59 protein-coding genes, 1 tRNA gene, 1 pseudogene and 3 riboswitches (2 of these 64 running past the window's edge) are annotated in these 56,129 nt (G+C 69.4%); of the genes and pseudogenes, 39 read left to right on the top strand and 22 right to left on the bottom strand.

Features of this window, described 5'->3' with window-relative positions:
- The 4 genes in view from FF096_RS20870 to FF096_RS20855 are tightly spaced (at most 41 nt apart) and all read right to left on the bottom strand, a layout consistent with a single transcriptional unit that may run on beyond the window.
- Positions 1-301 carry the 5' end (the start) of an ABC transporter ATP-binding protein gene (locus tag FF096_RS20870; RefSeq protein ID WP_155221000.1) on the bottom strand. Its footprint begins 551 nt before the window's first position, so only the first 301 of its 852 coding nucleotides appear in the window; the start codon lies at positions 299-301; its stop codon lies beyond the left edge, outside the window.
- 41 nt (positions 302-342) lie between these two features.
- Positions 343-1,119 (bottom strand): ABC transporter permease subunit, encoded by a 777-nt coding sequence (locus FF096_RS20865; protein ID WP_309223685.1) that lies wholly within the window; start codon positions 1,117-1,119, stop codon positions 343-345.
- A complete protein-coding gene (locus FF096_RS20860) occupies positions 1,116-1,988 on the bottom strand; it encodes an ABC transporter permease (protein ID WP_230462806.1) in 873 nt (290 codons plus the stop codon). The genes FF096_RS20865 and FF096_RS20860 overlap by 4 nt, the downstream gene beginning before the upstream one ends.
- On the bottom strand, positions 1,985-2,950 hold the full coding sequence (locus FF096_RS20855; RefSeq protein ID WP_155220998.1) for an ABC transporter substrate-binding protein: 966 nt from the start codon (positions 2,948-2,950) through the stop codon (positions 1,985-1,987). Before FF096_RS20855 ends, FF096_RS20860 begins: the two co-directional genes overlap by 4 nt.
- Positions 2,951-3,314: 364 nt before the next feature.
- On the opposite strand from FF096_RS20855, the gene FF096_RS20850 reads away from it, so the two are divergent.
- The 5 genes from FF096_RS20850 (at position 3,315) to FF096_RS20835 (ending at position 7,809) form a co-directional block, all read left to right on the top strand.
- Positions 3,315-4,139 carry an IclR family transcriptional regulator C-terminal domain-containing protein gene (locus FF096_RS20850; protein ID WP_155220996.1) on the top strand — a complete coding sequence of 275 codons (825 nt, stop codon included), beginning with the start codon at positions 3,315-3,317 and terminating at the stop codon, positions 4,137-4,139.
- Entirely contained in the window at positions 4,136-5,392 is a 1,257-nt protein-coding gene (locus FF096_RS20845; RefSeq protein ID WP_309223684.1) for an MFS transporter, read from the top strand. The genes FF096_RS20850 and FF096_RS20845 overlap by 4 nt, the downstream gene beginning before the upstream one ends.
- Positions 5,389-5,589 (top strand): hypothetical protein, encoded by a 201-nt coding sequence (locus tag FF096_RS27540; RefSeq protein WP_375335367.1) that lies wholly within the window; start codon positions 5,389-5,391, stop codon positions 5,587-5,589. Before FF096_RS20845 ends, FF096_RS27540 begins: the two co-directional genes overlap by 4 nt.
- A gap of 1,010 nt (positions 5,590-6,599) precedes the next feature.
- The gene (locus tag FF096_RS20840) at positions 6,600-7,406 is read left to right on the top strand and encodes an IclR family transcriptional regulator C-terminal domain-containing protein (protein WP_155220994.1); all 807 of its coding nucleotides are present in this window, start codon (positions 6,600-6,602) and stop codon (positions 7,404-7,406) included.
- A 211-nt stretch (positions 7,407-7,617) separates the two neighbouring features.
- Positions 7,618-7,809, top strand: a complete 192-nt coding sequence (locus tag FF096_RS20835) for a hypothetical protein (RefSeq protein WP_155220992.1) — start codon at positions 7,618-7,620, stop codon at positions 7,807-7,809.
- A 268-nt stretch (positions 7,810-8,077) separates the two neighbouring features.
- On the opposite strand, the gene FF096_RS20830 is transcribed toward FF096_RS20835, so the two are convergent.
- Positions 8,078-9,388 carry a cellulose binding domain-containing protein gene (locus FF096_RS20830; protein WP_230462805.1) on the bottom strand — a complete coding sequence of 437 codons (1,311 nt, stop codon included), beginning with the start codon at positions 9,386-9,388 and terminating at the stop codon, positions 8,078-8,080.
- A 438-nt stretch (positions 9,389-9,826) separates the two neighbouring features.
- On the opposite strand from FF096_RS20830, the gene FF096_RS26800 reads away from it, so the two are divergent.
- A complete protein-coding gene (locus tag FF096_RS26800; RefSeq protein ID WP_230462804.1) occupies positions 9,827-10,846 on the top strand; it encodes a hypothetical protein in 1,020 nt (339 codons plus the stop codon).
- 547 nt (positions 10,847-11,393) lie between these two features.
- On the opposite strand, the gene FF096_RS20820 is transcribed toward FF096_RS26800, so the two are convergent.
- From FF096_RS20820 to FF096_RS20810, 3 genes are all read right to left on the bottom strand, one after another.
- Complete coding sequence (locus FF096_RS20820) at positions 11,394-12,542, bottom strand: IS3 family transposase (protein ID WP_309223683.1); 1,149 nt, start codon at positions 12,540-12,542, stop codon at positions 11,394-11,396.
- 938 nt (positions 12,543-13,480) lie between these two features.
- Positions 13,481-13,921 (bottom strand): hypothetical protein, encoded by a 441-nt coding sequence (locus FF096_RS20815; protein ID WP_155220988.1) that lies wholly within the window; start codon positions 13,919-13,921, stop codon positions 13,481-13,483.
- The gene (locus tag FF096_RS20810; RefSeq protein ID WP_155220985.1) at positions 13,918-14,589 is read right to left on the bottom strand and encodes a DUF433 domain-containing protein; all 672 of its coding nucleotides are present in this window, start codon (positions 14,587-14,589) and stop codon (positions 13,918-13,920) included. Before FF096_RS20810 ends, FF096_RS20815 begins: the two co-directional genes overlap by 4 nt.
- Before the next feature lie 124 nt (positions 14,590-14,713).
- Here FF096_RS20810 and FF096_RS20805 point away from each other — a divergent pair, with 124 nt between their 5' ends.
- A complete protein-coding gene (locus tag FF096_RS20805; protein ID WP_230462816.1) occupies positions 14,714-15,418 on the top strand; it encodes a hypothetical protein in 705 nt (234 codons plus the stop codon).
- A 405-nt stretch (positions 15,419-15,823) separates the two neighbouring features.
- Here FF096_RS20805 and FF096_RS20795 read toward each other — a convergent pair whose 3' ends face one another.
- On the bottom strand, positions 15,824-16,399 hold the full coding sequence (locus FF096_RS20795) for a DUF5134 domain-containing protein (RefSeq protein ID WP_155220983.1): 576 nt from the start codon (positions 16,397-16,399) through the stop codon (positions 15,824-15,826).
- Between the two features lie 86 nt (positions 16,400-16,485).
- Between FF096_RS20795 and FF096_RS20790 the strand changes: the two genes are divergently transcribed.
- Positions 16,486-17,919, top strand: coding sequence for a PepSY domain-containing protein (locus tag FF096_RS20790; protein WP_196222593.1), 1,434 nt, complete (start codon positions 16,486-16,488; stop codon positions 17,917-17,919).
- A 143-nt stretch (positions 17,920-18,062) separates the two neighbouring features.
- Here FF096_RS20790 and FF096_RS20785 read toward each other — a convergent pair whose 3' ends face one another.
- Positions 18,063-18,620, bottom strand: a complete 558-nt coding sequence (locus FF096_RS20785) for a helix-turn-helix domain-containing protein (protein ID WP_155220979.1) — start codon at positions 18,618-18,620, stop codon at positions 18,063-18,065.
- Between the two features lie 76 nt (positions 18,621-18,696).
- Here FF096_RS20785 and FF096_RS20780 point away from each other — a divergent pair, with 76 nt between their 5' ends.
- Positions 18,697-20,319, top strand: coding sequence for a bifunctional NAD(P)/FAD-dependent oxidoreductase/class I SAM-dependent methyltransferase (locus tag FF096_RS20780; RefSeq protein WP_155220977.1), 1,623 nt, complete (start codon positions 18,697-18,699; stop codon positions 20,317-20,319).
- Positions 20,320-20,335: 16 nt separating this feature from the next.
- Here FF096_RS20780 and FF096_RS20775 read toward each other — a convergent pair whose 3' ends face one another.
- Positions 20,336-20,527, bottom strand: a complete 192-nt coding sequence (locus FF096_RS20775) for a LysE family transporter (protein WP_309223682.1) — start codon at positions 20,525-20,527, stop codon at positions 20,336-20,338.
- Between the two features lie 30 nt (positions 20,528-20,557).
- Positions 20,558-21,070 carry an acyl-CoA thioesterase gene (locus FF096_RS20770; protein WP_309223681.1) on the bottom strand — a complete coding sequence of 171 codons (513 nt, stop codon included), beginning with the start codon at positions 21,068-21,070 and terminating at the stop codon, positions 20,558-20,560.
- A 116-nt stretch (positions 21,071-21,186) separates the two neighbouring features.
- Positions 21,187-21,385: riboswitch (cobalamin riboswitch) on the bottom strand.
- A 181-nt stretch (positions 21,386-21,566) separates the two neighbouring features.
- A riboswitch (cobalamin riboswitch) is annotated at positions 21,567-21,732 on the top strand.
- Between the two features lie 97 nt (positions 21,733-21,829).
- Here FF096_RS20770 and FF096_RS20765 point away from each other — a divergent pair.
- The 7 genes from FF096_RS20765 to FF096_RS20735 all read left to right on the top strand — a co-directional run bounded on the left by FF096_RS20765 (position 21,830) and on the right by FF096_RS20735 (position 29,918).
- A complete protein-coding gene (locus FF096_RS20765; RefSeq protein ID WP_155220973.1) occupies positions 21,830-22,873 on the top strand; it encodes a peptidase in 1,044 nt (347 codons plus the stop codon).
- A 31-nt stretch (positions 22,874-22,904) separates the two neighbouring features.
- Positions 22,905-23,399: a hypothetical protein gene (locus FF096_RS20760; protein ID WP_309223680.1), complete on the top strand. Its 495-nt coding sequence runs from the start codon at positions 22,905-22,907 to the stop codon at positions 23,397-23,399.
- 76 nt (positions 23,400-23,475) lie between these two features.
- A riboswitch (cobalamin riboswitch) is annotated at positions 23,476-23,618 on the top strand.
- A gap of 128 nt (positions 23,619-23,746) precedes the next feature.
- Positions 23,747-25,204, top strand: coding sequence for a prenyltransferase/squalene oxidase repeat-containing protein (locus tag FF096_RS20755; protein ID WP_155220969.1), 1,458 nt, complete (start codon positions 23,747-23,749; stop codon positions 25,202-25,204).
- Positions 25,201-26,130 (top strand): hypothetical protein, encoded by a 930-nt coding sequence (locus FF096_RS20750; protein WP_309223679.1) that lies wholly within the window; start codon positions 25,201-25,203, stop codon positions 26,128-26,130. Before FF096_RS20755 ends, FF096_RS20750 begins: the two co-directional genes overlap by 4 nt.
- Positions 26,123-27,364: a CbiQ family ECF transporter T component gene (locus FF096_RS20745; RefSeq protein ID WP_155220967.1), complete on the top strand. Its 1,242-nt coding sequence runs from the start codon at positions 26,123-26,125 to the stop codon at positions 27,362-27,364. Before FF096_RS20750 ends, FF096_RS20745 begins: the two co-directional genes overlap by 8 nt.
- On the top strand, positions 27,361-28,992 hold the full coding sequence (locus FF096_RS20740; protein ID WP_155220966.1) for an ABC transporter ATP-binding protein: 1,632 nt from the start codon (positions 27,361-27,363) through the stop codon (positions 28,990-28,992). Before FF096_RS20745 ends, FF096_RS20740 begins: the two co-directional genes overlap by 4 nt.
- Positions 28,989-29,918, top strand: a complete 930-nt coding sequence (locus tag FF096_RS20735) for an ECF transporter S component (protein WP_230462803.1) — start codon at positions 28,989-28,991, stop codon at positions 29,916-29,918. The genes FF096_RS20740 and FF096_RS20735 overlap by 4 nt, the downstream gene beginning before the upstream one ends.
- Positions 29,919-30,104: 186 nt before the next feature.
- Here FF096_RS20735 and tsaD read toward each other — a convergent pair whose 3' ends face one another.
- Entirely contained in the window at positions 30,105-31,145 is a 1,041-nt protein-coding gene (tsaD, locus tag FF096_RS20730; RefSeq protein WP_309223678.1) for a tRNA (adenosine(37)-N6)-threonylcarbamoyltransferase complex transferase subunit TsaD, read from the bottom strand.
- A gap of 3 nt (positions 31,146-31,148) precedes the next feature.
- On the bottom strand, positions 31,149-31,697 hold the full coding sequence (gene def, locus FF096_RS20725; protein ID WP_309223677.1) for a peptide deformylase: 549 nt from the start codon (positions 31,695-31,697) through the stop codon (positions 31,149-31,151).
- Positions 31,698-31,761: 64 nt separating this feature from the next.
- Between def and FF096_RS20720 the strand changes: the two genes are divergently transcribed.
- Positions 31,762-32,376 carry a superoxide dismutase gene (locus FF096_RS20720; RefSeq protein WP_155220964.1) on the top strand — a complete coding sequence of 205 codons (615 nt, stop codon included), beginning with the start codon at positions 31,762-31,764 and terminating at the stop codon, positions 32,374-32,376.
- A gap of 4 nt (positions 32,377-32,380) precedes the next feature.
- Complete coding sequence (locus FF096_RS20715; RefSeq protein WP_155220962.1) at positions 32,381-32,641, top strand: superoxide dismutase; 261 nt, start codon at positions 32,381-32,383, stop codon at positions 32,639-32,641.
- A gap of 298 nt (positions 32,642-32,939) precedes the next feature.
- On the opposite strand, the pseudogene FF096_RS20705 reads toward FF096_RS20715, so the two are convergent.
- Positions 32,940-33,110, bottom strand: a pseudogene (locus FF096_RS20705) (ATP-binding protein); the annotation flags it as partial.
- 628 nt (positions 33,111-33,738) lie between these two features.
- Between FF096_RS20705 and FF096_RS20700 the strand changes: the two are divergent.
- A complete protein-coding gene (locus tag FF096_RS20700) occupies positions 33,739-34,767 on the top strand; it encodes a hypothetical protein (protein ID WP_155220960.1) in 1,029 nt (342 codons plus the stop codon).
- A 910-nt stretch (positions 34,768-35,677) separates the two neighbouring features.
- On the opposite strand, the gene FF096_RS20695 is transcribed toward FF096_RS20700, so the two are convergent.
- Together FF096_RS20695 and FF096_RS20690 are read right to left on the bottom strand one after the other, a co-directional pair.
- Complete coding sequence (locus FF096_RS20695) at positions 35,678-36,229, bottom strand: kinase (RefSeq protein WP_155220958.1); 552 nt, start codon at positions 36,227-36,229, stop codon at positions 35,678-35,680.
- The gene (locus FF096_RS20690) at positions 36,229-37,083 is read right to left on the bottom strand and encodes an AAA family ATPase (RefSeq protein WP_155220956.1); all 855 of its coding nucleotides are present in this window, start codon (positions 37,081-37,083) and stop codon (positions 36,229-36,231) included. Before FF096_RS20690 ends, FF096_RS20695 begins: the two co-directional genes overlap by 1 nt.
- 227 nt (positions 37,084-37,310) lie before the next feature.
- On the opposite strand from FF096_RS20690, the gene FF096_RS20685 reads away from it, so the two are divergent.
- From FF096_RS20685 to FF096_RS20630, 13 genes are all read left to right on the top strand, one after another.
- Complete coding sequence (locus FF096_RS20685; protein WP_155220954.1) at positions 37,311-37,712, top strand: transcriptional regulator; 402 nt, start codon at positions 37,311-37,313, stop codon at positions 37,710-37,712.
- Positions 37,713-38,137: 425 nt separating this feature from the next.
- The gene (locus FF096_RS26390; protein ID WP_196222592.1) at positions 38,138-38,308 is read left to right on the top strand and encodes a hypothetical protein; all 171 of its coding nucleotides are present in this window, start codon (positions 38,138-38,140) and stop codon (positions 38,306-38,308) included.
- Positions 38,308-39,960, top strand: coding sequence for an FtsK/SpoIIIE domain-containing protein (locus FF096_RS20680; protein ID WP_230462802.1), 1,653 nt, complete (start codon positions 38,308-38,310; stop codon positions 39,958-39,960). Before FF096_RS26390 ends, FF096_RS20680 begins: the two co-directional genes overlap by 1 nt.
- Positions 39,957-40,265 carry a spread protein gene (locus tag FF096_RS20675; RefSeq protein ID WP_155220952.1) on the top strand — a complete coding sequence of 103 codons (309 nt, stop codon included), beginning with the start codon at positions 39,957-39,959 and terminating at the stop codon, positions 40,263-40,265. Before FF096_RS20680 ends, FF096_RS20675 begins: the two co-directional genes overlap by 4 nt.
- An 18-nt stretch (positions 40,266-40,283) precedes the next feature.
- Entirely contained in the window at positions 40,284-40,472 is a 189-nt protein-coding gene (locus FF096_RS20670; RefSeq protein WP_155220950.1) for a hypothetical protein, read from the top strand.
- Complete coding sequence (locus tag FF096_RS20665) at positions 40,469-40,747, top strand: hypothetical protein (protein WP_309223676.1); 279 nt, start codon at positions 40,469-40,471, stop codon at positions 40,745-40,747. The genes FF096_RS20670 and FF096_RS20665 overlap by 4 nt, the downstream gene beginning before the upstream one ends.
- Before the next feature lie 14 nt (positions 40,748-40,761).
- On the top strand, positions 40,762-41,031 hold the full coding sequence (locus FF096_RS20660; RefSeq protein WP_155220948.1) for a hypothetical protein: 270 nt from the start codon (positions 40,762-40,764) through the stop codon (positions 41,029-41,031).
- Positions 41,016-41,603: a hypothetical protein gene (locus tag FF096_RS20655; RefSeq protein ID WP_309223675.1), complete on the top strand. Its 588-nt coding sequence runs from the start codon at positions 41,016-41,018 to the stop codon at positions 41,601-41,603. The genes FF096_RS20660 and FF096_RS20655 overlap by 16 nt, the downstream gene beginning before the upstream one ends.
- A complete protein-coding gene (locus FF096_RS20650; RefSeq protein ID WP_155220946.1) occupies positions 41,600-42,037 on the top strand; it encodes a hypothetical protein in 438 nt (145 codons plus the stop codon). Before FF096_RS20655 ends, FF096_RS20650 begins: the two co-directional genes overlap by 4 nt.
- Positions 42,038-42,042: 5 nt before the next feature.
- The gene (locus FF096_RS20645) at positions 42,043-42,264 is read left to right on the top strand and encodes a hypothetical protein (RefSeq protein ID WP_155220944.1); all 222 of its coding nucleotides are present in this window, start codon (positions 42,043-42,045) and stop codon (positions 42,262-42,264) included.
- Positions 42,261-44,012 (top strand): replication initiator, encoded by a 1,752-nt coding sequence (locus FF096_RS20640; protein WP_155220942.1) that lies wholly within the window; start codon positions 42,261-42,263, stop codon positions 44,010-44,012. Before FF096_RS20645 ends, FF096_RS20640 begins: the two co-directional genes overlap by 4 nt.
- Positions 44,012-44,218 (top strand): helix-turn-helix domain-containing protein, encoded by a 207-nt coding sequence (locus FF096_RS20635; RefSeq protein ID WP_155220940.1) that lies wholly within the window; start codon positions 44,012-44,014, stop codon positions 44,216-44,218. The genes FF096_RS20640 and FF096_RS20635 overlap by 1 nt, the downstream gene beginning before the upstream one ends.
- On the top strand, positions 44,215-45,351 hold the full coding sequence (locus FF096_RS20630) for a site-specific integrase (protein ID WP_155220938.1): 1,137 nt from the start codon (positions 44,215-44,217) through the stop codon (positions 45,349-45,351). Before FF096_RS20635 ends, FF096_RS20630 begins: the two co-directional genes overlap by 4 nt.
- Positions 45,352-45,435: 84 nt before the next feature.
- Here FF096_RS20630 and FF096_RS20625 read toward each other — a convergent pair.
- The 3 genes from FF096_RS20625 to FF096_RS20615 all read right to left on the bottom strand — a co-directional run bounded on the left by FF096_RS20625 (position 45,436) and on the right by FF096_RS20615 (position 47,164).
- Positions 45,436-45,508 (bottom strand) — tRNA-Arg (locus tag FF096_RS20625).
- 110 nt (positions 45,509-45,618) lie between these two features.
- A complete protein-coding gene (locus FF096_RS20620) occupies positions 45,619-46,653 on the bottom strand; it encodes an alpha/beta hydrolase (protein ID WP_309223674.1) in 1,035 nt (344 codons plus the stop codon).
- Positions 46,654-46,759: 106 nt separating this feature from the next.
- A complete protein-coding gene (locus FF096_RS20615; RefSeq protein ID WP_155220936.1) occupies positions 46,760-47,164 on the bottom strand; it encodes an HPF/RaiA family ribosome-associated protein in 405 nt (134 codons plus the stop codon).
- Between the two features lie 342 nt (positions 47,165-47,506).
- Between FF096_RS20615 and FF096_RS20610 the strand changes: the two genes are divergently transcribed.
- The 3 genes from FF096_RS20610 (at position 47,507) to FF096_RS20600 (ending at position 51,129) form a co-directional block, all read left to right on the top strand.
- Complete coding sequence (locus FF096_RS20610) at positions 47,507-48,352, top strand: single-stranded DNA-binding protein (RefSeq protein ID WP_155220934.1); 846 nt, start codon at positions 47,507-47,509, stop codon at positions 48,350-48,352.
- Positions 48,353-48,496: 144 nt separating this feature from the next.
- Positions 48,497-49,573, top strand: coding sequence for a cobalamin biosynthesis protein (locus tag FF096_RS20605; protein ID WP_309223688.1), 1,077 nt, complete (start codon positions 48,497-48,499; stop codon positions 49,571-49,573).
- Complete coding sequence (locus tag FF096_RS20600; RefSeq protein ID WP_309223687.1) at positions 49,570-51,129, top strand: cobyric acid synthase; 1,560 nt, start codon at positions 49,570-49,572, stop codon at positions 51,127-51,129. Before FF096_RS20605 ends, FF096_RS20600 begins: the two co-directional genes overlap by 4 nt.
- 16 nt (positions 51,130-51,145) lie before the next feature.
- On the opposite strand, the gene FF096_RS20595 is transcribed toward FF096_RS20600, so the two are convergent.
- Positions 51,146-51,547 carry a rhodanese-like domain-containing protein gene (locus FF096_RS20595; RefSeq protein ID WP_155220933.1) on the bottom strand — a complete coding sequence of 134 codons (402 nt, stop codon included), beginning with the start codon at positions 51,545-51,547 and terminating at the stop codon, positions 51,146-51,148.
- Positions 51,548-51,633: 86 nt separating this feature from the next.
- Between FF096_RS20595 and FF096_RS20590 the strand changes: the two genes are divergently transcribed.
- From FF096_RS20590 to FF096_RS20575, 4 genes are all read left to right on the top strand, one after another.
- Positions 51,634-52,296 (top strand): uridine kinase, encoded by a 663-nt coding sequence (locus FF096_RS20590; RefSeq protein ID WP_375335366.1) that lies wholly within the window; start codon positions 51,634-51,636, stop codon positions 52,294-52,296.
- Between the two features lie 36 nt (positions 52,297-52,332).
- On the top strand, positions 52,333-53,679 hold the full coding sequence (locus FF096_RS20585; RefSeq protein WP_196222595.1) for a dipeptidase: 1,347 nt from the start codon (positions 52,333-52,335) through the stop codon (positions 53,677-53,679).
- A 70-nt stretch (positions 53,680-53,749) separates the two neighbouring features.
- The gene (locus FF096_RS20580; protein ID WP_155220929.1) at positions 53,750-53,956 is read left to right on the top strand and encodes a hypothetical protein; all 207 of its coding nucleotides are present in this window, start codon (positions 53,750-53,752) and stop codon (positions 53,954-53,956) included.
- A 253-nt stretch (positions 53,957-54,209) separates the two neighbouring features.
- Positions 54,210-55,787, top strand: coding sequence for an ATP-dependent DNA ligase (locus FF096_RS20575; RefSeq protein WP_309223673.1), 1,578 nt, complete (start codon positions 54,210-54,212; stop codon positions 55,785-55,787).
- 4 nt (positions 55,788-55,791) lie between these two features.
- On the opposite strand, the gene FF096_RS20570 is transcribed toward FF096_RS20575, so the two are convergent.
- Positions 55,792-56,129, bottom strand: partial view of an SURF1 family protein gene (locus FF096_RS20570; RefSeq protein WP_309223672.1) — the 3' portion only. Its footprint extends 481 nt past the window's final position; 338 of the gene's 819 nt are visible here — the last part of the coding sequence; the start codon falls outside the window, past its right edge; its stop codon occupies positions 55,792-55,794.

Raw genomic sequence — 56,129 nt, 5'->3', positions numbered from 1 at the left:
GCGGCAGCTCCACATTTTCGTACACCCTGTGCCAGGGAAACAAGCTGCGGCCATACTCCTGAAAGACCACGGCCATGCCCGGCGGTGGTCCGGTCACCGGACGACCGTCTACCAGGACCTCACCTGAGGTGGGCGCCAGTAGCCCGGCGATACATTTGAGCAGGGTCGTCTTGCCGCAGCCGGAGGGGCCGACCAGGCAGACCAGTTCACCGGCGTCAAGCGAGAAGGTGAGGTCGCGTACCGCCTCCACCCGGCGTTCGCGTCCCTCGTAGACCTTCCGCAATCCTCGAACCTCAAGCATGCGTGTCCCTTCCTGGCGATGCTCGTGCCGGCACCCGCCGTTCACGACGATCGTTGCGTGCGCCGTAGCCCGTGGTACCAGGCCAGTGCTCGTGCTTCGACTGCCCGGAAGACGAGGGAGAGGGCGAAGCCGAGCAGACCCAGCAGCAGGATGCCGCTCCACATCGATGGGATGGCGAAGCTGCGCTGGAACTGCACGACGGCGAACCCGAGACCGTTGCTGGCCGCGAACATCTCGCTGATCACCATCAGAATGATGCCGATGGACAACGCTTGCCGGGCACCGGCAAAGATCTGCGGGCTCGCCGAGCGCAGCACCAGATGGCGCAGCCGGCTGATGCCCCGGATGCCGTACGAACGGGCTGTCTCGGCCAACACACCGTCCACGGCACGGACCCCCTCCACCGTGTTCAGCAGGATCGGCCAGACGCAGCCGGAGACGATGACCAACACCTTCATTCCGTCACCGATCCCGGCGAAGATCATGATCACGGGTACCAGCACCGGTGGCGGAATAGCCCGGAGGAACTCCAGCACCGGTTCGGCCGCCGCTCGTACGCGCCGGTAGGAGCCGATCACGATGCCCACGCTCACGCCGAGCACCAGCGCGGCCAGGTAGCCCGCGGCAAGCCGGGCCACGCTGGGCAGCACGTCGTCGAGGAATCGCTGCCCCGTCCACACCTCGCCAAAGGTGCCCAGAATTGTACGCAACGGCGGGAAGTAGAAGTTCGCGCTGTTCAGGGTGGCCATCCACCATGCGGTGAAGAGCACCGCCGGCAGAGCGATGACCAGTCCGGCCTGACGGAGAACCCGGATCACGAGATCACCTCTCCACGGACGGACTGGTGCCAGGAGAGCACACGCCGTTCCGCCAGCCGCGCACCCGTATTGATCAGTACACCGAGCAGGCCGGTCACGACCACCAGTGCGTACATCGCCGGGACCGCGTTGGAGGTCTGCGCGATAGCGATCCGGCTACCAAGCCCCGGCGAGCCAATGATCAATTCGGCGGTGATGGCCAGCACCAGCGCCACCGCCGCAGCCAACCGCACGCCGGTCATCACGTACGGCAGCGCGGTCGGCCACAACACGTGGCGGATCCGCGCCCAGCGTTTGAACCCGTATGACCGGGCGGTCTCGTCCGCCACCGGATCGACATCCTGAACGCCATAGAGCACCTGGACGAGCACCTGCCAGAACGCGGCGTAGACCACGAGCAGCAGCGTCGAACGCAGGTCGGAGCCGTACAGCAGCACCACCAGCGGGATCAGGGCCACCGAAGGGATCGGACGGAAGAACTCGATCGAGGAGGCCGTGATCTCGCGTAGGTGCGGCACCACCGCGATGAGAATGCCCACCACGATGCCCGCCGCGGTGGCGATCGCCAGGCCGGCGATCCAGCTGGTCAGGGTGTCAGCGACGGCGGTCCAGAACGCCGGCTCGGCGAACTCGACAGCGAGCGCCTCCGCGATCCGGCTGGTGGGTGGCAGGTAGGCAGCCGGCACCATACCGACCCGAGGCAGCAGTTCGATCAACCCGAAAAAGATGGCCAGCCCGGCCAGCCCGTAGCCGACCGTCGCACCAGGCCAGCGGCGGCGCGCCGGACCGGCACCCATGCCGGCGGCCATGGCGCCGGGGGCGGGCACGGCCGTGGCCGTCCCGCCCCCGGGGGAGTCGGACCTCGTCATGAGAACAGCTTGTCCAGGTCGGGTGCGGAGGTGAAGAGTCCGTCCTGCTGACCGAGTCGCGCCAGCACTTCCAGCGACTCCCGGTTGTAGTCGGCCGGCCACTTCGGCAGCGTCAGCTCCGCCACTGTGGCCTCGTCAATCTGGGTGTAGGTCCCGATGATCCGACGAACCTCGTCCGGATTGGCGTCTGCGTATGCCAGCGACTCCCGCATGGCCTCGACGAACCGCTCGACCAGGCCTGGGTCCTCCTGAAGTAGCTTGTCCGAGGTGAAGTACAAGGCCACGGTGAGATCCGGTGCCACGTCGACGAAGTTGGACGCGACGACCCGACCACCACCGGCCTTGACTACGGACAGCGATGGCTCGACTACCCAGGCTGCGTCCACCTGGCCAGCGTCCAGCGCCGCCGGCATCTGCGGGAAGCCGATCTCGACGAACTGCACCGCGGCCGGATCCCCGCCGTCCTTGCGGACGGACTCGCGGACCGAGGTGTCCCCGATGTTCTTGAGCGTGTTGACCGCGACCTTCTTGCCGGCGAGGTCCTTGGCGGACTGGATCACGCTGTCGCCTCGGACCACGATCGCGCCGAAGTCGGCGCCAGCCTGACCGGTTGAGGCCACCCCGTTGACCACGGCCTTGATCGGGACGTTCTCGGTCTGGGCGACCATCAGTGATGTCACGTTGCTGAAGCCGAACTGGAGCTGCCCCCCGAGCACCCCAGGAACGATCGCCGCGCCACCCTGCCCGGTCTCCAGGGTCAGATCAATGTCCCGGTCGCTGAAGAAACCCTTCTCCTTGCCGAGGTAGATAGGCGCCACGTCGACGATTGGAATGACCCCGACCGTGACGCTGGCTGGACCACCGTTGCCTGCCGTACCGTCCGACGGATTCGAAGACCCGCATCCTGCGACCGCGACCACGAGGGCCGTGGCGGCCGCGAGCCCGGTGATGAGACGACGCATGAACCCCTCCTAGCTGAGCCAAGCCCTCGTGCTTAATACGCACGATCGTTCTCAGGGAGAACGTACGGGCCGCCTCATGTCTGGTCAACGGCTCATGTCGAACTCGTTACAGGTACCTATGCAGTGGCGATCTCGGTTGGTAGGTGCGGGTTTGACGGCCGTCAGCGACTCGCCATACTGTCGCGATCCGGCGAGCTGCTGTTCACATGGCGCACGCGGGTCGTCGAGTGCGGGCAACTCGCCGGCTCGCGTGACGCCGTCGGATGGCTGCCGCAAGGGGGCAGCGGAAGCGCGCCGTCGAGCGTGGCGGTGCGGCACTCCGACTTCGCCGAACCGAGCAACAGGACAGCATGGAGGACCATCGATGGGCGGGCGTTCCCGCGAGCCTTACTTCGTGCAGTCCCTGGAGCGCGGACTGGCGGTCATCCGCGCCTTCGACGCCACACATTCCGAGTTGACGCTGAGTGAGGTCGCCCGCGTCTGCGACATCACCCGGGCCACCGCTCGACGTTTCCTGCTCACCCTGACCGACCTCGGTTACGTGCACACCGACGGCCGGATGTTCCGGCTCAGCCCGAGGATCCTGGAACTCGGCTATTCGTACCTGTCCAGCGTCGGCCTGCCGGAAATCGCCCAGCCGCACCTGGAGCGCCTGGTCCACGAGGTGCACGAATCATCCTCGGTCTGCGTGCTCGACGGTGACGACATCGCCTACGTCGCCCGTGTCCCGACCAGCCGGATCATGACCGTATCGATCACGGTCGGCACCCGGTTCCCGGCCTACCTGACGTCGGTCGGCCGGGTCCTGCTAGCCCACCTACCAGAGCAGGAGATCGAACTCCACCTCAAGCGCATCCCATTCGAGCGGCCCACATCCCGCGCCGTATCCTCGGCGGCGATGCTCCGTACCGAACTGGCACGGGTACGCGCCCAGGGTTACGCCATCGTCGACCAGGAACTGGAGGAAGGACTGCGCTCCGTCGCGGCACCGATCCGCGACCACAACGGCACCGTCGTCGCCGCGGTCAACATTCCGGTCCACGCCAGTCGCAACTCGATCAAATCGATCCGACGTGACCTCATCCCGCCGCTGGTGGCATCGGCCTCTCGCATCGAGGCCGACCTCCGTCTCCTACCCTCGCGTGCCGGCGGCACAGGCCCCAGACACCTACCACCCAACGCATCGTGACACCGCCGCACCGGCCCGCACCACTGCCCCGATGGCCCCGGCCGCTGCTCATCGCCGGAATTGTTCTCGCCGCCCTCAACCTGCGGCCGGCCCTGGTCAATGTCGCACCGCTACTCGACCAGATCATGGCCGAGTTTCGGCTGACCCCGACCGCAGGTGGCCTGCTCACCACCACCATGGTCGTCTGTCTGGGAATCGTCGCGCCGCTCGCCGCGCCGATGGTGCACCGACTGGGTATGGAGCGCACCGTGCTGGCCGGCCTGGCTGTGCTCGCCGGGGGGATCCTGCTCCGCAGCGCCGGCGGTCCCGTGGTGCTGTACCTGGGCGCAGCGCTCGCCGGGTCCGGCATCGCGATCCTCAACGTGCTGATGCCGCCGCTGTTGCGACGGCACTTCGCCGACCGAGTAGGTCTGCTCACCGGGATCTACGTCGCGGTGCTAGTGCTCGGCGCCGCACTCGCCGGCGGCCTCACCGTGCCACTACAGCAGGCCACCAACACCGGTTGGCGGCTGACCGCCGCAGCAGTCGCACTGCTCGTCGCACCGGCACTGCTGGTCTGGCTGCCGCTGACGCGCGCTCGGCACGTCGAGCCGCGTGGCCCTCGTCCGTTCCGGACCCTGCTCCGGACACCGATCACCTGGTACGTCACCGGCTTCATGGGGCTGCAATCGCTCACGTTCTACACAGCACTCGCCTGGCTGCCAGCGATCTACACCGATGCCGGACTCGCCCCCGCCCAGGCCGGGTATCTGCTCGGTCTGGCGAACCTGACACAGATCACCACCGCCCTCACCCTGCCAGCCCTCGCAGCGCGAGCCCGCACCCAGTCCGGACACGTGGCGTGGGCGGCCGTACTCACCATCGCCGGCTACCTCGGGATGCTCCTCGCCCCGGGCTCGACGAGCTGGCTCTGGGCGGTACTGCTTGGCCTCGGTCAGGGGGCCTCGATCGCGCTGGCCCTGCTCCTTATTGCTCTACGCGCACCCGAGGCCGGCTTGATCACCGCGTTTTCCGCCATCGCTCAATTTCTCGGCTACATTCTAGCGGCGAGTGGACCGGTGCTCGTCGGCGCGCTGTACCAGGCGTCCGGCGGATGGACCGTCCCACTCGGGTCCGTCCTGGTGCTCCTGATGGCGCAGCTCGTGGTCGGACTGCGCGCCAGCCGACCCGCCACCCAGACCATCGATCGCGCAAACACCGGCACCCGGCCCCTCACCTCGCGACCGGACGACCACGATCACGGCCCCAACTGACGCGAACGAGCACCAGCGGTTGTCGGCGGGCCCCCGTCGGACTCCTGGACCCGGCCGCAGTCGGCAACAGCCTGCGCCCGGGAGGGTCCCCAACCTGGACGAAGATCATGGTCAAGCGGCGGCGCAAGACGCTCGTCGTCTGCGCCGACTGCCACCACAAGATCTACTCTGGGAACTGGGCCGCACTCACCCAGTGATCACCGGAAGCCGGACGCTCGGAAACGGGCCCGTCCGGTTCGGGAGGAGGACGTTGCAGAAGGACCGACCCCGGCAACCACCTCATCAACGCCCACCTCACCACCCCGGGCCGACTTGATCCCCTTCTTCAGAAGGCCGGTCTCGTCGACGATCAGCACTCCGTCGTCGTGGCCGAGATGTTCCGCCACGTAGGCGAGCAGGTCATCACGAACAGATCCGACTTCCACGCGGACCTGTTGAGCAGCCGCCGCATCCGGTTCGGCGTGAATCTCCGGCCGCCTCGGCCAAGGTCCAGCCGTTCTTGCTCGCCAGCGGCGGCAGCAACCCGACCATGTCTGTCAACGCCTGCCGACGCGGTTCCGTCCGCCCGAAACGGTGCGCGAAACGCGCCAACAGATCATCCAATCCTGCCCGCCTGCCGAACGACCACAACAGACAGACGGCGCGGCCCCGCAACCTATCCGTCTCGTACGTAGCAACGACATCCGCAGCTATGCGACCGACAGGACTCGGATATCAACCATGCCGATGACCTGCCGAAACCGAAGTTCACGCAAGTGCGGCTGAAGTACTAAGCCCTGACAATCGGCCCATTCCGGCGTGACCGAAAGTGGCCGCCCTTACGGCAATCCGCGGGGCGTCGAGGGAAACTCGGCGAGCCGAAACTCTGCGCGCAGAACCGGTCCCCTGTGCCCTCACTGCTGACCAGTGCTGTGGTCGGTAGGTTGACTGCGCAGGCCGTACGCCTCGATCGACGCTGCGGCGAGCGAGGCAAGTGAGTCCTGCCTTGTGGGTGGGTTGTGTGCGCACCGCAGGCGTTTCCACCGACCCGACGACCGCGGCCAGCAATGCGTAGAGCCGGTCGCAACACGCCGGCCAGAAGATCAAGTCGTGTCGGAGCTGAAAAGTGGGACTTTTGTCGCGAAAAGCTACATAGCGCCCACGTTGGACGTTCCTTAAGTGGACAGGCTGAGAGGGAAGCTACGCTAACTCAAGTCAGAAGGCCAGTATGGAGGAACAGTTGATCAACTCCGCCCGCGCGCCTTACTACGTGCAATCCCTGGAACGTGGACTGGCAGTCATTCGGGTCTTCGATGCCGCGAATCCCGAGTTGACACTCAGTGAGGTCGCTCACGCCGCCGGTATGACCCGGGCTTCCGCGCGCCGCTTCCTGCTTACTTTCGTAGCCCTAGGATACGTTCAAACCGACGGTAGGCGATTCCGGCTCACTCCTCGAATTCTGGACCTGGGCTACGCATATATGTCCAACGTTGGCTTGTCCGACCTATCCCAGCCGCACCTCGAATGGCTCGTCAAAGAAGTGCGTGAATCGTCCTCTGTATGCGTGTTGGATGGCGATGACATCGTGTACATTGCCCGCGTCCCAACGACGCGGATCATGACCGTGTCGATCAGCGTGGGCACCCGGTTTCCGGCCTACCTGACGTCCGTGGGGCGGGTTCTGCTCGCCCACCTTCCCGAGCAAGAGATCGCGCTGCATCTTCAACGCGCACCCTATGACAGGCCGACCTCTCATACGATCGCCTCGGCAACGATGCTCCACCAAGAGCTGAACCGGATCCGGAGCCAGGGCTACGCCATCGTTGACCAAGAGTTGGAGGAAGGACTGCGATCCGTCGCGGCACCGATCCGTAACCACAGTGGTGACGTCATCGCGGCGATCAACATACCGGTACACGCTGGCCGCAATACCGTGAGCTCGATCCGGCGCGATCTCGTCCCACCGCTGTTGGCAGCCGCCTCCCGCATCGAGGCTGACCTCCGACTGCTGCCTCGGCAGCCGAGCGGGGAGTAGAGTCAGTGGGTGGTCTTAGGTTGCTGAGGCCATGGTCAGCACAGGTAACCCGCTCAGAGGCAGTTCGAAGGCTCTGCCCTGGGCACCAACCTGCGCCCGCACCTCGGTCCGGGGGAGACGCTACTGCTCTCGGTGGCTGCTGGACGGGGAGCTACTGGTCGCAGAAGCTAACCCGCTAGTCCTCTCCGACGGGCTGTTCTACGAGTCGTAGATGCGGGTCATCCTCGACCATGGCACCCGGACCAATGGGGCGGCCCGGATGACGGTCAGCGGCGCCAGCCGCGCCATGATCATCTCCCCGGCGGAATCTGACCGTACGCAATCCAGCCTCGCCACGGCCAGCATCGCCGACATCTTCACCGGGTGCGGGCCGCCTGAGGGCCTGTCTCGGCGTGTTGAGTGAACGGCACGGACGTCCTGGCACCGGTGCCAAGCGCTTGCGGCGACCGATCCCGCCGGGCATGTGGCTGCAGCCGACCGGCACGTGCGTGGGTGCTGGCCCACCCGGAGGTGGGCCGGCGCTCGGGCTGCCGCCCAGTCAGTCACGCCACGTCCGACGCGCGTACCAGCGACTCCCGGCCGAGGCCACAGATCCGTTGCCAACCGCGTCAGCCAGTCGACGGGGTGGGGCCCCGGGCAGGAGGGGTGCCCGTGAACTTGTCTCTGTCGTGTCAGGCGATGCTGCAGGTCGCTCCGTTGAGCGTGAACTGCGTCGGTCTTCCGGTGTCGCCGGTGTGCGTGGCTTGGAAACCGAGGCTTACCGAGGTTCCGGCCGCAATGGTGCCGTTGTAGCTGACGTTGCGGGCCGTCACCGCACCGCTGGCCGGCGAGAAGGTCGCGTTCCAGCCCGACGTGATGGTCTGTCCGCCCGGCAGGGTGAACGCCAGTGACCAGCCGTTGATTGGGGCGCCACCGGTGTTGGTGATGGTGATGGCGGTGGTCAGGCCGGTATTCCAAGCGTTGATGGAGTACCCGACCTGGCAGGCTGCCGAGCCGGGGGGAGTGCTGGGCGACGGGGATGGCGTACCCGTCGGCGGGCTGGTGGGCGATGGGCTGCCGGTCGGCGGCGCCGAACCGAACTGGGTGAAGAAGCGCCAGGTCTCGGCGGGCAGCCACTGCGAGCCGTCGCGGTCCGTCGGGGTGGGCGTGTGTCCGCCGTCGAACGTGTGCCAGGCAACCGGACGCCCGGCCACGCACCCGGAATAGGTGAAGCTCGTATGGGTCCCGCTGCCTGCCGTCGTCTCGGGCGGGTTCGCGGCGGTGCAACCGTTGCTCGCGACAAATCTGTTGCGCATTGTGCGTGCGCCGGAGATCGGGAGCACGGTGTCACTGACGCCATGCACCTGCATGTACGCGATGGGTTGAGTGCCTCCGTTGCACTCGCTGATCAAGCCGCCGTTATAGACGGCGACCGCCCGGAACATGTCTGGCCGGGCGCATGCGAGTGCGTAGCTCATGCCGCCGCCATAGCTGAACCCCAGCGAGAATCGCTGCGACGTGTCAATGCAGAGATCTGCCTCGACCGTTCGGATGATGTTGTCGATGAAGGTCACGTCCTGGCCGCCAGTGTTGGGCCAGCCGGTGAGCCCTCCGCTGGTGAGGCCCTGCGGGGCGACGAAGATTGTGCTGTTGTTGGCCAGCGCCTGGAGTCCGTAGAAGGGCTGGATCATGTTGCCGTTGGCGACGTCGCTGGCGCTTCCGCCCAGCCAGTGGATGCCGAAGATCAGGCGGTGGGGTTTGGTGTTGTTGTAGTTGGCGGGCAGCCGCAGGATGTAGCTACGTTGCGTCTCGCCTACCTGCAACGAGTGGTTTCCGTTAGTCAAGGTCGGCGTCCGGCCGCAGCCGGCACTTGCTGCGGCGATGATGACGTCCGCCGCCGCCGGCACCATCTGCGCGCCGGCCACCGCACTGACGGCGTAGGCGAGCGTCATCGCGACAACAGCCGCAGCCCACCGCTGGCGGCGGCCCTTACCTTCTCGCATTGAGGTACCTCCGTTCTCTGTCGTGTGGCTTTCCGGCTTCGGGACGCACCGGCGGTCGATGCCGCTTCTGTACTCGCGGCCGGGATGCGTGCGCACACATGACCACCGTGCTGGGGCGGCTACCTGGGTGTGGTGCTGGCTGCCGCCGGTTCTGGCGGAGCGGAGCCCCACCTCCTTCCGGAATAAATTGACGTCGACGAATGAGTATGGTCACAATCGAGCCATGAACGCAATGGGAACTCCTGTTCGCATGGTGAACAAACGCTGGTTGTCGGTCAATCTCTGCGGAGCGCGGGAGGAGGACGGCTGCTTGTTGGCCTGCACCGCCGGCTAGCACCAGCAGGCCGGGCGATCTCCCGGTACTGACCTCGACAAGCCACCACCACACGCCTATGCGCGACCACCACACCGCTCAGGTCCTCAAAGGAAGGCACAGATATGATCGGCGAACCGACAGGGGTGCACCCACACTCGACGTCAGGGCAGCTGCGGCGATCTCGATTCCTCCCGGCCGTCGTGGCGCTGCTCGTCGCCGCCGTAACTGGCGTGGCGGCGATGACATTGACTAACGCGGTCACGCCGCTGGGCGCATCACCCGCCCAGGCGGCACCCTGCACTGCAACGATGACGCCCGGCACGGTCTGGGGAGACCGGTACAACACCTCGGTGACGGTCAGCGGCGCCAGCAACTGGACCGTGGTTGTCGCGGTCAACGCACCGCAGTCGATCACCACCACCTGGAGCGGCAGCGCCAGTCTGAGCAACAACAACACCGTGCTGACGATGCGCTTCAACGGCAGCGGCAACACGTTCGGTTTCACCACGATGATGAACGGCAACTCGGGCGCCCGGCCGCAGATCAGGTCGTGCGAGGGCGACGGCACCGGTCCGACGCCCACCCCGACGGCGACCCGCCCGCCATCCGGCGGTGCGAACACGATGGGCTTCATTGGCTGCTCTATGGCCGAGAACGTCGCACAGGGCTACCGTGCTGTCGGGGGCCAGCGTATGTGGGGTCCCTACGGCACCGGCGGTGCGGTCGTGCAGTCCTGGACCAACACCAACTCTGCCTCCTGGCAGAGCTTCGACCGGCAGGCTGCGCAGTATGGCCGGCCCACGACCGTCTGGATTCAGATCTGCATCTTCTCCCAGAACGGCGCCACCTACAACGAGGTGCGGCAACTCATCGCCAACGCCCGCCAGCACGCGGCGCCCGGCGCGAACATTCTTATCTCCGGCCAGCCGCTCTACGACCAGGGTCAGACGTGCTTCCTGGCCGGCTCCGGTGGACCGGAACTCACCGACAGTCTCGCCCGCCAAGCCGCCGCCGACGCCAGCCAGAACGTGACCTATGTCGGCGTCTTCCGGCTGCGGCCAAATGAGGTCTCCGACGGCTGCCACGCCAACTCTGCAGGCCAGCAGTCGCTGGGCCGCCAGGCAATGGGCTACTGGGGCTGACGGCCCAGATCGGCTGTCCGGATCACCCGCCAAGGCACCGGTGAACAGTGGGCGGCATCTTCTCCGCGCTGCGGATCAGCGCAGCGAAGATGCCGCCCACTCCTGCGGTGATGTTTCCCGATCTCGCTGGCAGAAGTTCAATCCGCTTGTGATCCCGGAGCTTAGCAGTCCGTAGGGGTATCTATCTGTCCAGCTAGTTACCCCTGCGGATCTCAGTCGATAGTGCTCGATAGCGCCGGATGCTAGGCCGTCCGGGCTCACGCCGGGATCACTGGTGGCTTTAGTGCAAAGCCGTAACTTGGTAGGGGCGAAGAGGGTGCCGAGCCGGCTCGGCTTCTGCCAACTCTGCCTTATAAGTTGCCCACGCCAGGCAGCGGCGACGCTCCGCCGGCGTGACCTCATCGCCCCCACCAGGGATCGCAACGTGTTAGAGCAGCGTGCCCCACTCCGCGAGCAGTGGCCGGTCCTTATCGCCCCTACAGGGATCGCAACTCGGGGAGCCCCGGGTTGATGTTCCTCGGGTCTCTCGGAGCCGTGTTGGTTGGCGTCAGGCTGCGGATAGGGCGATCGGGTGGAGCTTCTCATACTCGATCGGGGTGAGCATGCCCAGTGAGCTGTGGCGGCGTTGTCGGTTGTGGAAGATCTCCAGGTACTCGAAGATCGCGTTGGCCAGTTCGATGCGGGTGCGCCACTTCCGGCGGTTGAGTAGTTCGGTTTGCATGCGGCCCCAGAACGACTCGATCATGCCGTTGTCGTGGCAGTCGCCGATGGATCCCATTGAGGGTGCCAGGCCGGCTTCCTGGACTCGGCGGGTGAAGGCCCATGAGGTGAACTGCACTCCGTGGTCGGAGTGGATCACGGTGCCGGACGGTTGGCGGTTGCTGATGGCCATGCTCAGGGCGTTGGTCACCAGCGTGGTTGTCTGCGTGGCGTCGATGGACCAGCCGACGACTTTGCGGGAGAAGGTGTCCAGCACGACCGCGCAGTACACCTTGCCCTCGCGGGTCGGGTGCTCGGTGATGTCGGTGACCCACAACTGGTTCGGCGACGATCTGGCGAAGTCGCGGTTGACCAGATCACTGGCAGTCGGCGTCTGGTGCTTCGGCCGGGGACGGCGACTGCCGGGCAGGCCGTGGATGCCGGCACGGCGCATCAGCATCTCCACCGCGTGATAGCCCACCACGAGTCCGCGGCCCATCCGCAGTTCGGCGTGCACCCGGCGGGAACCGTACGTGCCGCGGGATGCCGCATGCACCGCGCGAATCTGTTCGGTCAACCACGCGTGACGCAGCGCCCGCTGCGATGGTGGTCGGTTGCGCCAGGCGTAGTATCCCGACGCCGAGACCACGAGCACGCGGCAGCAGATCTCAACGGGGAGTCCCTCAGCGGCCATCCGGTGGATGACCGCGTACCGGTCTTTTGGGGGCACCACCTCCTTGAGCAGTTCAGCCGCGCGGCGATGCACCGCCAACTCAGTCTCCAACTCGGCGATACGCCGTCGAGCCGCGACCAGCTCAACCTGGTCGGCAGAGGTGACACCCGGCATCTGGCCGGTGTCGATCAGCTCCTGGCGGCGCCAGTTGTAGATCGTCTGATCGCTGATCTCCAAGTCCCGGACCAACTCCGCGACAGACCGGCCGGCCTTGAGCAGATCGAGGACCTTGCGACGAAACTTGGGTGGATATCTCCTCGGCACGTCTCTCCTCAACGAGCGACGAGCCTGACGAGTCAACCAACCCGACTCCACCGAACCCGGGGAACATCAGGTTCTCCACAGAACCCGGGGCGGTTCAAGTCGACACCTGTCGCCTGCATGTGGCTGGCCTTGTGCCAGACCAGCCACGGCGGCGAGTCAGTGGGTCGCTCCCATGGTTCTCGCTAGCCGACAGTCGTGTACGCGATGCACGGGGGGCGTTGGCGCGTTCGCTGCCGACACCTACCGGCAGGCCCTGCCCGAGTTGGCGTTCAGAGCGGTTTGAAGCCACCACTCGTTTGGTGTCTCTTCGTGCCGAAGCTGCACACTCGGGCTCACCTAAGGTAAGCCTTAATCGAAGAACATCATTCGATAAGGTCGCGCGAGTCGGGAGAAACCGCAGGTCAGCTCCATCTAACGCGGCGCGCCCGGCAGGATTCGAACCTGCGGCCTTGGGATTAGAAGTTGAACCCGAACCGTGATCCCGGGTGCTTAGCAGTCCGCAGGGGTATCTATCTGTCCAGCTAGACGCCCCTGCGGATCCTCCTCCATGGTGCTTGGTGGTGCCGAATACCGGACCCTCTGGGCTCAGATCGGGCTCACACCCACCCAGCCGGAGCAACAACCATCTCCGTTGGGAGGACGTTCCGCGGACACGATTGAAGTCGCAGAGTGGAACACCCCGTGGGGAGGACCAGCGACCGGGCCAGTTGTCCCATCGGAGCACCCCCCACGTGCGTGGGAAGGACGCGATGAGCTGAGTAATGGGGTCCAGTGGACCCGGAGCACCCCCACCTGCGTGGGGAGGACGCGGAAGATGCTCATCGGACGTTGGCCTCCTGCGGAGCACCCCCACGTGTGTGGGGAGGACCGCACCCCAGCTATTCAAGCCGCCGCGGTGAGGGTCGGCGGGGGAACCAGACGATCAGTTTACGACCGCGTCAGGTCAGCGGGATCTGCCGCATCGTGGTTCGGGTGGCGGCGTAGATGAAGGGTGGCGGCTCGGCGAGGCAGCGCTCGATATCGCGCCAGCGGCTCATCACGACCTCCAACTGGCCGAAGACGCTGCCCGCGTCGGCGGCTGTCAGGGCGACCATCCTGGCCCGGTGCTCTCGCACAGCCGTGATCTCCAGTCGGTGTTCCTGAATGTGACGGTCCCGGGTGATGATCAGCCATCCCCTGCTGGCGACCTGCGGGATCCACTCCGAGTCCTTCACGGCGGGTGAGGCGATGGGGCACGGCGGGCGTTGGCGTTTGTGGATGACCGTGCCGGGGTCGCCGGGGTAGGTGACGTCGGATCGGAGTCCGGCGAGGAGGCGGGCGAGGCCGAGGAGGTCGGCGTCGATGTAGAACCGGACCTCGGCAGGCTTGATCCTGCTCACGCCGCGCGTTGGGAGTTCTCGTACGCCAGCGCCCACCGCACGTCGGGCACGTCGAGTTGGTACGTCTCGGCGATCTCCTCGACGTCCAACCCTGCTTCGTCCTGCTCCCAGAGCACTTCGGTGCTGATTCCCTTGATCGAGGGCCGACCGAACCGGACATCCGGCAGGATCCGCACCGGTGACTGCGGGTTGGGATCCGGGCGCCAGCCCGCCGCGATGTCGCCGTCCCAGGTGACCCGCTCGACGAACGCCGCCGACGGAGGAGTGAGCAGCAACTGGTTACCAACTGCGGCCACGAGGCAGTATTCCGGGTCGAGACCGGCCTCCGCCTGGGCCTGCAGCACAAGTTTCTTGCCGGCGACGTAGGGTCGCCGGTCGGCGAGTGGGTAGGGCACGCCGAACTGCTCGCGGAGCAGGTCGATGAACGCGCGCAACTCGACCATCGGCACCCGGTGCGTACGTCGGTATTCCCGCAACAGCCCGGCCTCGACGAACTCGGCCCACGTGACCGAACGGGCGCCGCGCGGCTCCGTGCGCAGCACAGGTTTGTGTCGGCGCCCCTTACGCTCGTCCCCTTCGAGCCAGTAGTGCAGCGTCGACTGCGCCACCCGCAGCAGCCGGGCAGCCTCCGCCTCCGAGAAGACCTCACGCTCCAGGACGCTCACCACATGGCCAGTCTCCCACGCGTCGACTTTCCGTGGGTCATGACAGGCGGCCCTCGTGCGGTGCGTTCATGTCCGGGTCGGCAAGCCCGCCGGAAGTCAGTACAAGACCGCGCAGCCGCAGCACGGCGTGGCAGTGGAGCTGGGTGACGGCACCCTTGTGGTTACCCTGGGCACCGAGGAATCGCGCCCCGGCGCGATCGCGCTTGACAAGGACGGCAAGGAGATTGCCCGCAGTGAGGAGTGCACCGGCGTTCACGGCGAGGCTGTCGCGCAGGGGGATGTTGTCAGGCTCGGTTGCAAGGACGGGGTGCTGGTGTTCAAGAACGGTGCCTTCGTCAAGGTGAAAAGCGAGCGGGCGTACGGTGCCGTCGCCACCCAGGTCGGCAGCGGCGCCTCGCCCGTTCTGCTCGGCGATTACAAGATCGACTCGGATGCCGAGCGGGAGTTTCCCGAGCAGTTTGCGCTCATCGACACCGCCGCCAACTCGCTGAAAGTGGTGCCGATGCCCGAGGGCGTCAGCTACAGCTTCCGCTCGCTGGGCCGAGGTCCGCGGGGTGAGGGACTGATCGTCGGTACCGACGGCAAGATGCACGTCGTGGACCCCGCCGCCGGCGAGATCACCAACGCCTGGCCCGTGGTCGCTGCCTGGAAGGAGCCGATGAACTGGCAGGAGCCGCGTCCGGCCCTGTTCGTCCGCGACGACGCCGCATACATCACCGAGCCCGCCACCAAGCAGGTGCACCGACTCGACCTTGCCACCGGCAAGGTGGTCGGCTCGGTGGAACTGCCCGCGATTCCGAACGAGATCAGGGGAACGCTGTCGGCACACTGAGCAACACGGACGCAGGGGCCCGGACTGGGGGAACGCGGTTCGGGCCCTCGCCGACCCCGGCGGGCGACTGTCCAACCCAAGCGGTGGTGCGGATCAGGGTGCCAGCGCCTGCCGCATTGCCGCAGGCGGCAAGTCCGCGACCCCCGAAACCCCCGGGTGAACGGCTGCGAGACGACTTGTTCCGGAGGCCCCGTACGCGGCGAGGATTCAGTGAGGTGCCGGTCGAGGTTCTCGCGGGCTCGGTCGTAGCGCATGGTGGTTCGCGGGTCGGCGTGGCGGGCGGCGATCTGCACGTCGCGGAGGCTGAGGCCGGCGTCGAGCATGGTCATCGAACGTGTGGCGCAGTATGCGCGGGTAACGGAAGCCCTGGTGTGGGGTCGTCCCAGGCCGAGTCCAGGCGACACCTCACACGTTCATGAGCAGCAGCATCGCTCCCATGCCGGCGGCCATGACGGAGTAGCTGAGCGAGTGCAGCCGGTGGCGGGACTTCGTCGTGGCGCGGTACAGCCACCACAGGGCGGTGGCGGCGGCGAGTGCCACGAAGGCGATGTTGACCGTGTCCGCCCATGCCGGTGTCGGCGCGGGTACTCCGCCGGAGGCGCCGCCGCCGTGGGAGTGTCCGGAGCCTACGCCGCCGGTTCCCATCTCGGACATGAGTGTGGGCATGGCCGCGAGCATCCAGATCATCGCCACGTCCATCCCGGCATGGCTGAACAGATCGGCGCGGTCCGCTGCGTGCCGGGTCCGTCGGTAGGCGGGTAGCAGCGCGAGGGCGAGGATCGCGAAGACCGCGATCTGTGCCCAGGCGACCGCGCCCTCCACCATCACCCACACCATGAGGATCATCGCCGCGCTCATCGCGCCGTGGTTGATGCCGATCAGCTCCTCGTCGGAGAAGGGCTGGTCACGGGAGACCGCCCGGCGGCGGATGACGAGATCGGCGACGCAGACGAGACCGGTAAGTAAAAAGACAACCGTCAATACGGGAACCCATGGGGCCTCAAGCACGACTACAACTTAGACCATGTGACCCGGGCGACCGGCGACCCTTGAAAGGGCCCACCTCGATGACCGTCTCAGAGACCGAAGCGCCGCCTCCCGCGGAGATGCCGGCGCCCGCCGCGAGAGTCCGCAGGACGAACTGGTTCGCCGCGTTCTGGCGCTGGCACTTCTACGGGTCGCTCATCGTCATTCCGGTGCTCTTCGCCCTCTCCGTCACCGGCATGATCTACATGTTCCGCGACGACGTGGACTCCCTCACGCATCCTGGGGTGCTGAAGGTTTCCGTGGTCGAGGGCGCCCAGCGGGCCGCCTTGTCCGCCCAGGAGGCGGCGGTTCGCGCCGAGTTCCCGGATCGTTCGATCCTGTCCGTCCAGGACGGCATCGGCGACCGGGCCACCCTGTTCGTCGCCGCCCAGGAGGACGGCAGCACCACGAACGTCTACGTGAACCCCTACACCTCCGAGGTCACCGGTGCGCTCAGCCAGGACCAGCTCGTCTCCACCTGGGCGGAGCGCATCCACGGTGACCTGCTCATCGGCGACGGTGGCGTAGGAGACCGGATCGTCGAGCTCGGCGCCTCGTGGGGGATCGTGCTGACGATCACCGGTTTCATCATCTTCTTCCTCGGCCGGAAGGCCCGCAGCGGCGCCCAGGCCAAGGGCAGACGCGGTGCCCGGGTCCGTGGCTGGCACGCCATCGTCGGGCTCCCCGTCGGGCTCGGCGTCCTGCTGCTCGTCGTCTCCGGCCTGCCGTGGACCGGCTTCTGGGGCGCCAAAGCGTCGGAACTCGCGGCGCACGGCAACATCTCGCTCTGGGGTGAGGATCCCGGTGCCGAGTCCACCATCCGGCAGCAGATCGAGAACAGCGACGGCCAGTCGGCGCCCGCCGGCTGGGCCTCCGGCAACGCGCCGCAGGGCACCAGCACCGGCGCCGGCACACCGATCTCGATCGACAGGGCCGTCGCTACGGCGCAGGCACAGGGCGCTCCCGGGCCGTACCTGATCATGTATCCCGAAGGCGAAAAAGGCGTGTTCAGCGTGATGAGCAGCCAGTGGTACAACGTCGGCAACCCCGCCGAGTCCGACGTCACCCAGGAGACAACGGTCCACGTCGACCAGTACAGCGGCGAGAAGGTCGGCCAGTACAGCTATGCCGACTACAGCGCCATGGCCAAGGTCGTGTCCCACGGGATCGCCCTGCACGAGGGACGGCGTCTCGGCGTCGCGAACGAGATCCTGTCCACGCTGTTCTGCCTCGCCGTGATCTTCATGTGCGTCACCGGGCCGATGATGTGGTGGACCCGCCGCGGCACTGCCTCCGGGCTGGCCGCTCCCCGCGCGAAACTCCCGATCTGGGGCAACTGGCTCCTGCTCGCCGCGATGGCCGTCCTCGGCGTGTTCCTGCCCCTGTTCGGTCTGTCGCTGCTGGTGATCCTCGCGCTGGACCAACTCCTGATTCGCCGGGTGCCGGCACTCAGGAGTTTCTTCGGCACGGTGTGAACCTCGGCGACGGCCGGGGCGACGTGGCCGTCGCGCCGACCGAGGAAGGAATTCGGTCGTGCGGCGGCCCACGAGATCGCCGCCTTGGCGATGCCGCGTGATCGGCGTGGTCCTGCCGGTCTCCACCCCTGCCGGTTTCACGCTCATTGGTGCAGGTGTGCGCGCTGCCCCTCGCGGTCGAAGACCATGACCAGCTCGGCCGGCTCGTCGAGCGCTGTCATCGAGTGGGGCGTCATCGTCGAGAACTCGGCTGCCTCGCCCTTTTCGACCTCGATTTGCCGTTCGCCGAGCCACAGCAGCACTCTGCCTTCGAGCACCAGGAACCAGTCGTAGCCCGGATGGACCCGCTGGGTCGGCATCGTCGCCTCGGGCTCCAACCGGACCTTCATCGCCATGGTGCGCCCGTCGACGCGGTTCAGCGGCCACGTGGTGCGCGAGCCCGAACGGTGCTGCACGGGACGGATCACCACGTCCTCGTCGCTGGTTGCCTCGAAAAGGACGTCGAGGCTGACCTGTAGCGCGTTGGCCAAGGGCACGAGCACGTCGAGGCTGAGCGTCCGATTGCCCGTCTCGACCCGGCTTATCGTCGACGGGCTGAGGTTGGTGCGTTCGGCGAGCTGGTCCAGGGAGTAGCCGAGCGTGGTGCGGATGCTTCGTAGCCGGGTGCGCGCCAGCCGCTCTACGTCGCTGCGGTCGTTCATTTCTCCAGCATGAGGATGTCTTGCGAATCTCGCAAGCCGCCTTTCAGAAGCCGCCAGGTGTTCCTACGCTTGGCCGATGACAGATCATGCCCACGGGGCCTCCGACCACACACCGCACCAGAGCATCGTCCGCCGGTGCGACGTCGCCGTCATCGGAGGATCGGCGGCGGGTCTGGCGGCCGCGCTGCAGCTCGCTCGTCAGCGGCGCTCGGTCATCGTCGTCGACGACGGCACGCCGCGGAACGCGCCGGCCGCGCACATGCACGGCTACCTCGGGCGCGAGGGCACCCCGCCCGAGGCGATGCGGGCCATCGGGCGCGAGGAGGTCCGTAGCTATGGTGGCAGCGTCCTGACCGGCCGCGTCCTGGCGGTCCGAAAGGAGGACGACGGGTTCCACCTCGCACTCTCGGGCGGCCATGGTCTCGTCGCCCGCCGGGTACTGGCCGCGACCGGCATCGTCGATGAGCTTCCCGACATCGAGGGCCTCGCCGAGCGGTGGGGCCGCCAGGTGATCAACTGTCCTTTCTGCCATGGCTGGGAGGTCCGCGACCTGCGGGTCGTGCAGATCGTCACGACGCCGCTCGGGCTGCACCCGACCCAGCTGATGCGGCACCTGACCGACCAGTTGACCGTGGTGCTGCATGACGCCACGGGGATCGACCCGGCCGCGGTGCAGACCCTCGTCGCCTCCGGGGTCCCGGTCGTCGAGAGTGCGGTGCGCCGGCTAGCCGACGCCGACCCGGACGGGTCACTCGCCGTCGAGCTCGCCGACGGCCGCAGCCTGCCGGCCGACGCGATCCTCACCGGCGCCCGGTTCCGCCCTCGGGTCGAGATGCTCGCCGGGCTGGGTATCGACACCACGGCCCACCCCAGCGGACTCGGCGACCTGGTCGCGGTCGACGCCACCGGACGTACCAGCGTGGCGGGCGTCTTCGCCGCCGGGAACCTGACGGACCCGAGCGCCCAGGTCCTACAGGCCGCGGCGAACGGTAGCTGGATCGGCGCTCAGATCGCCTTCAGCCTCGCGGCCGAGGACACCACGGCGGGTGCTCGTCCGTCCGGCGTCGCGATCGAGTGGGACAGCCGCTACGGGGATCAGGAACGCGTGTGGAGCGCCAACCCGAACGGCACCCTCGTGGCGGAGGCGACGGACCTGCCCGCAGGGCGGGCGCTCGACGTGGGCGCGGGTGAAGGAGCCGACGCCCTGTGGCTGGCCGAACGAGGCTGGCAGGTGACCGCCTCCGACGTCTCCAGCAGGGCACTGGACCGCATCCGGGCCGAAGCGGACCGTCGCGGACTCGACGTTCGTACGCTGCACCGCGACGCCAACGACCCCGCCGCCTTCGCAGGCGAGACCTACGACCTGGTGTCCCTGCAGTACGGCTCGTTCCAGCGCACCCCCGAGCAGCGCGGACTGCGTAACCTGCTCGACGCCGTGGCCGTCGGTGGGACGCTGCTCGTCGTCGGCCACGACCTGACGCCGCTCCAGCAGCCGTCGGATCCCGCCGAGCAGACCCGCATGTACGACCCCCAGGCGTACGTCGGCATCGACGAGATCGCCGCCGAGATCACGGCCTCGGGTAACTGGCGCGTCGAGGTGAACGAAACCCGGTCGCGCCCCCCGGGAGCGATCAGCACACACCACGTCAACGACGTCGTACTGCGCGCCGTCCGACTGGACCACCGCAAGGAGTTGTAAGGCCACGCCGAAGGGGTCAGCCGGCGGCCAGTCGTAGTCCGAGCGCGACGAACGCGACGGCGCAGACCTGGTTGACGCGCCGTGACCAGCGGCCGTCAGTTGTCCGTCGGGCGAGGCGTCCGGCGCCCGTGCCGAGGGCGATGTCGACGGTGACCTGCACTTGTATGAAAACGGCGCCGAACAGAGCCAGTTGTGCGGTGGGGGTCACGCGAGGGCTGCCGTGGAGAGTCCGAGCATCTCAGGACTCCTCGGTGCCGTCGAGCAGGGCACGGCGCAGGGTCAGCCGGTGTTCGCGGCGGATCTGTGCCTCGCGGTAGCGGCGCCGGTCGCCGTCGGTCTGGGGTAGCAGCGGCGGCACCGGGCGGGGGTGGCCGTCGTCGTCGACGGCGACCATGACGAGGTGGGCGGTGGCCACGTCGGTCGGTGGTACGGCGCGGTCCCACCGGTCGGCGGTGACCTTGACGGTGACCTCCATGGAGCTGCGGCCGGCCCAGGTGATGCGGGCGTCGACGTGTACGACGTCGCCGACGCGGACCGCGCGGAGGAAAGCGGTCTCGTCGATGGCGGCGGTGACGGCCGGGCCGTCGGAGTGTCGGGCGGCGACCACTCCGGCGACGGAGTCGATGAGGTTGAGGATCCGGCCGCCGTGGACCGTGCCCATCAGGTTGGTGTGGTGCTGGTCCATGATCTGCGACAGGGTCAGGTGGGAGGCCGACGGTGGTCGGCCGGCGAGAGTGGTCGTGTCGTGCACGTGGCGTCCGTTCTCGGGGAACAAGCCACCGACCCGTCGGCGCGCACGTCGAGGAACACGCCGTTGCGGCGCGTCACCCGCCCGACCCGCCCGCGAGGTCGACGGCAGCGCACACACCTTGTGTCCGCAGCGCGGGCAGGTCTTCGGACTCGTGGGCGGTGCCGGACCCGTCCGGTCTCCTACTGGCCGTCGCTTCCCAGGCCGGGGGGCCCAGTGCGTGGTGACGGCTGTCGTTCCCACTCACCGCTGCGGGGCAGTCCCGGATTCTCACCGGGTTCCCTCTTACGACGCCCCACCAGCAACGGCCGGGCGAACCAGCGCCGTCGGTCACCCTATCCCGACCCGGCCGCTCAGCGGGGCGGCCTGGTGCTCGCTGTGAGCTGTCTCCCTCGGCGGTCCACCTGTGCCGGTGGCCGGTTCAGCGGGAGCGGGATGTGCTGGAGCGAGACCGTGGCCACGCCGCGAAGCGGCTACCCATGGTGCACGTACGGTCGCTGATTGACAGTGGCCGTGCGGCGAACGAGACTGGCGCGACAACTGAACAACCGCGTGTGCGTGCGGGGGAAGTCCGGTCGAAGTCCGGCGCTGGCCCGCAACGGTAGGCCGCCAGGGAGCATCCCTGGTGGCGAGCCCGATCACCTGCCGTACTCGCGAGTCTCTGCTCCCCACCCGTCGTGGCCCACGGGTCGGAGGCCGGCCCGCCGCAGCATCACGGCGGGCCGGGTCTCGACGACCGCCGGGCCGGAAAGGCGCCAACCGATGGTCGTTCGCCTGGGCCGGCACCGCCTGCTCGCCCTGCTCTGCGGGATACTCGCCGCCCTCACTCTCAGCACATCCACGAACGCCGCACCCGCACAGGCCGGTGCCGTCCGGACGGATGCCGCCGCCGGATGGTTGGCCCGACAGTTGGTCGACGGTGAACGTTTCGAGGCCGTCTTCGACGGGGTCACGTACCCGGACCAGGGGTTGACCCTGGACGCGGTCTTCGCGTTCGCCGCCGCCGGTGTAGCCGACGACTTCGGCGCGCAAGCCCTGGCCTGGGCCACCCGGCCGGACGTGCGTGACGGGTACATCGGTGACGGCACCACCGAGGCGTACGCGGGCGCGACCGCCAAGCTCGCTCTCGCCGTCGCGGTCCGCGGCGGTGACCCGACCGACGTCGGCGGTGTCGACCTCATCGCCCGGCTGGATTCGCTCCAGACGCCCGGCGGCCGGTTCACCGACCGGTCGGCGTGGGGTGATTTCAGCAACGCGTTCAGCCAGTCCTTCGCGATTCTCGCGCTGGACCGCACCGCGCAAGGTGTGCCGGCGACCGCCGCTGGATGGCTGGCGGGTACCCGGTGCCCCGACGGCGGCTATCCGCTGCTGCCCGCGCAGCCGGTCTGTGTGTCCGATGTGGATGTGACGGCCGTCGCGGTGCAGGCGTTGCGGGCCGCCGGTCGTAAGGCTGATGCCGCCGCAGGGCTGCACTGGCTGCTCTCGGTGCAACGCGCCGACGGTGGGTTCACCAACGCCGGTGGGGTCGCGAACGCCAACAGCACCGGACTGGCCGCCCAGGCGCTGCGCGACGGCGGCCGGCCGCTGGCTTGGCTCCGGGCCCGCGTGTTCCTGGCCGATCTTCAGGTCGGGTGTGCCGCCCCGGTCGCCGACCGGGGCGCTGTCGACTTCGACGGCGGCGTCTTCGATCCCGGTACCGCCCCCCGCGCCACCGCGCAGGCTGTTCTCGGCCTGGCCGGCACCGGATATGCCCGGCTCTCCACTGTCACCGCGACCGCCGGCGCACCCACTCTGCCCTGCCGCTGACCGGCCGGCAGATTCCGTCCCATTAGAAGGAGTGCTCATGTCCCAGGTCTATGAACCTGTCCGTCGGTGGCTGGCGAGCATCGTGGCGGTGGCTGTCGTCGCCGTCGGGTTGATTGCTGTCGAGCCGTCTCCACGGGCCGCGCAGGCCGCCGCGTGCACCGGGACGTCGGGGGTCACCGTGGTGGTCGACTACGGTGCGCTCGGCGGCGGCGTCCAGGTGGCGTGCGCGCTCGGTGACCCGGCCACGGGCCTGGCCGCCCTGCAGGGCGCAGGCTTCACCGTGACCGGTACGCAGCGATGGGGGTTGGCCTTCGTCTGCCGGATCAACGGCAAGCCGACCGCCGCGACGGAACCCTGCATCAACACCCCGCCGGCCAGCGCGTACTGGTCGTACTGGCACGCCTCCGGCAGCGGCGCCTCCTGGACGTACAGCACGTTGGGGGCGACCAGCTACAACCCGGCCCCGGGCACGGTCGAGGGCTGGTCCTTCGGCTCCGGCGCGGCACCCAGCATCACCGCCCCCTGACCTGCGTGTACCCTTCACGAGCCGTGGACGTGCCGGGTGTCGCCCGCCACGCTGGCGCCGAGAGGTGACCGGCGGTACGGTGGCGACACCCGGTGCGCCGGGTACACAACTGAATACGTCCCGTACGGGGGGAAGTCGGTAGAAGCCGACGCTGACCCGCAACCGTGAGCGAGCACCGCCTCGCGAGCCGGAATGCCCCGCACAGGACGAGCGGCTTCCACTGTCGAGGTCTACAGGGTGGAGTCCGGGTAACCGAGGTACCGCATCTCGTCGCGGCCACGCGAGCGGATGCCGCCCGTCGGTGCCTTCCGGAGCTTTCACCGACCGCTCTGCGAAAGGCACCCCTCATGCCCACGTTCCCGCTCCGGCGCGTCGGCGCCGGTCTCGGCGCCGCCACCGCCACAGCGCTCGCCATCGTCGCGACCACCCCCCTCGGCGTGGCCGCCGCGCCATCGCCGACCCACACCGCCGCCGCGCGCGACGCTGCGACCTGGCTCGCCGGGGAGTACGTCGACGGCGTCCTGCCTGGACCGTTCACTCCCGAGGACTGGGGGCTGAGCATCGACGGCGTGATCGCTCTCGCCGCCACCGGGGTGGCCGGCTCTACTCGGCAGGCGGCGACGGCGCAGATCGCCGCGCACGTACGGTCCTACAACAGCTACGACGACTGGGGCATCGAGGGTTTCACCGACGGTGGCGCCACCGCGAAACTGCTCTACGTGGCCTCTGCTGCAGGCGCCGATCCGACCGACTTCGGCGGCTGGGACCTGCGTGCCGAGACTGTGGCCCTGCTGTCCGCGGCGGGCACGGGGCACCAGCGCGGGCGGATCACCAGCCGAACCACCGAGGCCACCGGCCCGGACCCCAGCAATACCTTCGACCAGTCCTTTGCCGTGTTGGGTCTGGCCCGCAGCGGCGGCGCGCCGCAGGAAACCGTCGACTTCCTCATTCAGCAGCAGTGCACGGCCGGCGGCTTCCGGCTTTACCCCGACGTCGACGGAGCACCGTCGCCGTCCTGCGACACCCAGGCCAATGCCACCCTCGACGTCGACTCGACCGCCATGGCCGTGCAGGCACTGCTCGCGACCGACGCCGCAGGTGCGGACGAGGCCGCTCAGCGCGGCGCCGACTGGCTTGTGGCGCAGCAACGCGCCGACGGGTCGTTCGGCGGGTCGGGGCCGACCAGCGGCGCGAACTCCAACAGCACCGGCCTGGCCGGGCAGGCCCTGGCCGCGGCCGGGCGCGACGCCGCAGCGGCACGGGCCGCCGAAGCCTTGGCGGCGCTGCAGCTCACCACCGCCAACGGTGGTGCCGCTGCGGCCGATGCCGGCGCCATCGCCTACGCCAGCGACGCGTTGACCGAGGCAGTCGCCGACGGCATCGCCGACACCTTCCGGGACCAGTGGCGGCGCGCCACCGCCCAAGCGCTACTCGGGCTGGCCCAGGTGCCGCTGGGCCGGATCGGCCTTGACGTGCCGCCCTCCGGCGAGCCCACCCCATCGGTCACCGTGCCACCCACGCCGACCGCCTCATCCAGCCCGACCGGCTCACCGTCGCCGTCCGCGTCGCCCACGCCGACCACCTCGCTCACCAGCAGCCCGACACCGAGCGCCTCCCCGAGCGGCACGCCACCGACCCCCACCACGACGCCGACTCCCGCTGCCTCCGTCACCAGTCCCGTCGCCGGCGGATCGGGCCGGCTGCCAACCACCGGTGCGGCGATCGGCGGGTACGTGCTCATCGCCCTGCTGCTGCTCGGTGGGGGAGTAGTGCTGCTGCTGCTCGGCCGTCGGCGGGCCACGTGAGCACCCGGGCGACCCGCCTCGCCATCGCCATCGCGGTGGCCGCCTCCAGTGTCCTTTTCGGACCCTCTCCGGCAGCGGCCGCCGGCAGCGCCGGGTACTGCCCTGACGCTGCCGGCGTGACCGTCGTGGTTGACTTCAAGGAACTCGGCGGCGGTACCGTCGTCCGGTGTGCCCCCGGCGACCAGGCCACCGGCCTGGCGGCGTTGAAGGCCGCCGGCTTCCAGATCGCCGGCACGCTGCGCTGGGGCGAGGGGTTCATCTGCCGGATCGAGGGCAAACCCTCGGCCAGCACGGAGAAGTGCGTCGACACGCCGCCGGCCAGCGCCTACTGGTCATACTGGCACGCGCCGAACGGGGGTACCTGGACCTACAGCGACAAGGGTGTGCTCAACCGCAAGCCACCATCGGGCAGCTTCGAGGGCTGGTCGTTCTCGCTCAACCGCAAGGCCGACAGCGCACCCCGACCTGGTGTGGCCCCCGCCCGGCCCGCACCGCCGCCGCGCACCACGCCACCCGCGCCCCCGCCTGCGCCTCGCACGTCCGCACCGGCGCCGGCGCGTCCCCCGTCGGTTGCGCCACCGGTCGCCCCGCCACCGGCCGTCGGTGCACCGAACGCACCCACGATGTCGGGCGGTACCCCACCGGCCGGGGTCACCCTGACCCCACCGGTGGGCGCCGCCACCGCGACCCCGCCCGGCAGCTCACCCGTGCCGACGACGGCCGCCACCGCTCCGCCGCTCGCGGCTGCGCCCGTCGCCCCGTCGGCCGATCCGACGGACTCGTACCCGGCGACCGAGTTCAGCGCCACGCGTGACACCGGCGGCCTCCCGCTGGGCACCGTGGCGGGGGTGCTCCTGCTGGTCGCGCTGGCGGGTGGCGGGATCGTCGCCGCCCGCCGCCGGCGGACCGCCGAGCCGGATGACTGACCAGGCCACCGCCGACGGGGTGGGGCGACAGACACCGGTGACACCGCCTGACAGCCGGTCGGCCCGGGCGGGACGGCTACCCCGCGCCCTGCACCCGGGTGCCTGGTGGCTGTGGGCGCTCGGGCTGGCGACCGCGGCCAGCCACACCACCAACCCGCTTCCGCTGGCCCTGCTCGTCGCCGCCGCCGCGCTTGTGGTCGTGCGCCGCCGAGGTGACGCCCCCTGGGCGTTCGCGTTCCGGATGTACCTGATCCTCGGCGCGGTGATCGTGGCTATGCGGGTGGTGTTCCGCCTCGTGTTCGGCGGCGGCCAGGGTGACCACGTCCTGCTTCACCTGCCGGAGATTCCGTTGCCGGCGTGGGCGGCGGGCATCCGGCTGTTCGGCCCGGTCGCTGCCGAACAGCTCCTCGGCGGCTTCTACGACGGGCTGCGCCTGGCGACGATGCTCATCTGCCTCGGTGCCGCCAACGCCCTGGCCAATCCGAAGCGCCTGCTGAAAGCGGTCCCCGGCGCCCTGTACGCGGTCAGCACTGCCGTGGTGGTCGCGTTGTCGGTGGCCCCACAGCTTGTGGAAAGTGTGCTGCGGGTACGCCGGGCCCGCCGGTTGCGCGGCGCCGCCGGGCAGGGTCTGCGTGCCCTGCGGGGCATCGCCCTGCCGGTGCTGGCCGACGCCCTGGACCGATCCCTCGCCCTGGCCGCGGCCATGGACTCGCGCGGCTACGGCCGCACCGCCGCGATACCGGCCGGCCAGCGCGCCCTCACCGGCGGGCTGGTGCTCGCCGGACTGGTCGGTGTCTGCGTCGGCACGTACGGGCTGCTCGACGCGACCGTGCCCGGCTACCTCGGTCTGCCGATGCTGATCGTCGGGCTGGCGACAGCCGTCGCCGGGATGCTGCTGGCCGGCCGGCAGGTCCGGCGCAGTCGCTACCGGCCGGACCGCTGGCGGATCACGGAGGTTGTCGTCGCCGGCTGTGGGGTGGCCACCGCCGTCGTGATGGCGGTGGCCGGATCCGTGGACCCGGTCCGGCTCTACCCGCCGGTGAGCCCGCTCACCTGGCCCGAGCTGACCCCGCTGATGCTCCTGGTCGTCGCGGTCGCGGTCGCGCCGGCCTGGCTGGCATCGCCGCCGACGCTCGCGGCTCACCGCACCCCCCGCCCGGTACTCATTGCACCGAACGGCACGACCCGCAGCTCGCCGAAGCGTGACACCAGCGAGTCGGAGGCCCAACGTTGATCGATTTCAGTCGGGTGACCGTCCACTACGCCGAAACCTCCGAACCGATGCTGCGCGACGTGAACCTGCACATCCCCGAGGGCGAGCTGTGCCTGGTCGCTGGCCGCACCGGCGCCGGCAAGTCGACCCTGCTGCGGGCCATCAACGGGCTGGTGCCGCACTTCACCGGCGGCACGCTCCACGGCACCGTCACCGTGCAGGGCCGCGACACCCGCAGCCACCCTCCCCGTGACCTCGCCGACGTCGTCGGAGTCGTCGGCCAGGATCCCCTCGCCGGCTTCGTCACCGACACCGTCGAAGAGGAACTCGCCTACGGCATGGAACAACTCGCCCTGCCGGCGCCGGTCATGCGTAAACGCGTCGAGGAGACCCTCGACCTGCTCGGCATCGCCGAGCTCCGGGACCGTCCGCTGCGAACTCTCTCGGGCGGGCAGCAGCAGCGGGTCGCCATCGGCGCCGTGCTCACCAGCCACCCGCAGGTGCTCGTCCTCGACGAGCCGACCTCCGCCCTGGACCCCACCGCCGCGGAAGATGTCCTGGCCGCCGTCACCCGCCTGGTCCACGACCTCGGCGTCACCGTCGTGGTGGCCGAACACCGCCTCGAACGCGTCGTGCACTACGCCGACCGGCTGCTCTACCTGCCCGGCGACGGCACCGTCATCGACGGCGAACCTGCCGCCGTGCTCGCCGACATCGACCTCGCGCCACCCCTTGTCGACCTGGGCCGTGCCGCCGGGTGGACGCCCCTGCCGCTGTCCGTACGCGACGCCCGCCGCCGTGCGTCGGACCTTCGGCAGCGGCTCGCCGACACCCCGGCACCCCCGGCCACGCCCACACCGGATGGTCCGCCGGCACTGACCGCCCGCAACATTGTGGTGCGCTACCCCGGAACCATCGCCGTGGCCGGCGTCGATCTCGACCTTCATCCCGGCCAGGTCGTCGCGCTGATGGGCCGCAACGGCTCCGGCAAGTCCAGCCTGCTCTGGGCGGTGCAGGGCAGCGGCCCCCGACAAGGGGGCACGGTCACCGTCACGGGACCTGACGGCGCCACCGACCCGAAGACACTGCCTGCCGGTCGTGCCCGACGACAGGTCGGGCTGGTCCCGCAGACTCCGGGGGACCTGCTCTACCTGGAGACGGTGGACGCCGAATGTGCCCAGGCCGACCGGGAGTCCGACGCACCGGCGGGCACCTGCCGGGCGCTGCTGGACCAGCTCACTCCCGCGCTGCCCGGCGACCAGCATCCCCGGGACCTGTCGGAGGGGCAGCGGCTGGCCCTCGCGCTCGCCGTCCAGCTCACCGCCGCACCACCGGTCGTGCTGCTCGACGAGCCCACCCGAGGCTTGGATTACCTTGCCAAACGGCAGTTCACCGCGATCGTCCGGCGGCTGGTCACCGAAGGTCGGACGGTCGTCGTCGCCACCCATGACGTCGAACTCGTCGCCACCCTTGCCGACCGGGTCGTCGTGATGGCGCAGGGAGAGATCGTGGCCGACGGCACCACCGCCGAGGTCATGCTCGCCTCACCCGCATTCGCCCCGCAGGTGGCCAAGGTGCTGGCACCGCAGCCCTGGCTGACCGTGGACCAGGTCACCGCCGCGCTGGCCGAGGCCGGGACACGAGGATGACGACCGCCCTGCGGGTCGCCCCGCGTACGGCCGTCGTGCTGGTCCTGGCCTCCGTCGCCGCGCTGGCCACCTTCAGCTGGCCGTTCTTCGTGCCCGCCCAACCCGAGAGCATGGCCCGGACCACCGAGGCGCCACTGGTCTTCGTCGCCGTACTACCGATCCTGCTGGCCCTCGTCCTGGCCGAACTCAGCTCCGGCGGCATCGACAGCAAGGCCCTGGCGATGCTCGGCGTGCTCGCCGCCGTCAACGCCGCCCTACGTCCGCTCGGCGCCGGCACCGCCGGCATCGAGACGGTGTTCTTTCTGCTCGTGCTCGCCGGCCGGGTGTTCGGGCCGGGCTTCGGGTTCCTGCTCGGCGCGATCTCGTTGTTCGCCTCCGCCCTGCTCACTGCCGGCGTTGGTCCGTGGCTGCCGTTCCAGATGCTGGCCGCCGCGTGGATCGGCCTCGGCGCCGGGCTGCTGCCGGCCCGGTTGCGGGGCCGGGCCGAGATCGCCGTGTTGGCTTGCTATGGTGCGATCGCCGCCTACGGCTACGGGCTGTTGATGAACCTGTGGTTCTGGCCATTCGGCGTCGGCGCGGACACCCAGCTCTCCTACGTCGCCGGGGCACCGGTGCTGGACAACCTGCACCGCTTCGCCGTGTTCACCGCCGTCACCTCCACCTTCGGGTGGGACACCGGCCGCGCCATCACCACCGTGATGGCCATCGTCCTGGTCGGACCCGCCGTCCTGGCCGCACTCCGCCGTGCCGCCCGCCGCGCCGCCTTCGACGCACCTGTCACCTTCGCCACGACACCAGGGCCAGCCATCCCGCCCGGGCAAGGCAGCGGTCTCGGTGTGCGGCCGCGAAACCCTCGACGGCGGCCTGACGCCGAGGAGTCACCGCCACCCCCGTCTCCGGGTTGGCGACCGACGACGAAGATCTGATCGCGAAGCGGATGCGGCGTCGCCAGGGTGGCACCAGGCCCGACGGGCGTATGCCAGATGCCGTCAGGGCGGAAGCCGGTTCCTGACCCGTAGCCGCCTTCCTCTACCTGTGTCCGCCGGACACTTCGGGGGAGTGCCTCCTTGGTGAGTAGCGATGCAGGTCGGGCGCGGGATGGTGTGCCTGTGTCAGGGGCGTGGGCCGTGCAGGAGGGCGCCGTGCAGGACGGCGGAAGGGTCCGCGCCGAGGTCGAGTCGGTCCGGTGCGACGTCGGCGCGGACGAGGAGGTCGCCGACGGCGGCGATCATGGCGCCGTTGTCGGTGCAGAGTCGGGGTGACGGTACCCGCAGTCGTACGCCAGCGGCGGCGCAGCGTGTTTCGGCGAGGTGCCGTACCCGGCTGTTGGCGGCGACGCCGCCGACGAGCAGCAGCGTGTCGACCTGGTGGTCGCGACAGGCAGCCAGGGCCTTGCGGGTGAGGGTGTCCGCGACGGCCTCCTGGAACGACGCCGCGACGTCGGCCACGGGCACCGCCCGGTCGCCGGGCCTCTCGACCCAGCGGGCCACGGCGGTCTTGAGACCGGAGAAGGAGAACCGGTAGGGCGGGTCGTGGGGGCCTGTCATCGGTCGGGGCAAGGCGATAGCGGTCGGGTCGCCTTCGCGGGCGATGCGGTCGATGGCAGGTCCGCCGGGGTAGGGCAGGCCGAGCAGGCGGGCGACCTTGTCGAATGCCTCTCCGGCCGCGTCGTCGACGGTGTCGCCGAGGTAGACGACGGGGTCGCGGGCGAGGTCGCCGATCAGCAGGAGTGAGGTGTGTCCGCCGGAGACGATCAGCGCGACGCAGCGGTGGGGGAGCGGGCCGTGTTCGAGGACGTCGACGGCGGCGTGGCCGGCGAGGTGGTGCACGCCGTAGAGAGGCACGCCGAGGCTGAGGGCGTAGGCCTTGCCGGCGGCGAGACCGACCTGCACGGCGGTGGCGAGACCGGGCCCGGCGGTGACGGCGACAGCGTCGATGTCGCCGAAGCCAAATCCCGCGCGGTCGAGGGCGTGGCGGACCATGGGCGTGACGGCGTGCAGGTGGGCGCGGGCGGCGACCTCGGGGACGACCCCGCCGAAGCGGGCGTGTTCGTCCATGCTGGTGGCGAGGGCGTCGCCGAGCAGGACGCCGTCGGCGACGATGCCCACGCCGGTCTCGTCGCAGGAGGTTTCGATGCCCAGGACGACAGGCACCCGTCAGCCGTCCTGGCCGGTACCCACGCCGACGCCAGGGTGTTCGGCGCTGGTGGTGAGGATTCGCTTGCGGAGTTTGCTGGGAAGTCGGTCGACGTAGGCGAGGCCGTCGAGGTGGTCGACCTCGTGTTGGAAGCAGCGGGCCAGGGTGCCGGTGCCCTCCAGCCGGACTTCCTGACCGTGAATGTCAAATCCGGTGACGGTGGCGGTGGCGCAGCGGGCCAGTTCGGCGTGCCGGCCGGGGACGGAAAGGCAGCCCTCCGAGTCGGTCACCAGGGCGCGGTGCTCGGGCAGGTGCAGGACCGGGTTGACGACGGTGGCCACGGTATGGGTGCCGGTGGCGTCGGGGCAGTCGACGACGAAGATCCGGGCGTCGACGCCTATCTGGTTGGCGGCCAGACCGACGCCGTGGGCGGCGTACATGCTGGCGAACATGTCGGCGACGAGCTGGGCGAGGGCGGCGTCGAAGTCGGTCACCTCGGCACAGCGACGGTGCAGGACGGGCGTGCCGTAACGGGTGATGGGGCGCGGGGCGCCTGTCGAGGTCTGCACAGTGGCCTATCCTATGCAATTGCCAAAGCTTTGCATTAAGAGCAGCAATCCCAGAGGAGTTCTGATGGCGGTCTACACCCTGCCCGACCTGCCCTACGACTACGGCGCGTTGGAGCCGGCGATGTCGGGGCAGATCCTTGAGCTGCACCACGACAAGCACCACGCCGCGTACGTCAAGGGCGCCAACGATGGTCTGGAGCAGCTCGCCGAGGCCCGCGACAAGGGCGACTTCTCCACTCTTGTCGGCCTGGAGAAGACGTACGCCTTCAACCTCTCCGGGCACGTGCTGCACTCGATCTTCTGGGGGAACCTCTCCCCGGATGGTGGCGACCGTCCCGACGGCGAGCTGGCCGCCGCCATCGAGGAGCACTTCGGTTCGTTTGAGGCGTTCGCCGGGCAGCTCTCGGCCGCCACCAAGGGCGTGCAGGGTTCCGGTTGGGGTGTGCTGGCCTGGGAGCCGCTCGCGCAGCGGCTGATCGTGGAGCAGGTCTACGACCACCACGGCAACGTGGGGCAGGGTTCCACGCCGTTGCTGGTGTTCGACGCCTGGGAGCACGCCTACTACCTGCAGTACAAGAACGTACGACCGGACTACGTGGACCGGTTGTGGAACCTGGTCAACTGGTCGGACGTGATCGCCCGGTTCGACGCCGCCCGCGCCACCACGCCGAAGCTCTGACCGCATGACGGGCCTCACCCCGGCCGCCGCAGAGCTGGTGCAACGCGCTGCCGGGGTCATCGCTGCCAAACATCGCGGTGACCTCGGCGGCGCTGAGGAACTCCTCGCCGCGTTCGGCTCCGAGCAGGCCAAGACCCTCGGTTTCTACCTTCTGGCGGACCTGAGCCTCGGACTGCTCCGCGCGCAGAGCGGTGAGTCGTTGGACGACTTCGTCCGAGAGTTGTCCCTGCTCGTCGCCGCCACCGCCACGCAGCCGGACAACTGACGCGTGGTGATCACCTGGTCGGTGTCGCCGGCACTGTGAGGTGCCGACGACACCTGCCGGAACGCGACGGCGGGCGGCCCGGCGACTGCCACGCCGCGCACGGCGCCCAGGCCGGCGACATCGTCACCGTCGCACTGGACCGCACCCGTTCTACGCCGAAAGCGGCGGACAGGACTCCGACGCCGGCATGCTCACCGGTCCGAACCTGCGCGTCGAGATTATCGACGTGCAACGGCCGGTCAAGAACTGACCCCCTGGCGACGGATTGGGATTGACCCCCCGGCGGGGTTGTGTCGCTCTATTTGTCGCGGTCTTTTGCGATGAGTTCTCGGCGGGCTCTGGTGCGGTAGGACTCGCCTGCGAGGGTGAGGACCTCGGCGTGGTGCACGAGGCGGTCGATCATCGCGGCGGCTACGACTTCGTCGCCGAAGACCTCGCCCCACCGCCCGAAGGGCAGGTGCGAGGTGAGGAAGTTTCTACAAGATCCGGGGCAGTTCACTGTCCGAGAGTTGGCGTTCGAAGTCACCACTCATCTGGTGCGTCGTCGTGCGAGGGCTGCACATCCGGGCTCACCTAAGGTTTGCCTAAATCAAAGAATACCATTAATGAAGATCGCAAAAACCGCTAGAAATCGCAGGTCAGAGCCATGTGGTGGAGCGCGCCCGGCAGGATTCGAACCTGCGGCCTTGGGATTAGAAGAAGATCACGGACGGCTGTTTGGGTGATCCCGTCCGTGGTCGGAGTGTCGGCGCTTGTCGGCTCCAGTCGGCCTCGGACGGCTGGCTTGGCTGTACGGTTGGCTGTACGGTTGGCTGTACAGCCAAGCCATACATTGAGGAGTGTTCGCCTCTGTCCTTTATGGTATGGGCGTGCTGAGGCTGGGGTTTTTGATAGAAGCTTACCGAATCCGGATCAAGCGGTACTACAGGGAGTTTCGTCGCAACTTTCCCAGCTCGCTACACGCGCTCCCGATCGATCCCGAATTGCTATACAGGCCTGGCGAGACCTCGGCTGCGGTCCGAACTTTGCGCACGGCTCGCTATAGGAATCATCGCCGACGAGTCGCTAGGCAAAACCGGCGACTTAGACGGAGGTATGTGCCCAGCCCTCTGGCCTTTTCCTTCATCTTGCTCGTGGCGGCAGGCGCGGCTGCAATAGTCGGCCTGTATTCGCTGATTGATTCCATTGCAAGTGATGCCGTTCCCGTCAGCCAGGAAACGGCTGCTCTTCGGCTGGAAAAAATCAAGGTTGCTTTGACTGCGACCGGGGGACTTGGTGCTTTGACCGCACTTCTTGTCGCCTATCGCAAGCAGAAGGCCGACGAGATTGGTCACGTTCGTGAGCAAGATAGACTTTTCACGGATAGATTCACGGCTGCGGCAGGTCAACTTGGCCATGAACAGGCTGCGGTGAGGCTCGCTGGAGCTTACGCGCTCGCCCGAATCGCCGATGACTCTGAACGTGATCGAGATATGTGCTTGAACACCCTTGCGGCCTATTTGCGAATGACCCCAGCGGACGCCGACCGCCGGCTTGACGCAAACCCTAGCGAAGAGCATGTTCGAGTAACGGTGCTAGGAACAATGCTGCGCCGACTGGACATTTCCAGTCCGCATACCTTCTGGGCTAATGGGCACTTAGACCTTACCGAGACCCGCCTACCCGCCTTGCGCATGCTTTTCCTCAGGGTCGATACGTTCGGGGTGTTCAACGGTAGTCGGTTTACGGGAAAAGTCGAACTAACGGAGGTGTCGAGTGGGGCGCCTTTTCAGTTTCGCGGGTGTCATTTCGATGATCAGGTGAGAATTCTCCTTAGGTCTGAGGCCACCTCTTTTGGCTTCGTGGGCTCGACATTCGAGATGGGGCTTGAATTTGACATGACGAGATCGGCCGAGAGTTTCCTTGATTTTCGTGAGTCAGTTATACGCGAGAGTCTTGTCGTCAGGCATCTAGATCCAACCTCAGGTAGGGTGTTTTTGGATGGGGCGGACTTGTCGCGGATTGGGGCCAACAAGTACGGTGACCTGATGCTCAGCGTGTTAGCCGGTGAGGTTTCCTACAACCGGAAGACAAAATTTCCCAAGGACTTCGAGCCCCCGGACTATTGGGCTTTGAGGAGTTCATAACAGACGTGGCTTCGAAATTGACTGCCAACCTTCGTTTCTGCCATCCCGTCTGCCGCCGACCCACACACCGTGGAGCGGGCCAGGGCCAGGGTGACAAGGTGGAGCGCCCTACCGGACGAACGACCTTGGCACCCTGGCCCTGGTCTGCTCGGCTTGCCTGGGTCGGCGGTAGGCGGGATGGCATCCCTCAACCACTACCACCCACGGCCGGAACCGTTCGGCAACTCCATCCTGGAGTCGTCTGGCCCCCGCCGGAGGCACAATCTCTGACCCCAACCCCCGCCCCACCCTCCGCCCCCTTCCTCACCCTCACCTCATTTCCCACCTCGGACGCGCGAGCGGTCGGCGTGACTTCTGTTCGGCAACTCGCCCGGCCCGGCCGTCGACCGGTCCGCGGCTGCCTGTGGTGAGGCTGGATGCGTGACGTGAGGTAGGACGTTGTCGTCCTGGTCCCTGTCGACCTCCGGGACTCGTCACCGGTTCCCTTCACGGAACCAGTGGGTGACGCGCGGGGCGGGCGTGGCTTTCGGGCCGGCTGACTTTCCGCCCCGCCGCCGAAGGCGGGCGGGGCGGCGGCTCCGTCAGGAGCCGGTTACCGCGCCCGGCCCGCGCCGCGCGGAGCGCGCTTGATCTAGTACAGGCCAATTCGGCAACAGATCACAGAAAGCTCCGAGCCGACCAAGACCCACCACGACACCACCCGACCGACCGGCACCCATGCACCCGCAACGACTGAGCAACCCGCGACCCGCAGCGGCGTGCCCTGTTCGGAACAAGGTGGCTGACTTGATCGCGCTCTGCCGTCTCCTGGGATCACCCTCCGCTGAGCTGAGTGCTCCGCCGGCTATCTGTCTGACCGGCCTACCGCCTCTTTCGCCACCCCGTACCCATCCCCGTCTCCTGTCCGGAGTCAGCTTCTGGATATCGCCGGACGCGCGTCGCCCAGGACGTGACGGTGAATGACCTCGGCCGCAGCAGGCGGGGACATCTCGGCCGTGTTCAGGAAGAGGTCGCGCTCGGCCAGGGGTTCGGTGTCGTCCCATGCCCGGAGACGTTCGGCTGTGTCGCCTGTGTTCCGTAAGACGATCCGCTGCTCGGCAACCTCGCGCGGGCACCAGAGGTAGACGACCAACCAGCGGGCATCGGCAACGGCTGCGGTGACCGCAGCGACGGCGGCACGCTGGCCCAAGTGCACGATCGGCACCCCGGTCGATAACTGCTGTGCCAGTGACGGACGGTCGACCACGTAGCGGGCGTCGTACCGGTGGTTCTCCCAGACGACTTCGCCGCGCTCGCGCAGCTGGTCGAGCGTCGTCTCATCGGTCATCCGATATCCGGTGGTACGGCCTGGCCCTACCTTCAGACGCTGGTACAACGTGAACCGGGCGTCGAGTTCATGCAGGGCGCTGGTGACGGTGTCCTTCCCTGACGCTGGTGGGCCGTAGAGGATCACGCCGCGCATTAGGATGCCTCGTCCGCGAGGATTCCCTTCACCAGTTCCTTGGCCTGTTCCTGCAAGGGCCGGCTCGATGCGCAGTTGTCCACCACGAAGTGCTCACCTGGCGGCCGGAAGTCGAGATTGATGACGCCCAGGTACCGATTCCAGTCGGCCAGTTTGAACGCGTCGCGGGCTGCTCCCCGGCGGCGTACGTAGGTCAACATCGTGTCGCCGTCGCAGTACACCCAGACCACCACCGGGACCGCCTTCGCGGCCTCGTAGTAGGCGCGGGTCCGGGCCATCCACGCGGGATCGTTGAACTCGCGGATGAACGGCGCGGTGACGATCACGCTGTTGCCACACTGCACGTTCTCACTGGCCGCGTCCTGGAGGGCTTCGTACTCCCTCGGCCGGATCGTGTTTAGGTACGTCTGCGACTCCCGATCATGCGGGGACAAGCCCAACGTCTCTAGCGCCGCCTCGACCACCGGCCGGGTCAACGTGTCCTTGTCGAGCATCGGCCAACCCGTCTCGCGCGCCAGGATGCGGCCCAACTCGGTCTTGCCGCTGCCGGCGTACCCACCGATCAGAATCACGCGGGGACGCTGTGGACGGACCTCGCTGCGGCGCAGCTGGTCGGGAGCATTCACCACGCGCTTGGACCGGGACTCGTTGATGACGAGCCCTTCGTCAGCCAGGACCTTCATTGCCTCCGAGATGGTGAAGACGCTGACGTCCCACTCCTCGGCGAGCTTTCTGGTTGAGGGCAGAGCAGTGCCGTGGACGAGTCGGCCGGCCTCGATCTCGTTGCGGATGTTGCGCGCCACCTGCTGATGCCGGGCCTCCGGCCGTTCGGTACGGCCGTGTGGAGAGGTCATCGCGGTGCCCCCTGGCTGGTCGGGCTTGCACTGTTCGGGCTGTCCTAACCGTTAGGACTGGTTGCAGGTTACCAGCGGCCTAACAGATGAAAGGGATTCCGCCTGCTCAGTGACGGAGTGCAAGAACTTCGTGCCTAACAGTTGACTGGTACGCCTATCAGTTGTTAGGTTGCTTGCATCACAGAGACCGGGTTGCCGGTCAAGTCGCAGCAGCGAAGGAGCAGGACATGGCCCTCAGGGGTGGTACTCGGTTCTCGGTTCCGTTCGAGGCGGTCTTTCCGCACGGTGCGGTGTTCGTGCCGGACTCGATCGCGGAGGCGCAGGACTACGACGAGAAGACGGGTCGGCGGACGCCGAGCAAGGACAAGGTGACGGGCACGCGGGTGTGGCAGTGCCGGGTGATGGATCTCGACCCGGAGTTGGGTGCCCGCTCTCGTGAGGTGCCAATCAAGATCCTGACCGATCACCAGCCGGTCCCGCCGGTGGGCGCGTTCCAGCCGGTGGAGATCGAGGGCTTGACGGTGACGCCGTACGTGGACTCCGACACGAAGCGGCTCAAGTTCTCGTTCCGGGCGACTGCGCTGATCGCGCCGAAGACTCTGGCCGAGACGCGGAGCAAGGCGGCCTGACCGGCCGGTGGGTGACTGGTGTCGCCGTGCGCCGGGCTTTCAACTGCGGTTCGGCGTGCGGGGCGAGGTCAGTCAGCCGACTGGCTGAAGGGTGGCCCGCCGTGAGTTGCAGCTCCCGGCGGGCCGGTCGGAAGGACTCTGGAGGTCCCACCGATGGCCAAAGGTACTCGCCCGGCTTCGTGTACGTGTGGCAACTCGGGTGCGTGTGGCTACTGCCCGCAGATCGCGGTGACCGCGACAGCGCAGGGGCAGGTGTCGGGCGCGGGCCGGTCTGGCAAGGCCGGTCGTGACGCGGCGGCTCGGATCGAGCGGCGTCACCGGTAACAGCAACAGCTAATGGCGCGGGGCGGTCTCGGCCCTAGGAAAGCTCGACCGCCCCGCTGCCCTCTCCGAAACCTCTGTCGGCCTGGAAGGGCGGTTTCATCATGCCAACTTCTCTGGACTGGACGCGTGGCGCGGGTGCCGGCGAGCCGGTCCCGTGTGTGATCTGCGGGCAGCCGGCGATCTGCCGTAGCCCGAAGGGCACCCCGGTGCACAAGGTCTGCGCCGAGATGTGGACAGCGCAGCAGGAGCAGACCCGCAAGGCGGTGGCCTGATGCGTGCACCGTTGGTGAACTTCCGCCGGTTCCAGATCACCGCCCCGTGGCCGATCGTCTGGACCCTCACGACCCTGTTCCTGCTGTCCCGCCTGGTCGTCGCGGTGGTGCGGCTTGCCGTGTTCGCGGTACGGCACTGGCGGGCCTGGCCTGCCGTCGCGCTGGTCCTGGTCGCCGTCGACTTCTACCGGTCGCACGGTTGGTGGCCTCACCTGCTGGTCCTACTCGTCCTCGCTGCTGGTGCGGGCGTGTGGTGGTGGCGTGGCCGGGAGTCGTTTCACCGCCTGGTCGTGCTCCGGCTGGTGACGGTGTGGCGGCGGCTGTGGGTGTACCGGCGTCAGTGGCACGAGGTCATGTCGCTGTGCGGGCTGGTGAAGAAGTACGACGGCGGGGAAGTGCTGCCGCGGCTGCTGTCGGTGCGCTGCTCCTACGCCACCGATGAGCTGGTGGTGCGGATGCCGAAGGGCCAGAACCCGGAGGTCTACCACAAGGCCGCGAGGGATCTGGCGTACTCGTTCGGTACCCGGCACTGCCGGGTCTTCTCCGGCCGCCGTCAGGCACCCCCGGCCCGGTCGGGTCGCCTCGCGGTGCTGCTGGGTCTGGTCGACCGGGTCCGGTTCCGTGACCGGCCTCGGCAGGTGTGGTTGGTGTTCATCCGCCGTGACCCGCTGACCCGCATTGTCGCGCCGCTACCGGTGCCGGTCCGTCCGGACTTCACCGCGCTACCGCTGGGTGTGCGGGAAGACCTCGCGACGTACTGCCTGCGGCTGCTCGCCACGCATGTGCTGATCGGTGGCGCGACCCGGATGGGCAAGGGCTCGGTCATCTGGTCCCTGCTGCGCTCCCTCGCCGCCGGCATCCGCTCCGGCCTCGTCAGGGTGTGGGCGATCGACCCGAAGGGCGGCATGGAGCTGTCCATCGGCCGGGCGCTGTTCTCCCGGTACGTCGATGACGACTGGGCCCGCATGGCCGACCTCCTGGATGACGCCGTGGCCCGGATGCGCGCACGGCAGCAGCAGTTGCGGGGCAAGGTGCGGGTGCACACGCCCACGGTGGATGAGCCGCTGATCGTCGTGGTGATTGACGAGATCGCAGCCCTGCTGGCGTTCCTGCCCGACAGTGACATCCGCCAGCGCATCACCCAAGCCCTGGGTCTGCTGCTCACCCAAGGTGCCGGGCTCGGTGTGCTGGTCGTCGCCGCGACCCAGGACCCGCGCAAGGAAGTCGTCTCGGTCCGGGACTTCTTCCCCACCCGCATCGCCCTCGGCCTCACCGAACGCGCCCACGTCGACCTGCTCCTCGGGGACGGTGCCCGCGACCGGGGAGCACTGGCCGACCAGATTCCACAGTCCGCTAAGGGCGTCGCCTACGTGCTGCTCGATGGTCAGCCGGAACCGGCGCGGGTGCGGTTCTCCTACCTGCCCGATGACGTGATCCGTGAGATGGCCGCGACCTTCCCCGCCCCGCCGGAGGTCCAGCCGGAGCCGGTCGTCGCCCCCGCCTCGCCGGTCGTCAAGCCGCGCAGCAACGGCAACGGCAATGGGCGGCACACCTACCGGCCGAGCGCGCCGAAGCAGGACGCGCCGCTGCTGCCGCCGTCACTGCTCAACGCCCTGGACCTCAACACCACGAACGGGAGTGACCCTCGATGACCGCCGACGAGCTGCCCGAGGGCACCCCCGTCCGGATTCCCTACGCCGACGAACCCAACACCGCGCCGGAGCCGCGTCGCTTCTACCGGCTGCGCGCCCCGCACGTCGAGAAGGCGTCCGTCCCGGTCACCGTCCGGGTCACACCCGACGCCGACCTCTACGTCGCGGTCGGCTCCGGTCGCCGCCGCATGTACCTGACCCCCAACGAGGCGTGGGCGCTGTGGCGCTGCCTCTCCGAAGCCGTCGCCAGCACCGGCGAACCGCCGGAGTGGATTCGCGTCCACGTCACCCCCACCCACCGCTGACCTTCCGGGAGTTCTCCGATGCGTACCCGTCGACTCAACCGCCGGCCCATCCGCCGCACCTGCCTCGACCTCACCCACACCGACCCCGACCAGCACTGCGTGTACTGCACCCCCGACCCGCATGCGGCCGACATCATCACCGCCGCCCTGCGCCAGCACGCCGAAATCGCCGCCGAAGACGCCGAAGCGTGGGGGTGGGTCGCGTGAGCCGCGAGCCGTACCGGGAGGGCCAAGAGGTCTGGCTGGTGCCGACCCTCATGACCGCCCCGTCCGCGGCCTACCGGCAACCGGCCTGCGAAGTCGTCCGGATGACCAGCGAAGGCCGGGTCCGGCTGCGTCTGCCCGACGGCTCCACGGTCGAAACCGACATCCGCAACGTCCGACGCGACCCCCCGCCCGCCCCGGCACCTGCGGCACCCAAGACCCGACGCCGCCCTTCCATGACCCTGCCCGACGGCTACACCGAACAACCCCTCTGGTGAAGGAGGTCCCGCACATGAACACCGACCAACTCTGGTCATGGCTGCTGATGGCCGTCGGCGTCACCGGCCTCTACCTCGCGGGCAAGCGCTCGTGGACGGGTTGGGCAGTTGGCCTCGCCGCCCAAGGGTTGTGGCTGGCGTACTCGATCGCCACCGGGCAGTGGGGCTTCCTCGTCTCCTGCTTCGTCTACGGCGCGATCTACCTGCGCAACCTGCGTGCCTGGCTCCGCCCTGCCCCGACCACCGCGACTGACCGGGAGGTGACCTCGTGCGCCGGTTCCTGAACGCCGAACGCCTCGAAGGCGTCGCCCTGGCCCTCATCCTCCTGGCCGTGGGCGGGATGGCCGGTGCCGCGTCGTTCACCCACGTCAAGGACTGGACCATGGCCCACGCCCCGGCCGGCACCGGTGAGTGGTTCGGCTGGTCCAACGCCGTCATCTCCGAACTGATGCCCGCCGCCGCCCTGCTGGTCATCCGCCGTCGTCGACGCTCTGACCCGCACGCCTCCGTGGCCTACCCGCTGGTGCTGCTCGTCGCCGCCGTCGCCCTGTCCCTGGCCGCGCAGATCGCGGTAGCCAACGACAGCTTCTCCTCCCGCCTGCTGTCCTCGGTGCCCGCGCTGGCGTTCCTCGCCCTGTCCAAGCTCGTCCTCACCGGCACCACCAAGACGGCACCCACCCCGGCCGACGAACCCGTTGACGAGCAGGTTCCCGCTGACCTGCCGACCGATCCGCCACCGGTCATCAACCCGACCCCGGTCCCGTCGACCCCGGTTGCGGTGCGCTCGGCACTGGTGTCGTCCGTCGTCCAAGCCCCGCGCAACGGCCACGTCCTCACCTCGGAGGTCACCCGATGAGCCGCACCCAACTCGCTCGCCAGTCCCACCGCCGACCCGCCGCGGTCGCCCGTCGTGTCGTCGGAACCCCGGCCGAGGTCGCCGCCACCGTCGCCCTGGTCCGGGACTCCGGTCGGCTGCTGTCCATGACCGCCCCGGAGCAGCTCCCCGGCAGTGATCGGGTGACGGTCACGGTGCGATTCCTCGACACCCCGACCGCCGCCCCGCCGGTCGTGCGTCGACTGCGGCGCGGCCACGTCATCGCCGCCGCCACCATTCCCGGAATCGCTGCCGTGGCCGGCGTCGGCTACGCCGCCGTCCAGATCACCACCGCCGTTCGGGCGGCGGCACCGCTGATCGCGGGTGTGGTCCTGGTCCTGGTCGTCCTCGCCGTTCTGCTTCGCTCCCGCACGTCGGCGTGTGCCGGGCTGCACTGCTCCGGCTGCCGGCACTGACCGCCATGACCGCCCGGTGGCCCACCTACTGCGCCCGCTGCGGCAGGTGGGCCACCGCCCTCATCGAAGCCGGCCAGCCCGGCACCGGCCACTACCGCGCCGAAGTCACCTGCCCACGACACCACGCTGCGGCCACCCGCTGGGCCTCACACATCGGCCCAGCACGCAGCACCCCGCTTGCCCCGACCCAACCCGCGCTGTTCGAGATCCCGGAGGTGACCTGTTGACCGCCCCGACCCTGCCCGGCCTCACCCCCGACACCCCACCCCCGGCCGACCTACCCGCCGTCGTGCCGCCGGCGGCTGGGTCGCGTGCTGCTCGCCTGGCCATGCCCATGTCCCGACAGGTGCTCACCGAAATGGCCGCTGAGTACGGCGTGTGCCTGCGCCCGGTGACCCTGCGGCGCACCGACCTGCACTCCGGTCTGACCGAGGTCATCGACCTGCCGTGCGGGTCAACGCGGGAAGACAAGTGCTCGCCGTGTGCCAAGCGTGCGCGGCGGCTGCGGCAGACCCAGATCCGGGAAGGCTGGCACCGCGCCGACGAACCGAACCCGTTCGGCCCGTACCCGGTCAGCGACGCGCAACGTGAGCTGGTCATGCTCCGCGCTCATCTGGAGTTCGCCCGCGACGAAGCCCAACGCTCCGCACAGTTCGACCAGATCCCCGCCATCGATCAGGCGATCGCGGAGGTCGAGGAAGCCACTGCCGCCGAAGGGCTACGCGGGCAGATCGCCCCCGGCCACGACGGGGAAGAACTCGGCCTCGGTGGGCGCCGCAAACGCTCCACCCGCCGCCGCCAGGACGCCCCCGACCTACCTCGGAAGAAGGTCGAGCCGCGCACCCTCGGCCGTGTGTACGTCGCGCCGGACGGCACGCAACATCGGCCGTCGATGTGGCTGTCGCTCACTCTCGGCTCCTACGGCCGGGTCCTGCCCGACGGCACCCCCGTCGACCCGGACAGCTACGACTACCGGCGGGCGGCGTGGGACGCGGTGCATTTCGCCCGGCTGCTGGACCGGTTCTGGCAGAACCTGCGGCGCTGTGTGGGGTGGAACGTCCAGTACGCCGGATGCGTCGAGCCCCAACGACGCCTCGCCCCACACGCGCACTTCGCCATCCGGGGCACCATCTCCCGGGCGGTGCTGCGACAGGTCGCCGCCGCCACCTACCACCAAGTCTGGTGGCCCTCCGCCGACGAACCCCGGTACACCCTCGACCAGCCACCCGTGTGGGATGGCGACCGGGCCGCGTGGGCCGACCCGGACAGCGGGCAGGAGTTGCCGTCGTGGGCTGACGCCCTGGACGACATCGACACCGACCCCGACGCGCAACCCGCGCACGTCGTGCGCTTCGGTACCCAGGTCCACGCCGAAGGAGTCACCCCCGGCACCGTCCACGCTGACCGCACGATTGGCTACATCACGAAGTACATCACCAAGTCCGCCGCGGACTGCCACAAGGCCGAGACGGACCGGCAACGGGACCACCTCGACCGGCTCTGGCACGAGCTGCGGGTCACGCCGTGCAACGAGCGGTGCGCGAACTGGCTGCTCTACGGCATCCAACCCAAGAAGGCCCACGGCAGGCTGCAACCGGGCCGCTGCAAGGGCAAGGTCCACCAACGGGCGACCCTCGGCATCGGCGGCAGGCGCATCCTCGTCTCCCGCGACTGGTCGGGAAAGACCCTCGCTGACCACCGCGCCGACGCCCGGGCCTGGGTCCGCAACCTTCTCGGTGTCACCAGCGGCGCAGCGGACTCCGACCCCGTCGACCAGGAAGACCCGCCCGCGTACGCGTGGGAACTCGCCCGTCCCGACGACCCCGACGTCGCCCCCCTGCAACACCGGCTCCTGCGCGCCCTGTCCCAACGCGCCCAATGGAAAGCCGCACTCCTGACAGCACGCGACAAGGCGGCGCAGGTCACGTCGCCGCTGACCGGTTCCGGCTCCCTCGGACAGGAAGGACGTGCGTGATGACCACCCTCAACCACTCCCGCGCGGTCGCGCCCAGGAGCGTCCGACCGGCCGAAGCCGCCGCCCTACTCGGCATCTGCCGCGACACCGTCTACGTCCTGATGCGCTCCGGTCGACTGCGCTCGGTGAAGCTCGGTCGGGCTCGACTCATCCCGGTAGCGGCGATCGAGGAACTTCTCTCAGCATCGGAGGACTTCGCGGCATGAGCGGCAATCGGCGTCGGTCCCACGGCGAGGGGTCGGTCTTCAAGTACCGGGACGGGTTCGCAGCCGTGCTCGACCTCGGGTGGATCGGCGGAAAGCGATCCCGGAAGTGGGTCTATGGCAAGACGGAACGGGAAGTGCTCGGCAAGCTGGCCGACCTTCGTCGCCGCCAGAAGTTGGGGCAGAACCTTGCCGCTGCACCCCGGACGGTCGGTGAATGGCTGGACGAGTGGCTGCGGATGAAGGAGCGCGACGGCACCCGCCCGTCAACGTTGCAGGGCTACCGGAAGCTCATTGAGAACCACGTCCGTCCGTCCCTGGGCAAGCTGGCTCTCGACAAACTGACGCCGACCGTCATCCGCCGGCTGCTGGCGGAAAAGACGGATGCTGGTCTCTCGGCGACCACGGTTCGCCACATTCACGGCCTGATCCGGAACTCGCTCGGCGATGCTGAGAGGGAGGAGCTGGTGCACCGCAACGCCGCGAAATCGGTCCGTCCGCCGGCCATGCGGCAGACCGAGCGTCGCGCCCTAGGCGTGGATGAGGCCAAGCGGCTGCTCGACGTGCTGCGGGGTCACCGCCTCGAAGCGCTCTACGTGTGCGCCCTGACGGTGGGGCTGCGTCGCGGGGAACTCCTCGGGCTCGCCTGGTCGGACATCGACTTCGACGCCGGGACGCTCACCGTCCGGCAGACCGTTCAGCGTGCCGAGGGCCGGTTGCAGCTCGTCGCACCCAAGACGGATCGGTCCCGGCGAACGGTGCCGGTGCCGGCGCAGACGCTCGCGTTGTTCCGTGCGCACCGTCGACAGCAAGCCGCGGATCGACTGGCGGCGGGGGAGCGGTGGCAGGATCACGGCCTGGTCTTTCCGTCGAAGGTTGGCACGCCCATCGATCCCGACCACATCGACCGTACGTGGCACAAGATCCGGGCTGCCGCTGATCTCGACTGGCTACGGCTGCATGACCTGCGGCACGCCTGCGCAACGTTCCTACTCGTCTCCGGGGCCTCGCCTCGAACCGTGATGAAGGTGCTCGGTCACAGTCAGATCGGACTCACCATGAACACCTACGCCCACGTCCTGCCAGAGATCGAGCGGGCCGCCGTCGATGAGGCCGCGAAGCACCTCTTCGGCTGACCTTGGCTGTACGGATGGCTGTACGGGAGGCGTAGGGCTCGACGTGACCGGGACCGTCAAGCCGCTGAGCTGGGGGAGTGAGGGCGCGCCCGGCAGGATTCGAACCTGCGGCCTTGGGATTAGAAGTCCCCTGCTCTATCCGCTGAGCTACGGGCGCAACGTGGTTTCGCGCGAGAAGGGTACCGCCGCCGGGACCTTGCCCGGTGGAACGGGTGGTCAGGTCGTCTGTCGTATCCGTGGCGCGACCGGACACCGGCCGCAGCGGGGTCAGGCGTCGGTGGGGGAGGAGACTCCGACGGCCGGATGCCCGTCGTCGCCGGTGGGCTGCGCCGGGATCGGGTGGGTCGCCGTCGGTCCGGCGCCGAGGAAGGCTTCGGCCCACCGGCCCACCTCGGCGAAGACCTTCTGGCGTACGACGGGTCCGGAGAGCGTGAGGTCGTGCATGCCGCCGTCGAAGCGGGACACGGTGACGTGTGGGCCGAGGCGGGGCGCCCAGCGGACCATGTGCTCGACGTCGAGGACGGCGTCGGCCAGGGTGGCCGCGTCTTGCCATTTCGTGCCCCGGAACGACCGGGTCGAGCAGGCGAGCAGCACCGGCACCTGGATGTCCAGCCCGGCGCGTAGCCGTCGCTGGCCAGTGCGGATGGCGTTGAGCCAACCGGCCCGGACGGGGAAACCGGCGAGCGGCTTCCACGCCAGGTCGTACGTCCATTCGCCGCGATGGTCGGCGTGCAGGCTCTCGCCGTACACCGTGCCGAGCCCGATCGGGATGATGCGGTGCGGGGCACTGCGGCCCAGGCGCGCGACGGCGGCCGCGAGGGGTCGCCGCACGAACCAGGGGGCGTTGAGGTCGAAGAACGGACTGTTGAGAACCAATCCGTCGACCAGCCCGGCGTCGCGGCGGGCGCTGGCCCACAGCGAGACGATCAAGCCACCGGTGGAGTGGCCCATCGCCAGCAGCGTGTCGTGTCCGTCCTCGTCACGGATGATCCGTGCGGCGGCGTCCAGTTCGGGGAAGTAGTCGCCGAGGTCACGGCAGAAGTTCGGGGTCTGGTGCGGCAGCAGACTGCGGCCGTACTTGCGCAGATCGAGGGCGTAGAAGTCCCAGCCACGTTCGGCGAAGAAGTCGGCCACGTGGGTCTGGAAGAAGTAGTCGACGAAGCCATGCACGTAGAGCACAGCGCGCCCGGTGGGGCGCCCGGCCCGGCGACGGACCAGGGTCGCCACCACCGGACCCTCGTCGTCCCTGCCCAAGTCGATGGTGTGCCGCTCGTAGGGCGGGCCAAGCACGTCCGGTTCCACCCCGACGACGGTACGCCGACCGACTACCGGGCGGTAGCCCCCGCCCACCCGCACCCGGCGGGCGGGGGCCCCGACTGGTCGGTCGCCCCGGACTCGGTGTGAGCCCCTACTGTGCGGCCGTACTCACCTCGTCGGTGGGAGCCGCCTGGCCGGGCGGCTCGTTGACCCGCAGGTGCTTGTTGTTGCGGGGCTCCTGCCGGGTCTTCGCGTCGTTCAACTGCCGGCGCAGGTCGTCACGGACGTCGTTGAGCGCGGCGTGCAGGTCCTCCTCGGACGAGGTGGCGACGATCCGCTGCCGGCCGGCGATCCAGCACTCCAGGGTCACCTTCTGGCCCTTGGCCTCCCGGTCCTTCACCGACAGTTCCATGTCGGTGGCGTCGGCGTGGAACCCGGCCAGCCGGGCGTCGAGGGTGGCGAACTGCTCGACGATGCGGTCCCGCTCACGGCCGGCGAAACCTCCGCCGAGCCGGAGGCACTTGGCGACGGTGGCGGGTTCCCGCACGGCGCTCATCGCCGCACCTGCCCGTGGGTGGATCGGCTGTTGGTCATCATCATGATCGCTGACCTTTCGTTCGACGTCGTGCTCACGGGTGCGGTTGGAGAGATCTCTACCCAGGGCGGCTCCGTCCGGAACGTAACCATTTCCGCCTCCCGGTTCGAGCATCGGCTCTCGGCCGTACGCCAGCCAGAGCCGATCGACCTACCACATCGGGACCTTGATCAGGCGGTTGTCCACAGATGGTCCGGTCGTCCACAGGTGCCCCCTTCGGGGCTGTCCGCGAGGGTCTTCGGGCCGCACTCTCGGTGGCGAGTCGACTCGCCGAAGACACGCCCCCGTCCCTTGGAGGAGACGATGTTCGACACGTATCTGACGATCGTGGGAAACGTGCTCACCGCGCCGGAGTGGCGCCGCACCACCCAGAGCAACACGTTGGTGGCCAACTTCAAGGTCGCCTCGACCGCCCGACGCCTCGACCGCGACAGCGGGCGCTGGGTCGACGGCAACAGCCTGCGCGTACGGGTCAACTGCTGGCGCAAGCTCGCCGAGGGAGTTGCCGCCTCGGTGATGGTCGGCGATCCCGTGGTGGTCTGCGGCCGGCTCTACACCCGTGACTGGATCGACGACGCCGGCAACCACCGCACGCTGTACGAGTTGGAAGCCGTCGCGGTCGGCCATGACCTGTCCCGGGGACGTAGCAGGTTCCTGCGCAACCGGCCCACCCTGGCCACCAGCACGAACGCCGACGCCGACGCCGAGCAGCGCGTGCACGGAGAGCCGACCGAGCCGGTGCCGCACGACGAGGCACCGGTCCGGCCCGACCACCGGTCGGTCGACGAGGATTTCGAGTTGGCCGACCTGCCCGGAGTCGAGGTCGGGCATGCCGACGTGCCCACCCCGGCGTCGGGAGACGGTCTCGACCAGGCCCCGACGAACGGTCTCGACCCGGCTCGGGCGGACGGTCTCGACCCGGGTTCGACGGGTGGTCCGGACTCGTCGGGCACCGACCGGTTGCCGCCGGTCGAGTTCGACGGGTTCGACGTCGCCGGGGAGCACGTCCCGGATGATCTGACCCCGGTGCCCGACGAGGTCACCGAGGCTGAGGCCGAGTCGGCGGTACGCCCGGAGGAATCGGGGGCGGGCGATGCCGCGACCAGGCGGGGTCGGCGCGGGCGCGGACGGCTGCCACAGCCCGTCTGAGCGACGCGTGAGAGCGCCCAGCCGACGGCGGCGACACCCGGCACCACGCGGCCAGCAGGGGCGAGCCCGGCCGAGCCGGTCGGGGTGTCCGGCTCGGCTAGGCTGGCTGCCCGGGGGTGATACGCCGTGCGACACACGGGGGCGGTGGCGAACGCGACGGGACTCGTGGTGGGCTACGCGCTGGACGCGGCGTTCGGTGATCCCCGCAGGGGCCACCCGGTGTCCGGCTTCGGTCGAGCCGCCGCTGCGCTGGAACGTCGCCTCTACCGGCCCGACCGGCTGGCCGGTGGGATCTTCACCGCGGTCTGCGTGGGTGTGCCGGTGGCGATCGGGGTGGCTGCCACCGTCGGCACCCGGCACCGGCCGGTAGCCCGCGCCGCGCTGGTCGCCGTCGGCACCTGGGCGGTGCTGGGCGGGCGCAGCCTGCGCCACGAGGCGAAGTCGATGGGCCGGTCCCTGCGCGGCGGTGACCTGCCGGCTGCGCGACAGCGGCTCGGGCATCTCTGCGGGCGGGACCCGTCGACGCTCGACGAGCCCGAGATCGCCCGGGCGACGGTCGAGTCGGTGGCGGAGAACACCTCCGACGCGGTGGTCGCCCCCCTGTTCTGGGGTGCGGTCGCCGGGCTGCCCGGCCTGCTCGGTTACCGTGCGGCGAACACCCTCGACGCGATGGTGGGGCACCGCAACATCCGCTACGCCAGGTTCGGCACACCGGCCGCCCGCCTGGACGATCTGCTCAACCTGGTGCCCGCCCGCCTGACCGGTCTGCTGACCGTGGCGCTGGCGTCGGTGGGCAAAGGTGACCGGGAACGGGCCTGGCGGGTGTGGCGGCGGGACCGCGACGACCATCCCAGCCCCAATGCCGGGCAGTGCGAGGCGGCGATGGCCGGAGCGCTGGGCGTGCGGCTGGGCGGACGCAACGTGTACTTCGGGCGTACGGAGGCGCGCCCGTTCCTCGGTGACGGTCCCCGTCCCGAGGCGCGGCACCTGGTCCGGGCGGCGCGGATATCCCGGGCGGTCGGCCTGACGGCGCTCGGCATCGCGGCGGTGTATCCCCTGACCGCCGGCCGGCTCATCGGCGCGGCTGCCCGCCGGACCCGCCAAGCGCTGCCGACTCCCCGGGCGCTGCCGACGCCGCGAAGGATGCTGGCTCAGGGAGCGCTGCCGACATCGGGAGGGTTGCGGGGCCTTCGGATGCTCCGGACGTGGGGTCGCAGGTGAGCGGTGGGCTTCTGGTGGCCGGGACGACCTCGGACGCCGGGAAGAGTGTGCTCACCGCCGGTATCTGCCGCTGGCTGCGTCGTCGCGGGGTGCGGGTGGCGCCCTTCAAGGCACAGAACATGTCGAACAACTCCGCCGTGGTGCTCGGGCCGGACGGTCGGGGCGGTGAGATCGGTCGGGCTCAGGCGATGCAGGCGGCGGCCTGCGGGCTCGCGCCGGACCTGAGGTTCAACCCGGTGCTGCTCAAGCCGGGCAGCGACCTGGCCAGTCAGGTGGTGCTGCTCGGCGAGGCCGTCGGGACGATCACCGCCGACAGCTTCCGGACGCTGCGTCCCCGGCTCGCCGAGACCGCCCACACGGCCCTGGCCGAGCTGCGGTCGGAGTACGACGTGGTGATCTGCGAGGGCGCCGGCAGCCCGGCCGAGGTGAACCTGCGCGAGGGCGACTATGTGAACATGGGCCTGGCCCGGCAGGCGGGGCTTCCGACGATCGTGGTCGGTGACATCGATCGGGGCGGCGTGTTCGCCGCCATGTTCGGCACTCTCGCCCTGCTCGACCCGGCAGACCAGGCACTGGTCGCCGGGTTCGTGGTCAACAAGTTCCGGGGTGACCTGGAGTTGCTCGCCCCCGGGCTGGCACAGCTGCGGCACCTCACCGGTCGCCCGACGTACGGGGTGCTGCCCTGGGCGTTGGACCTGTGGCTCGACGCGGAGGACTCGCTCGCCTACGGCCGGGTGCTCGGCCGTCCGGCCGCTCCGCGCGGCACCGAGTGGCTCGACGTGGCCGTGCTACGGCTGCCCCGGATCAGCAACGCCACTGACGTGGAGGCGTTGGCGACCGAGCCAGGGGTGCGGGTACGGCTGACCGTCGAGCCCGCCGAACTCGCCGCCGCCGACCTGGTGGTGCTCCCCGGTTCGAAGTCGACAGTGGCCGACCTGGCCTGGCTGCGCGAGACGGGTCTGGCGGACGCCGTCACCGCCCACGCGGCGAGGGGTCGCCCGGTGCTCGGCATCTGCGGCGGCTACCAGATGCTGGCCCGCGCCATCCACGACCCGGTGGAGAGCCGGCAGGGCACGGTGCCGGGTCTCGGCCTGCTTCCCATCGAGATCACCTTCGACCGGGACAAGACCGTCCGGCCCGCGTCGGGCAGCGTCGACGGGCACCTGCCGGTCGAGGGGTACGAGATCCACCACGGGTACGTCTCGACCGCCGACCCGCAGCTGACCCCGTTGCTGCGTGACACCGGCGGCGTCGACGAGGGCGCGATGCACGGTGTCGTGCACGGCACCCACTGGCACGGCACGTTCGAGTCGGACGAGTTCCGTCGCTGGTTCCTCACCCGGGTGGCCCGCCTCGCCGGGCGTACCGGGTTCCGGGTCGCGCTGGACACGTCCTTCGCCGCCGCCCGCGAGCGCAGTCTCGACCTGCTCGGCGACCTGGTCGAGGAACACCTCGACACACCGGCTCTGTGGCGACTCATCGAGGACGGGCCACCGGTCGACCTGCCGTTCGTACCACCCGGCGCGCCACCCGTCGACGTCCGCGCCGCACGGTGACCGCTGCCGAGGTCGGTCAGTAGCGGATGTCGGCGGGCTGATCGGAGAAGGGCAGGCCGGCCGAGCGCCATGCCTCCACCCCGCCGATCATGTCGGTCGCCCGGTGCAGGCCCAGGGCGCGCAGGCTCGCGGCGGCGAGGCTGGAGCTGTAGCCCTGTCGGCACACCACGACGATCTCCAGGTCGTACCCGGTCGCCTCGGGTATCCGCCAATCACTGGCCGGGTCGAGCCGCCACTCCAGCACCGTCCGGTCGATCACGATGACGCCGGGCAGGTTGCCCTGCTCCCGACGCTGTAAGTCGGTGCGTGTGTCGATCACGAGCGCACCCCGGCTGGCGGCCTGCACCGTCTCTTGCGGGGTCAACCGGGTCATGCCCGCACGGGCCTGCTCCAGCAACGCCTCGACACCGGGACTCATCACGGAATGGGACACGCCACGATCATGCCGTTCGGCGGCGGCCCTGCGGTCCGAAGTGGCCGGGGACAACCCGATCGGTAACGTCGGTGCCCGTGGTGGTGGGCTTCGAGGCGTACGCCGGGCTGGCCCGGAGGGTGCTGGCGGGACCGGCCCGGCTGGGGCGTACCCGGTTGGTGGCTGTCGACGGTCCGAGCGGCGCGGGCAAGACGGCCTTCGCGGCGCGCCTGGCCGACGCCCTCGCCGCGACGTCCGACACCACCCGCCCGCCGGTGGTGCACACCGACGACCTGCTCGACGGGTGGGCCGACCAGCTCAGCTTCTGGCCCCGGCTGGAGGAGCAGGTGTTGGCCCCGGTTCGGGCCGGACAGGCCGGTGCCTATCGCCGGTACAACTGGACGCGGCGGTGCTTCCTGCCCGCCCCGGTGCCGGTTCCGGTCGCGCCGGTGCTCATCGTGGAGGGGGTCAGCGCGGCGCGGGCCGCCGCCGTGGTGGACCTGACCCTGGCGGTCTTCGTCACCGCACCGCAGCCGCTGCGGCTGACCCGGGCGGTCAGCCGGGACGGTCCGGAGATCCTGCCGGAGCTGCGTCGTTGGCACGTCATCGAGCGCGCTCACTTCGCCGCCGACGGTACCGAGGCCCGCGCCGATGTGGTGGTCGACGGCGCACCCGCCCTACCGCACGACCCGACGGACTACTACTGCCGGATCCTGCCGGGTCGGGATGTCACGCCGCCCGCGCCGGCTCGGTAAGGCCGACATACGATGCCGGTCATGACCACACCGATCATGACCGAGTCCGAGCTGCGGGAGGCCGTGGCGCGGGAGCTGCCCGGCGTCCGCGCCGACCTGGAGCGGCTCGTCCGCATTCCCGGCATCGCCTTCGAAGGCTTCGACCACGCGCACGTGGAGCGTTCCGCCGAGGCGGTCGCCGAGTTGCTGCGCGGGGTTGGCCTCGACGTGGAGGTGGCCCGGGCCGGTGGTCAGCCCGCGGTCATCGGCCGCAAGGCCGCACCTCCGGGTGCCCCGACCGTCATGCTCTACGCCCACCACGACGTGCAGCCGATCGGCGATCCGGCGTTGTGGGAGTCGGACCCGTTCGTGCCGGTCGAGCGGGACGGCCGCCTCTACGGGCGGGGTGCCGCCGACGACAAGGCGGGCATCATGGCGCACATCGCGGCGCTGCGCGCGTTCGGCGACCGGCTGCCGGTCGGGGTGGTCGTGTTCGTCGAGGGTGAGGAGGAGTACGGCTCCGACTCGCTGGAGCGACTGCTGGCCGAGCACCGGGACAAGCTCGACGCCGACGTCATCGTGATCGCCGACTCGGCCAACTGGGATGTCGGCCTACCGGCGCTCACCACGTCGTTGCGCGGCATCGTCAACTGCTTCGTGGAGCTGCGCACCCTGGACCAGGCCGTGCACAGCGGCATGTTCGGCGGTGCGGTACCGGACGCGCTCACCGCCCTGGTCCGGCTGCTGGCCACGCTGCACGACGACGCCGGAGACGTGGCGGTGGCGGGGCTGGTCGGCAAGGAGGCGGCCCGGGTGGACTATCCGGAGGACCGGTTCCGCGCCGAGGCCGGGCTGGCCGAGGGCGTGCAGCTGTTCGGCACCGGCCGGATCACCGACCGGCTGTGGACCAAGCCGGCGCTCGCGGTGCTCGGCATCGACGCCCCGGCCACCGGCGAGGCGCCGAACGCGCTGGTCCCGTCGGCCAAGGCCAAGCTGAGCGTACGGCTGGCGCCGGGTGACGAGCCGAAGCAGGCGTACGCGGCGCTTCGCGCCCACCTCGAGAAGTACGCGCCGTGGGGCGCACAGGTCGAGGTGACCTTCGAGCAGGAGGGTGCGCCCTGCGTCATCGACGCCAGCGGCCCGATGTTCGACGCCGCCCGGTCGGCGTTGCGTGCCGCCTGGGACGGCACCGACGCGGTGGAGATCGGGGTTGGTGGCTCCATCCCGTTCATCGCCACCTTCCAGGAGATGTTTCCGCAGGCGGCGATCCTGGTGACCGGGGTGGAGGACCCGCACGCCCGGGCTCACGGGCCGAACGAGAGCCTGCACCTGGGTGAGTTCGCCCGGGTCTGCCTCGCCGAGGCGTTGCTGCTGGCCCGGGTGGCCGAGGCGGGTCGTGGGTGAATCCGTAACCTCGCAACCTCGGTGACCGTTTCCGGTGTGTCGGACGCGGGGCTGTTGTAGCCTCTCGAACATGCGTACGAACGAGGTTCTGGCCCGCCTGGAGGCCGCCGTCATCGCTCTGGGGGACGTCGACGTCTCCGCGTGGCCCGACGACACGCTCAAGGAACAGCTCGGCGAGCTGTCCGCCGCCCTGGTCGCCCTGGACGCGTCGCTGTCCCGCATCGCCGACGGGGTCCGCGCCCGTGGGCTGCGCATCGAGGAGCCGGTCCCGGCCTGACGCCGTCGCACGCCGCCCCGATCACGACCCGCCGCGCGGGCGCCGTCGCGCGTCGCCCGACCATCGCCGGGTGCCGGGTGCCGGGTGCCGGGTGCCGGGTGCCGGGTGCCGGGTGCCGGGTGCCGGACGTCGGGTGTCGGACGCCGGACGCACGGGGGAGCGGTGCCGTCGGGCCGGGTGCCGACCCATCGGGCGGCTCGGCGGTCCCGCGCAGGTCGCGCCGGTTGTCGGTGCTGGCTGGCAGGATGAGGTCGTGCGGTTTCTGGACCTGGCTGCCACCTCGGCGGCCGTCGGCGCGACCAGCGGTCGGCGGGCCAAGGTCGAGTTGCTCGCCGACGCCCTGCGTCGGCTGGATCCGCCCGAGGTGGCGGCGGGCTCCGGGTGGCTCGCCGGTGAGCTGCGTCAGCGGCAGACCGGCGTCGGTTGGGCCAGCCTGCGTGACCTTCCTCCACCGGCGGCCGAGCCGACGCTGACCGTGTCGGCGGTCGACGCCGCGATCGACGAGATCGCCGCGGTGCACGGCGCGGGTTCGCAGGCACGCCGTCGGGATCTGGTGCACCGGCTCTACTCGGCTGCCACCGCAGACGAGCAGCGGTTGCTGACCGGTCTCTTCCTCGGCGAGTTGCGCCACGGTGCCCAGGCCGGGCTGTTGGCCGACGCGATCGCCCGAGCGGCCGGTGTCTCCGTCTCCGTCGTACGCCGGGCCCTGCTGCTCGCCGGTGACCTGCGGGCGGTGGCGGTGGCCGCTCTCGACGGTGGCGCTGCGGCGCTGGCCGGGTTCGGGCTCCAGGTGGGCCGGGCCCTCGCGCCGATGCTGGCGCAGAGCGCGTCCACCGTCGACGAGGCGTTGGCCGCCACCGGAATGCCCGCGGTGGTCGACGTGAAGCTCGACGGCATCCGGATCCAGGCGCATCGCAGTGGTTCCGACATCGCCGTGTTCTCCCGCAGCCTCGACGAGATCACCGCCCGGGTGCCCGAGGTGGTCGCCGCCATGCGTAACCTGCCCGCGCGGGAGATCGTCCTCGACGGGGAGGCCATCGGGCTGGACGCCGCCGGGCGACCACTGCCGTTCCAGCAGACGTCCAGCGCGGCGGCTCGACGGGCCGGTGCCGTCGCGCGGGAACCGGTCGCACCGGCGGTGCGTGCCGCCGCCGAACGGACCGGCACGACCGTGCTCACGCCGTACTTCTTCGACCTGCTCCACCTCGACGGCGCGGATCTGATCGACCTGCCGGGCCGGGACCGATGGGCCGCGCTGGACGGCACCGTCGACGCGTCGCTGCTGGTCGGCCGGACGGAGGTGGACGACCCCGAGCGGGCCGGTGCGGCCTTCGCCGCCGCGCTCGACGCCGGTCAGGAGGGGGTGGTGGTCAAGGCGCCGGACGCGCCCTACGACGCCGGGCGGCGCGGCGCGGCCTGGGTCAAGGTGAAGCCCCGGCACACCCTCGACCTGGTCGTGCTCGCCGTGGAGTGGGGCAGTGGCCGTCGCACCGGATGGTTGTCGAACCTGCACCTGGGCGCCCGCGACCCGGACACCGGTGGGTTCGTGATGCTCGGCAAGACCTTCAAGGGGCTCACCGACGAACTGCTGCGCTGGCAGACCGAGCGCTTCCTCGGCCTCGCGATGGAACGCGGGGACTGGGTCGTCCGGGTCCGACCCGAGCAGGTCGTGGAGATCGCCTTCGACGGTGTGCAGGCCAGTTCGCGCTATCCCGGCGGGGTCGCCCTGCGGTTCGCCCGGGTGGTCCGCTACCGGGACGACAAGACGGCCGCCGAGGCGGACACCATCGACGCCGTCCGGGCGATACACGCGGGCCGCCCAGCCGGTTGAGCGGTCAGGTGGCGGCCGGTGTGCCGGAGTCGGCGGCCCGGTCACGGGGGCGTTCGTCGACCACTCCGGCGAGCCGACGGGCCTCGCGGCGGACGATCCAGCCATAGCCGACCAGGGTCATCGCAGCGAAGATCCACCACTGGACGACGTAGCCGAGGTTCTGCCAGTTGTTGGCATGCCCGATCGACACCGCCCGGAACGCCGGGTCGGCGGCCGGTGTCTGCTGGTCGAGCAGCACGTACGCGCCGTGTACCGGGTACGGCAACTCGCTGGCGAGTTGGGGGACGGAGACCCGACGGCTCTCCACCCGGCCGTCACGGCGGGACACCTTGGCGTCGCCGC

Source organism: Micromonospora sp. CP22 (assembly GCF_009712475.1).
Taxonomy (GTDB): domain Bacteria; phylum Actinomycetota; class Actinomycetes; order Mycobacteriales; family Micromonosporaceae; genus Micromonospora.
This window is presented reverse-complemented; position numbering and strand designations above follow the sequence as displayed.

Coding starts and splice junctions, on each gene's coding strand:
- FF096_RS20765 (WP_155220973.1), top strand. CDS start 21,830: ATGGTCGTTCGCCTGGGCCGGCACCGCCTGCTCGCCCTGCTCTGCGGG.
- FF096_RS20615 (WP_155220936.1), bottom strand. CDS start 47,164: ATGAGCGCCGTGCGGGAACCCGCCACCGTCGCCAAGTGCCTCCGGCTC.
- FF096_RS20830 (WP_230462805.1), bottom strand. CDS start 9,388: ATGCGAGAAGGTAAGGGCCGCCGCCAGCGGTGGGCTGCGGCTGTTGTC.
- FF096_RS26800 (WP_230462804.1), top strand. CDS start 9,827: ATGATCGGCGAACCGACAGGGGTGCACCCACACTCGACGTCAGGGCAG.
- FF096_RS20860 (WP_230462806.1), bottom strand. CDS start 1,988: ATGACGAGGTCCGACTCCCCCGGGGGCGGGACGGCCACGGCCGTGCCC.
- FF096_RS20780 (WP_155220977.1), top strand. CDS start 18,697: ATGACAGATCATGCCCACGGGGCCTCCGACCACACACCGCACCAGAGC.
- FF096_RS20835 (WP_155220992.1), top strand. CDS start 7,618: ATGCGGGTCATCCTCGACCATGGCACCCGGACCAATGGGGCGGCCCGG.
- FF096_RS20785 (WP_155220979.1), bottom strand. CDS start 18,620: ATGAACGACCGCAGCGACGTAGAGCGGCTGGCGCGCACCCGGCTACGA.
- FF096_RS20690 (WP_155220956.1), bottom strand. CDS start 37,083: ATGACCTCTCCACACGGCCGTACCGAACGGCCGGAGGCCCGGCATCAG.
- FF096_RS20720 (WP_155220964.1), top strand. CDS start 31,762: ATGGCGGTCTACACCCTGCCCGACCTGCCCTACGACTACGGCGCGTTG.
- FF096_RS20680 (WP_230462802.1), top strand. CDS start 38,308: ATGCGTGCACCGTTGGTGAACTTCCGCCGGTTCCAGATCACCGCCCCG.
- FF096_RS20650 (WP_155220946.1), top strand. CDS start 41,600: ATGAGCCGCACCCAACTCGCTCGCCAGTCCCACCGCCGACCCGCCGCG.
- FF096_RS20610 (WP_155220934.1), top strand. CDS start 47,507: ATGTTCGACACGTATCTGACGATCGTGGGAAACGTGCTCACCGCGCCG.
- FF096_RS20630 (WP_155220938.1), top strand. CDS start 44,215: ATGAGCGGCAATCGGCGTCGGTCCCACGGCGAGGGGTCGGTCTTCAAG.
- FF096_RS26390 (WP_196222592.1), top strand. CDS start 38,138: ATGCCAACTTCTCTGGACTGGACGCGTGGCGCGGGTGCCGGCGAGCCG.
- FF096_RS20850 (WP_155220996.1), top strand. CDS start 3,315: ATGGGCGGGCGTTCCCGCGAGCCTTACTTCGTGCAGTCCCTGGAGCGC.
- FF096_RS20660 (WP_155220948.1), top strand. CDS start 40,762: ATGAACACCGACCAACTCTGGTCATGGCTGCTGATGGCCGTCGGCGTC.
- FF096_RS20595 (WP_155220933.1), bottom strand. CDS start 51,547: ATGAGTCCCGGTGTCGAGGCGTTGCTGGAGCAGGCCCGTGCGGGCATG.
- FF096_RS20635 (WP_155220940.1), top strand. CDS start 44,012: ATGACCACCCTCAACCACTCCCGCGCGGTCGCGCCCAGGAGCGTCCGA.
- FF096_RS20715 (WP_155220962.1), top strand. CDS start 32,381: ATGACGGGCCTCACCCCGGCCGCCGCAGAGCTGGTGCAACGCGCTGCC.
- FF096_RS20840 (WP_155220994.1), top strand. CDS start 6,600: ATGGAGGAACAGTTGATCAACTCCGCCCGCGCGCCTTACTACGTGCAA.
- FF096_RS20745 (WP_155220967.1), top strand. CDS start 26,123: ATGACTGACCAGGCCACCGCCGACGGGGTGGGGCGACAGACACCGGTG.
- FF096_RS20735 (WP_230462803.1), top strand. CDS start 28,989: ATGACGACCGCCCTGCGGGTCGCCCCGCGTACGGCCGTCGTGCTGGTC.
- FF096_RS20755 (WP_155220969.1), top strand. CDS start 23,747: ATGCCCACGTTCCCGCTCCGGCGCGTCGGCGCCGGTCTCGGCGCCGCC.
- FF096_RS20685 (WP_155220954.1), top strand. CDS start 37,311: ATGGCCCTCAGGGGTGGTACTCGGTTCTCGGTTCCGTTCGAGGCGGTC.
- FF096_RS20645 (WP_155220944.1), top strand. CDS start 42,043: ATGACCGCCCGGTGGCCCACCTACTGCGCCCGCTGCGGCAGGTGGGCC.
- FF096_RS20695 (WP_155220958.1), bottom strand. CDS start 36,229: ATGCGCGGCGTGATCCTCTACGGCCCACCAGCGTCAGGGAAGGACACC.
- FF096_RS20670 (WP_155220950.1), top strand. CDS start 40,284: ATGCGTACCCGTCGACTCAACCGCCGGCCCATCCGCCGCACCTGCCTC.
- FF096_RS20790 (WP_196222593.1), top strand. CDS start 16,486: ATGACCGTCTCAGAGACCGAAGCGCCGCCTCCCGCGGAGATGCCGGCG.
- FF096_RS20855 (WP_155220998.1), bottom strand. CDS start 2,950: ATGCGTCGTCTCATCACCGGGCTCGCGGCCGCCACGGCCCTCGTGGTC.
- FF096_RS20580 (WP_155220929.1), top strand. CDS start 53,750: ATGCGTACGAACGAGGTTCTGGCCCGCCTGGAGGCCGCCGTCATCGCT.
- FF096_RS20585 (WP_196222595.1), top strand. CDS start 52,333: ATGACCGAGTCCGAGCTGCGGGAGGCCGTGGCGCGGGAGCTGCCCGGC.
- FF096_RS20675 (WP_155220952.1), top strand. CDS start 39,957: ATGACCGCCGACGAGCTGCCCGAGGGCACCCCCGTCCGGATTCCCTAC.